Origin of the sequence: Pseudomonas marvdashtae, from assembly GCF_014268655.2 — a bacterium.
Taxonomy (GTDB): domain Bacteria; phylum Pseudomonadota; class Gammaproteobacteria; order Pseudomonadales; family Pseudomonadaceae; genus Aquipseudomonas; species Aquipseudomonas marvdashtae.
On the sequence record NZ_JABWQX020000001.1, the window covers coordinates 1 to 55,555 of the forward strand.

The window sequence follows — 55,555 nt, forward strand, 5'->3', positions numbered from 1 at the left end:
CGGGGCGGGCTGGGGTTTTAGGTAGTAGTCGAGGGCGCGGTTGGTGGCGTCTTCGAGGCGTTTTTCTTCGAGTTTTTCGACGCGGGATTTGTGTTCGTTTTGCGGGGGATTCGGTGAATGCTTGACCATGTCTGTGTACCAGAATTGGGGTCGACATCCTTTCGCTTGCATTCGAAGAGGTGGCAACTGTACGTAGGTGTGCAAGACCGGTCCGGTACCGCCGGCAGACCCGAAGGTCTCCCACGCACAATTGCCATAACGGACGCGAGCATAAAAAAATGCTCGGTCAATAGCCATAACCAATTGCGTACCAGTCCGGACTTGCACGTCCGTGTCACCTTTTTTTGCGGTGACGAACAGAGCTTAGCCGTGCTTCGAAGTGCTGCCTAGTTCATGAACAGCCCGGCGTCTTGAAGGAAATGTCCGAGGAACTTGAAGGTCAACGAATGCCACTTCTAAACGTGACTTGGCAGTCATCATGCGCAAAATAAGACCTATCTCCCGCTAACCTGATTCGATGATGGCGTTCCGCTGGGGAATCGCTAAACTGCGCCAGCCGTTCATTTTTCTCACGAGGCTGTGCCGATGAAATTTCGTTTCTTGTTGTGGATGCTGGGGTGGTTGATGGGCAAGGCCAGCCGCACCAACCCTGCTTTCCAGCAGCAATTGGGTGACAAGGAATTGGTGTTCCAGCTGCAAACCCTGGACGGCAAGGTCGCCCGCCACTTCACCGTGAAGAACCAGCGCATCACCAGCCAGTCGGGTGTTTACCCAACGCCGGCCTTCGCCATCGCATTCAAGGATGCAGGCTACGGTTTCGCCACGATGCAGGCGAAGAACAAGCAACTGGCATTCATGACGGGGATTCAGGACAAGTCGATCCAGATCAAAGGCAACCCGGCGCTGGTGATCTGGTTTCAGGGGCTGATGAAGTATTTGAAGCCGAGGAAGGCTAAGAAAGTCTAGTCGAGAACCCCGTGGCGAGGGAGCTTGCTCCCGCTGGGCTGCGAAGCGGCCCCAAATAGGCTAATGCGTTTCCCCTGACGGATCGCGTCGGCAGGTTTTGCGACTGCTGCGCAGCCGAGCGGGAGCAAGCTCCCTCGCCACAAAAGCTCAACTGCCTGCGTCAGCAATCAATGGCTGAACTGTGAAGCCAGTTCCCGCAGTAGCGTTTCAGCTTCAAGCACTTTGCTGACCACGTCATTGGCCTTTTCCCGAGTCAGCCCCACGCGTTCGAGCAGCGCGTCCGGGATGTCTTCGTCAGGGCCGGAGCCGATGCTGCGTGAGCGCAGCAGGCGCACGGCCAGGCAGACGAGGTTCGGGTAGGCGGCGTATTCGCCGTCGTAGTGCGGGTCGTGCTGGAAGCGCAGGGCGGTGGCCAGTTCGTCGGGCATGTCCCAGTAGCGCATCAGCCAGGCGCCGATCTGTTCGCGACTGATCCCCAGCAGATGCTGTTCCACGTAGCTGTGACACAGGTGCGGGTTGACCTCCAGGTGCCGGCAGATCAACGAGAAGTGCGGCGGGAACACGTGGGCCAGCAGCAGATAACCGAAGTTGTGCAGCAGGCCCGACAGGTAGGTCAGGCCGCCTTCGGGGCGCTGGGCGCGCGGCATGGCGCGGGTCAGGCCTTCAATGACGGCGGCGGTGTAGATCGACTGCTGCCAGTACGGCGTGGTGTGTTGCGGGTGATCCTTGGGCAGGCTCAGGGTCTTGCCCAGGGCCAGGCCCAGCGCCAGGTTGATCACCAGGTCGAAGCCCAGCACCCGGACAATGGCGTCTTCCACCGAGCGAATCTTGCCCGGGGAGGCGTAGTAAGGCGACGCGGCCCAGCTCACCACTTGCGCGGCCAGCGCAGGGTCGGTTTCCACCACGCCAGTGATGTCGTCGATGGTCGCGTCAGGGTCGACCCGCAGCTTGATGATCTTCTGCGCGGTTTCGGCCAGCGGCGGAATCTCAATGGTTTCTTCCAGCCGCTGCTGGATGCGCCGCGCGGTGAATGCCTGCACGGCCAGGGTGATTTCCTTGCGGTCGTCGTCCGGGCGGTCCAGGTTAGGAGTGATGTTGCTCACAGGCTCGCCGAATGTTGCGGCGCTGGCCTTGGTGAGCATGGTCTTGAAGGCTTCGCTGGTGACTTCCAGCAGCAACCCCGGCTCGCCCGAGTTGATCAGCAGCTTCGGTTCGCGCAGCAGGCCTTCTTCGTACAGGCAAGGGGAGCTGGTCAGCGCTGGCAGGCCGGGGAGCAGGCTCAGGCTGTGCTTGCCGAGCATCCGTTCCAGGCGTTCGGTTGGCACCGCCGTGAGTTTACGACCGGTAAGCTCGGCCAGCCGGTTGAGGTCCAGCAGCTGGTTTTGCGGAAACAGGACCATGAGCGCGCCCACGGCATCGTGCAACAGCACGGCCTGCACTTTGCGAGCGGGGTTGAGGCCCGGTCGCTCGATGACTTCGTCAAAGGCGATGCCCAATTTCTCGAGCAACTGCCGAATAACAGACGGAGCGTGCGGAGTTTCGGGGACGAGGGCAGCTTCAGTCATGGTCTGTATCCGTTTTCCTACAAGTTGGTCAGTATAACCAGCTTGTCCAGCGGGCGCGTCCAGAAAACTGAGCGCGTACTCACACTTGGCCGTATTGCTGCCCGTGACGCAGCCAGCGGTCCAGCAGCGGGCTGACGTGGTCGGGCCAGCGTTCGAGCAATGCCTGGGCGGCGTCGCGTACTGCCGGGAGCAGATCGGCGTCGCGCATCAGGTCGGCCACCTTGAATTGAAGCAGACCCGTCTGGCGCGTGCCGAGCATTTCGCCGGGACCGCGCAATTCAAGGTCTTTTTCCGCGATGACAAAACCGTCGTTGGTTTCGCGCATGATCCCCAGCCGCTGGCGACCGATCTGGGACAGCGGCGGGTGGTACAACAAGACGCAATGGCTGGCGGCGCTGCCCCGGCCAACCCGGCCACGCAGCTGATGCAGCTGCGCCAGGCCCAGGCGCTCGGGGTTCTCGATGATCATCAGGCTGGCATTGGGCACATCGACACCAACCTCGATCACTGTAGTGGCGACCAGCAATTGCAGGGCTCCGGCTTTGAATTCGGCCATGACCGCGGCTTTCTCGGCGGGCTTCATGCGGCCATGGATCAGCCCGACCTTCAACTCGCCGAGGGCGGCGGTCAGGTCTTCGTAAGTGGTTTCGGCCGCCTGGCAGGTCAGCTCTTCCGACTCTTCGATCAACGTGCACACCCAATAGGCTTGCCTGCCTTCGGCGCAGGCGCCGCGCACGCGCTCGATTACTTCGACCCGGCGGGTGTCGGTGACCAGCACGGTGTTGACTGGCGTGCGACCGGGGGGCAGTTCGTCGAGGATCGAGGTGTCGAGGTCGGCGTAGGCGCTCATCGCCAGGGTCCGCGGGATCGGTGTCGCAGTCATGATCAACTGATGGGGACACATGCGTCCGCCCACGCCTTTCTGCCGCAGGGCCAAGCGCTGCTGGACGCCGAAACGGTGCTGTTCGTCGATGATCACCAGGGCCAGGTTCTTGAATTGCACCTCGTCCTGGAACAAGGCGTGGGTACCGACCACCATCGGCGCGCCTGAGGCGATCTGCGCCAAGGCGGCGACGCGGTTCTTGCCCTTGAGCTTGCCGGCCAGCCAGGCGACTTCGATGCCCAAGGGTTCGAGCCAGCGCTGGAAGGTGATGAAATGCTGCTCGGCCAGGATCTCGGTGGGCGCCATCAACGCCACCTGATAACCGGCCTCCAAGGCCTGCAACGCGGCTAGGGCGGCGACCACGGTCTTGCCAGCGCCGACGTCGCCCTGGATCAACCGCAGCATCGGCTCGGGTTGGCTCAGGTCATAGGCGATTTCATTGCCGACCCGTTGCTGGGCGCCGGTGGGGGTGAAACCGAGATTGGCCAGGTATCGGGTCGGCAGCTTTTTTGCCTTGGGCATGGCCGGTGCGCGCAGCGAACGCAGGCTTTCGCGCAGGCGTTGTTGCGACAGTTGATGAGTCAGCAATTCTTCAAAAGCCAGGCGATGCTGGGCCCAGTGATGCCCGAGGGCGAGTTCTTCGACGTCGGCATCGGCGGGCGGGTGGTGCAAATAGCGAATCGCGTCGGCCAGCGGCGCCAAATGGTAATCGCGCGCCAGTTCCTTGGGCAGCCAGTCGGGCAGGCTGGTGGGGCCGAGCAGGGTCAGGGTCTGCTGGCAGAGCTGGCGCAGGCGTTGTTGGGTCAGGCCTTCGGTGAGCGGGTAGACCGGCGTCAGGGTTTCAGCCACAGGCGGCGGTTCGTCACCGGTGATGGCGCGGTATTCCGGGTGATAGATCTCCAGCCCGGAGGCACCGGGCCGCGCCTCACCGTAGCAGCGCACGCGGGTGCCGCGCTTGAGACCTTCCTTTTGCGCGTTGCTGAAATGATAGAAACGCAGGCTGAGCCCGCCGGTGCCGTCCTGCAGGCGCACCACCAGGCTGCGCCGGCGACCCATGACCACATCGGCGCCGCTGACGGTGCCTTCCACCACTGCATCCTGCCCCGGCCGCAAATGACCGATGGGCACCACGCGGGTGCGATCCTGATAACGCAGCGGCAGGTGAAACAGCACGTCCTGAAGGGTTTCCAGGCCGACCTTGGCCAGTTTCTCGGCCATGGCTTCACCGACACCCTTGAGTGTCGTCACCGGCACTTTCGACAGCTCAGTCATGGCAGCGGCTTACTTGGCGGCGGGGGGCTTGGCCACGGAGCACAGGCGGATCGAGTCGGCGAGGATCTCGATGGCCTTGGGTCGCGGGAAGCTGGCGCGCCAGGCGATGGCAACGGTGCGGAACGGCACGGGGGCGGTCAGCGGACGGACTTCGATCACGCCTGGGGCGTAGTGATGGCTGTCCACCGCCGACAGCGGCAGGATCGAAATGCCCAGTCCCGAGGCGACCATGTGGCGAATGGTTTCCAAGGAGCTGGATTCCACGGTGGTGTGCTTGGCGCCTTCGCTGCCCTTGGTCAGTGTAGGGCAGGCTTCGAGCACCTGGTCGCGGAAGCAGTGGCCTTCACCGAGCAACAGCAGGCTCTTGTCGTTGAGCAGGGCAGCGTCGATGGTTTTTTTCTGAGTCCACGGATGTTGCGCTGGCATCAAGACATAAAACGGCTCGTCGTAGAGCGGCAGGGTCAGGACATCGGCTTCGTTGAACGGCAGGGCGATGATGATCGCGTCCAGTTCGCCGTTGCGCAGCTTGTCGCGTAGCACGTGCGTGAAGTTTTCTTCGATGTACAACGGCATCTGCGGGGCGACCCGGTGCAGTTGCGGGATCAGGTGTGGGAACAGGTACGGGCCGACGGTGTAGATCGCGCCGACTTTCAGCGGTGCAGTCAGTTGGTTCTTGCCGGCCTGGGCCAGTTCGCGAATGCCTTGGGCCTGCTCCAGCACTTTCTGCGCTTGAGCGACGATGCCTTCGCCAACCGGCGTCAGGCGCACCGCGCTTTTGCTGCGCTCGAAAATCAGCACACCGAGTTCGTCTTCAAGCTTTTTCACACCCACCGAGAGCGTCGGCTGGCTGACGTGGCAACGCTCGGCCGCATGGCCGAAGTGCTGCTCCTGGGCGAGGGTCACGATGTAGCGTAATTCTGTGAGGGTCATGGCGAAACGTCCGTGAAGTTGCGAGCCAAGCATACCGGCTGCAATCGATAGACGCACGTTATCAGACTGCGGGCGCGGTGTGACACTGGCGAATGTGAGTTGGGTCGTTGCTGGATATGAAAAAGGCACCTTTCGGTGCCTTTGTTTTCATGTGGCGGGGCGTGTCTGGAAATCAGCGCCGGCGCTTGTCGATGGAATAGAGGAACGGTGCCGTCAGTTCCACCGTGCCGTTGGTCAGCAGATCGGCCGGTGGCTTGGGCAGCGGCTGGGCGCGACGGATCATTTCCAGGGTGGCCCGGTCCAGATCGGCGTTGCCTGACTTGCCCACCAGTTCGAAAGACACGACGTTGCCTTCGGCATCCACCACGAACCGCAGGCGGTTCATGCCTTCTTTACCGCGTGCCTGGGCGCTGGCCGGGTATTTCTTGTATTTGCCCAGATGCGCGAGCAGCGTGCCTTGCCAACTGGCCTTGGCCGCCATCTGTGCCGGGGACGGGCCAGGGGCAGGTTGCGCGGATTTTTCGGTCGGGGCCTGGGTTGGCTGAGTGTCGCTGGGTTTCTGCTCCGACGGCGGTTCCTTGGGCGGCTCCGGCTTTTTCTCCACTGGCTTGGGCTTGGGCGGTTGTGGCTTGGGCTTGGGCTTGACCGGCTTGGGCACGGCGATTTCCGCCTTCGGTGCTTCGGCCAGTTTAGGCAGCGGCAATTCTTCGACCGGCTCGGGAGGTTGCGGCGGTGTGACGACTTTCGGTGGCGCAGGCGGTGGTGGCGCGGGAACTGGCGCCAGTTCGACCATCATCGCCTGGGGAGGCAATTCGATGGGCGCACGTGTCGTCCAGTTCAGCGCCAGCGCGATGGCAAGCGCATGCACGCCCAGCACCACGGCCAGGCTACCGCTGTAACGCGTCAGCTTTTGGCGCGTCGTGATCATTTCTTCGGCGCCGTCTCGAGTCCGACCAGGCCGACTTTCAAGTAGCCGGCACCGCGCAGGGCGTCCATCACACTCATCAAGTCGCCGTAATCGACGCCTTTGTCGGCCTGGAAGAAGATCGTCGTGTCTTTTTTGCCCTGGGTCTTGGCATCCAGGGTCGCGCCGAGGCTTTCGACCTTGATTTCGTCTTCGCCCAGGAACAGGCGCTGGTCGGCCTTGACGCTCAAGAACACCGGTTTCTCAGGGCGTGGCGACGGCTTGGCCGTCGACGCGGGGAGATCAACCTTGATGTCCACGGTGGCGAGCGGGGCGGCCACCATGAAGATGATCAACAGCACCAGCATCACGTCGATGAACGGCGTGACGTTGATTTCGTGGTTCTCGGCCAGATCGTCGTCTGCGCCTTCTTTCAAATGCAGGCCCATGGCCGATTACCCCACTTTCACCATGTGCGGTTGCGCGCCGCGCTCGGGCGGCAGGTGATCCAGATCGCGGCTGACCAGCAGCAGGACTTCGGCCGAAGCATCGGACACCTGCGCCTTGTAGCCAGCGATGGAGCGGGCGAAAACGTTGTAGATGACCACGGCCGGGATTGCCGCGACCAAGCCCAGTGCCGTTGCCAGCAGGGCTTCGGCGATGCCGGGGGCTACGACGGCGAGGTTGGTGGTCTGGGTCTTGGCGATGCCGATGAAGCTGTTCATGATCCCCCAGACGGTGCCGAACAGGCCGACAAACGGTGCGGTGGAGCCGATGGTGGCAAGCACGCCGGTGCCGCTGCTCATGTTGCGGCCGCAGGCGGCGACCAGGCGCTCGAGGCGGAAGCTCACGCGTTCCTTGATGCCTTCTTTCTCGCGGCTGTTGGCCGATAGCTGCATTTCTTCGAGCGCGTCGTGCACCAACAGGTTGGCGAGGGTGCCTTCCTTCGCAGCGGTGGCGCTGGCTTCCTTGAGGGTGGTGGCTTTTTTCAGCGCAGCGATTTCACCCCGCAGGCGACGCTTGGCGCCCAGCAGCTCGAAGCCTTTGGCGATCCAGATGGTCCAGGTGATGATCGAGGCGATGGCGAGGCCGATCATTACGGCTTTGACGATGATGTCGGCATTCTGGTACATGCCCCAAGGCGACAGGTCGTGGGCCATGCCCAAGGTGTTATCGGCTTCGAGCACTTGAGGGGCGTCTGCGGCGCTGGCTTCCACGGCCTGGGTCGGGTCGGTGGCTGCTGGCGTCGCTACGGGAGCGGCAGCATCGGTCGGCGCCTGGGTAGCGGCTGGCCCCGTGGCGGGAGCGGTGGCCGGCGTTTGCGCGTCGGCAAAAGCGCCGGGCGCCAACAGCAGGCTAAGCAGCAAGGCCGCCGTGGCGCTCCAGGCGCGAGGGCGGTTGGTTGGCGAAGCGGAGAAGAGTGAGCGTGTCATGCTGGCCGGACCTGAGAAAAAAAGAAGGTTGATGCTCTTCCAGGCCTCGTGAGGCCGAGAACAAAAGTGGTACGCATTATTGCAAGTAATTCTTGTTAACAAAAGTAATACAGTAACTTTTTTTCTCACATGGCTAGCCGCTCGTCCCCCACGGAGGCTAGTCTGCGGCTTTACCAGAGGAGTTCTTGATGTCCGCGCCTTCTGTTTTGATCGCCGGCTGCGGTGATATCGGCGGCCGCCTGGCCAGCCAATTAGTGGCTGGGCATTGGCGGGTCCATGGCTTGCGGCGCACGGTTTCGAACCTGCCAGCCGGGGTCATTGGGGTGGCGGGGGATTTGTTCAGCGAGCAGTGCCCCGCCGATTGGCCCACGGATCCGTTGGATTATCTGGTGTACAGCGCCGCCGCCACCGACCATGACGAAGCGGGCTATCGCAAGGCTTATGTCGAAGGACTGCAGCATGTGTTGAGCTGGTTGAAACAGCATGGCGAGCAGCCCAAGCGCCTGCTTTTTGTGTCCAGCAGCAGCGTTTATGGACAGCAGCAGGGCGAATGGGTGGATGAAACCTCGCCTACCGTAGCCGGCGGCTATTCCGGTCGGCTGATGCTCGAAGCCGAACAAGTGGCCTTGGACAGTGGTATCCCGGCGAGTCGCGTGCGCTTGACCGGCATCTATGGTCCAGGCCGTGAGTGGTTGCTGAGCCAGGTGCGCCAGGGTTATCGCGTAGTGACCGAGCCGCCGCTGTATGCCAATCGCATCCACGCCGACGATGCCGCCGGCCTGCTGGCGTTTCTGCTGGAAGCCGATCGCCAGGGCCAGGCGCTGGACGACTGTTACATCGGCGTCGACGATGCGCCCGCGTCGTTGGCGGAGGTGGTGGGCTGGCTGCGGGAATACATGGGCATTACCGAGTGGGCTGAAGACGCCAGTGTGCGCCGTGCCGGCAGCAAGCGTTGCAGCAACGCCAGGGCCAAGGCCTTGGGCTGGACGCCGCGTTATCCGAGTTTTCGTGAGGGGTATGCGGCGATTCTCGAAGGGCGTTGCTGATTCGTTATCCCGGTGGCGAATAGATCATCCGCCGCAGGCAGGCGAGCCCTGCCGCGTCGGCCAACCATGCACTCTCAAAAAGGCGACGGCGGCAAGAATCGTCCCCATGCTGAAATCCGTTCGGCGGTCACGGCGCCCATCATAATTAAGGTGAGAAACCCCAGGCAGAGCACCACGAGGGGAAGTTTGGTAAAGGCGAATCGGATGCCGCCCAATGGGCCCGGGTATTGTTTCAAGTAGGCCTTGGCGACCCGACGGTAACCGTCGCCCGACAGATAACCCCATAGGAAAAACAGCGCGGTGACGATCATTGCGAAGGGACGAGGATCGGGGAACTGCAGGCAGGTGAAGCCAGCGCTGATGCCAAACAAGGCGCCAATGTCCTGGGAGGAGCGAAAGTAGCGCTCGGCGATCAACTCGTCATCGGTTTTGAATAGCATCGTTTCTCTTCCAAACGGGGTGGTAGGTTGCGCCGTTGGTTCGGCGAGCAGAGCGATTCAACGCCTTAGAGTAAAGCTTGGCAGCTAGGACAAACCAGACGTTCACGCAGTGCACTTTATCCCCTGACTGCCAAGCTTCCAGCAAGCCACGCCGCCTGGCGTCTTTGCCTACAACTTGGCCAGAATCCGCTGGCTTGTTTGCCCTGTCCTCGGGGCCTATTGTCTTCCTGCCGCGGTTTCATCAGTCGTTCATCGTTGTCAGAAACCGTCGATGACGGATGCCTGCTCGCTAGCCTCACCGAAACCCTGGAAAAATACTTAAAAAAAGCCGATGCGTCGCATCGGCTTTTTCATCCAAGGTGCCCGACACGCATTTACCCGAATTAAATGGAAATCAGCATGGATAAGGAAGAAATCAAGAGCCGCCTGGCTCGTCCAGCTACAAGGTTCTTTGCGGGTGGATTCAGGCCCACCTACAACGATGAGGAAAGCTGGCTTGGGAAGGTATTTCTTTTTCGGCCCGATGAGGGCATACCGCGAAATGAGGTCGGGGGCGAGATGCTGCCTTATGCGCAGTTCCATCTGCCCAATCTGCCGTTTTGCAGCCCTGCGCTGAAGAACACCCGCGTCCTGACAGTTTTCGTTTCCGAGCCTTTACCGGAAGCGTTCGAGCCCATGGGGCGCAATTGGTTGATCAGGGAATATGGTCCTGGGGATGTGCTGGTCCGCAAGGACCTGTGCGTTGCCGCGTCTCACCTCAAGCCCTTTCCCTTGAAGGCCGAATTTGTCGCAGAAGATTACCCACTGTGGGATGGAGGTGGCGTGCCGGCTGTCCTTGAGGATGAGGTGCTCAAGCTGGAGCGTGAGGGCAAGTTAGAGAGCTATTACGACTTGGTGACTCATGCCTACGAACACAAGATTGGTGGATATCCCTCGTTTTGCCAGTCGGGGGTTGAAGCTGATGAGGGTTACGAGTTCATGTTCCAGATATCGTCAGATGCAAAGATAAACCTCAATGTGGTGGACAGCGGAAGCCTTATGTTCTGGAAAAACCCGCTCACTGGTGATTGGGTAATGTATTACGATTTTTATTGAGGGTCTTGGCAGCCTAAGGTTGGCTGTCACACTCAGGGCGCCCGACTTCCTCGCAATGGCATGTGTATAAAGGGCAATTTCTAGAGCGCCACATACGGTGAAATCGATGTGATGCAGGGGATCTTAGGGGGCTGGCGAAAACCGATTGCTCACGACAGCTACGGTGCATCCACCGCACTATCATGAGCATGGGGGTCGGTCTGAAGGCTCAGATCTAACTTACTGCTTTTCAAGCACCCATTTGCGATCACCCGGCGTGAACGACGGCATCTCATCGGCCAGTGCCGCATTCACGGTCTGGAAGATTTCCAGTTTCTTGCCGTCACGGGCAAAGATCCAGGTGTTGCCCTGGCCGTTCTGTTGCAGCCAGATGTTGTCGTTGCCGCCGCTCATGGAGGCGCAATCGCCGGCCAGGCACAATGCGTAGCGATCAGCGCCGGGCAGGCCGCTGACCTGGCCGTCGGGTTGAAATTGCACCGTGGCGCCTTGGCCGGGACCTTCGCTGATGTTCCAAGTGCCACCCAGGTAGGCGGCATATAATGCGCGCTCGAAGCTGGCGCCGATCGGTGCGCCTTCCGGTACTTGGACTTGCGCTCGGTCGAACACCTGCTGCGGTTCGTTCTCGGTGGCGGCCTGGCTCAACTGGTTGCCGTCGCGCTTGAGTTCGCTGGCCGAGCTGCCGTAGAAGTCGACCTTCCAAGCGCCGTCCTGTTCGCCGAGCAACTTGCCTTCGACGTTTTCGAAGCCGTTGGTGTAGCGCGCCTGGCCGGCCCGAGTGTTGACGTCCCACTCCAGGTTCGGGCCGTAGCCCTGCAGCGCTTCGCGAAGCGGGCCGCCCTTGGCGGCAGCGTCGATGGCCGCCTGGTTGATCCAGGTGCCGCTGATGTCACGGTCGGCAGGGTCGCTGGCGCAGCCGCCGAGAAGTAGGGCGAGCAGCGAGAGAGCAAGCGCTTTGCGCATGATGGATTCCTTTCAGAACGAAAACGGCGCAGCGGGGGACGCTGCGCCGACCTGTATTACTCGATGACCAGGATGGCATCCATCTCGACCTGCGAGCCCTTTGGCAGGGCGGCCACGCCGATGGCGGCGCGGGCAGGGTAAGGCTGGTCGAAATATTTGCCCATGATCTCGTTGACCTTGGCGAAGTGGCTCAGGTCGGTGAGAAAGATGTTGAGCTTGACGATGTCCTTGAACGAACCCCCCGCAGCCTCGGCCACGGCCTTCAGGTTCTCGAATACCTGCACGGTCTGGGCTTCGAAGCCCTCGACCAGCTCCATGGTTTTCGGGTCCAGTGGGATCTGGCCCGACATATAGACCGTGTTGCCGGCCTTGATCGCCTGGGAATAAGTGCCGATGGCGGCCGGGGCCTTGTCGCTGGAAATAACGGTCTTGGTCATGGATGACTCCTTGTAATGGGGGCGGCTGTTGAGGCGCTATGCGCGCATCCGGGTGATGCGGATGACGCCGGTCAAGGCGCGCAGTTTCTTGATCACGCGGGCCAGGTGCACGCGGTCGTGCACGCTGACCACCAGTTGGACGACGCTGATGCGGCCATCGCGTTCGTCCATGCTGATCTTCTCGATGTTGCCGTCGGCGGCGTTGACGCTACTGGCCAGCAAGGCGATCAGGCCGCGCTGATGCTCCAGCTCGACCCGCAGCTCGACGTTGAATTCGCCGGTGACATCCTTGGCCCAGGAGAGCTGGATGCATTTTTCCGGGTTGTGGCGGATTTCGCTGATGTTGCGGCAGTTGTCCAGGTGCACCACCATCCCTTTGCCGGCGGACAGATGACCGACAATCGGGTCGCCTGGAATCGGCGTGCAGCACTTGGCATAGCTGAGCACCAGGCCTTCGGTCCCGCGAATCGCCAGGGGACCTTCAGGGCTTGGCAGCTGTTCGCCTTCGCCCAGCAGGCGACGGGCGACGACGTAGGCCATGCGATTGCCCAGGCCAATGTCTTCGAGCAGGTCTTCGATCAGTTCGAGGCGGTATTCGTTGAGCATGATCTGCACGCGCTCGGCCGGGATCTTGTCCAGCGAGCTGTCGAACCCGTTCAGCACTTTGTTCAGCAGGCGTTCGCCGAGGCTGATGGATTCGGAGCGACGTTGCAGTTTCAGCGCATGACGGATGTGGGTGCGGGCCTTGCCTGTGACCACGAAGTTGAGCCACGCCGGGTTTGGCCGTGCGCCGGGAGCGCTGACGATCTCGACGGTGGAGCCGCTTTGCAGCGGTTCGGACAACGGCGCCAGGCGGCGGTTGATGCGACAGGCGATGCAACTGTTGCCGACGTCGGTGTGCACGGCGTAGGCAAAATCCACTGCGGTGGAGCCTTTGGGCAGCTCCATGATCCGGCCCTTGGGCGTAAAGACGTAGACCTCGTCCGGGAACAGGTCGATCTTCACGCTCTCGATGAATTCCAGGGAGTTGCCGGCCCGCTGCTGCATTTCCAGCACGCCCTTGACCCATTGCCGGGCGCGGGCATGAGTGCTCTTGGGCTGTTCGTCGCCGCTGGATTTGTACAGCCAATGGGCGGCGATGCCGTTGTTGGCCATTTCTTCCATTTCACGGGTGCGGATCTGGATTTCGATCGGTACGCCGTGCATGCCGAACAGCGTGGTGTGCAGCGACTGATAGCCGTTGGCCTTGGGAATCGCGATGTAGTCCTTGAAGCGCCCCGGCAGTGGTTTGTACAAATTATGTACAGCGCCCAACACGCGGTAGCAGGTGTCGACCTTGTCGACGATGATCCGGAACGCGTAGACGTCCATGATCTCGTTGAAGGCCCGACGCTTGCCGCGCATTTTCTTGTAGATGCCGTAGAGGTGTTTCTGTCGTCCGCTGACTTCGCCTTCGATGCCGTCGATCGCGAGGCAATGGCTCAGGGACTCTTCGATCTTGTTGACGATTTCCTTGCGATTGCCCCGGGCGCGCTTGACGGCCTGGTTGATCCGCGCCGAACGCATCGGATGCATGGCCTTGAAGCCGAGGTCTTCGAACTCGATGCGGATCGCGTGCATGCCCAGGCGATTGGCGATGGGTGCGTAGATCTCCAGGGTTTCCTTGGCGATGCGCCGGCGTTTTTCGCCGGACAGCACTTCCAGGGTGCGCATGTTGTGCAGGCGGTCGGCGAGCTTGACCAGGATCACGCGGATATCGCGCGCCATGGCCATGGCCATCTTCTGGAAGTTTTCAGCCTGGGCCTCGGCCTTGGTCTCGAAGTTCATCTGGGTCAGTTTGCTGACCCCATCGACCAGTTCGGCCACGGTTTCGCCAAATTGCGCTTGTAGCGCTTCCTTGGCAATGCCGGTGTCTTCGATCACGTCGTGCAGCATGGCGGCCATCAGGCTCTGATGGTCCATGTGCATGTCGGCAAGAATGTTCGCCACTGCAAGCGGGTGCGTGACGTACGCTTCGCCGCTGCGGCGGCGCTGGCCGTCGTGGGCTTGTTCGGCGTAGAAATAGGCTCGGCGGACCAGATTGACCTGGTCCGTGCCGAGGTAGGCCGATAAGCGATCGGCGAGGGCGTCTATGCTCGGCATGATGATGACTCCTGCCGTTTGCTGTGACCCCGCGCCGTGCTACGTCGACCAGGCATAGGCTTAGACCGCCTCGTTGGACTCGTCCTCGAACGCTGCGAACAGCGGTTCGTCTTCAACGATTTCAGCGTTGGCAATGAACTCGTAGCTCATCAGGCCTTCGGCGATTTCACGCAGCGCTACCACGGTAGGCTTGTCGTTTTCCCACTGGACCAATGGCTCTTTGCCGCCGGTGGCCAGTTGACGGGCACGCTTGGTAGAGAGCATGACCAGCTCAAAGCGGTTTTCCACGTGTTCTAGGCAGTCTTCAACGGTTACGCGGGCCATGGTATTCCTCGGAGCGAATGCAATATGCGCGCTGCCCGGTTGGGCGAGCGGACTCGACAGTTTAAAAAAACACCAGCGTTTAGGGAAGCGCTGATTTTTTGACCAACCCCTCGGCGCGCTGCGAGTACCAATGTAAAGCCCTCGCAGCGGTTTTGGGAAGAGCGGTTCAGCCCAGCAGTTCGGCCAATAATTTACCGAAACGTTGCTGCTGGCGTTTCTGCTGGAGCTGGCTGGCGCGGAAAATGGCCTTGAGGTCGTCCAGTGCGTGGGCGAAATCGTCGTTGATGATCAGGTAATCGTAATCGACGTAATGGCTCATTTCGCTGACCGCTTCGCGCATCCGGCCTTCGATGATCTCGTCGCTGTCCTGGCCACGGTTGGTCAAGCGCTGGCGCAGGGCCTGCTGGCTCGGCGGGAGGATGAAGATCGAACGGGCCTGGGGCATCAGCTTGCGCACCTGCTCGGCGCCTTGCCAGTCGATTTCGAGGATCAGGTCGTGACCTTCGTCGAGGGTCTGCTGCAGGTAGCTTTGCGACGTGCCGTAGAGATTGCCAAAGACTTCGGCGCGCTCGAGGAAGTCGCCGTGCTCGGCCATTCTCACGAACTCTTCCCGGTCGACGAAGTGATAGTTCACGCCGTTCACTTCGCCCGGGCGCATGGCGCGAGTGGTGTGGGAGACCGAGACGCGGATCTGCGGCTCGGCATCGATCAATGCCTTGACCAGGCTGGTCTTGCCAGCGCCCGAGGGCGCGGAAATGATGTAGAGGGTGCCGGTGCTGTGGGTCATGTCGGGTTAGCCTTACTCAATGTTCTGCACTTGTTCGCGCATCTGCTCGATCAACACCTTGAGGTTGACCGCAGCCTGGGTGCTGCGCGGGTCGAAGGCTTTGGAGCCCAGTGTGTTGGCTTCGCGGTTGAGTTCCTGCATCAGGAAGTCGAGGCGGCGGCCGGCCGCGCCGCCGGACTTGAGCACCCGGCGGACTTCGATGATGTGGGTGCTCAGGCGATCCAGTTCTTCTGCCACGTCGCTCTTTTGCGCGAGCATGACCATTTCCTGTTCCAGGCGCTGCGGGTCCAGTTCGGCCTTCATGTCGGTGAAGCGGTCGAGGACTTTCTGGCGCTGGGTGGCGAGCATCTGCGGGACCAGTTCGCGCAGGGTGACGACGTCTTCCTCGATGGAGGTCAGGCGTTCATTGATCAGCCGGGCCAGCTCCGAGCCTTCACGCTCGCGACCGGCCTTGAGTTCTTTCAAACCTTGATTGAACAGCGCCAGTGCTTCGGCATTCAGTGCTTGCGGGTCGCTCGCGTCGCCCACCAGCACGCCGGGCCAGGCCAGGACTTCCAGCGGATTCAGGGCGGCGGGATTGTTGATCAGGCTGGCGACGGTTTCTGCGGCGGCGACCAATTGCGCGGCGCGCTCACGGTCTACTTGCAGGGCTTTGCCCGTGGTTTCTTCGGTGAAACGCAGGGTGCACTCCAGCTTGCCCCGGGACAGGCCCTGGCGCAGCGCTTCGCGCACGGCGCCTTCCAGATCGCGGAAGGACTCGGGCAGGCGCAGGTGCGGCTCCAGGTAACGGCTGTTGACCGAGCGCAGCTCCCAGCTCAGCGTGCCTTGGGCGCCGGCCTTTTCGACACGGGCGAAGGCGGTCATGCTGTGCACCATGGGGGTTCCTCGCAATGCAGGCCGGCCACGACCGGTCGGTGGTCGTGAGGCCTGGGATCTGTGGGTAAATGCTGAAGGACAGCAAAGGCGCAGGATTGTAGCGCAGTGCGACGCAAGCGCCCAAACAGCTCCGGTAACAAAGCGCTGCAGCCCGTCGGCTGGGCTTTGAGCGTCCTCACTCGTCGCGTCAGCTTTTTAGAACTGCCCCTATGGCGATTCGCGGCTCTATAATGCTCGGCAGTTTTCCGTCCTCTGTACAGGTGTCCCCTATGAAACGTCCAAGTGGTCGCGCTGCCGATCAGCTTCGCTCGATCCGCATTACCCGCAACTACACCAAACACGCCGAGGGATCTGTACTGGTCGAATTCGGTGATACCAAAGTCATCTGTACCGTCAGCGTCGAAAACGGCGTGCCTCGCTTCCTTAAAGGCCAGGGCCAGGGCTGGCTGACCGCCGAATACGGCATGCTGCCGCGCGCCACTGGCGAACGGAACCAGCGCGAGGCCAGTCGTGGCAAGCAGGGTGGCCGGACCTTGGAAATCCAACGTTTGATCGGCCGCTCGCTGCGTGCCGCGCTGGACATGTCGAAGCTGGGCGACGTGACGCTCTACGTCGATTGCGACGTCATCCAGGCTGACGGTGGCACCCGCACCGCGTCCATTACCGGTGCCATGGTCGCGCTGGTGGATGCCTTGAAAGTGATCAAGAAGCGTGGCGGTCTCAAGGGCGGCGACCCGCTCAAGCAGATGATCGCCGCGGTTTCCGTTGGCATGTACCAAGGCGAGCCGGTGCTGGACCTGGACTACCTGGAAGACTCCGCCGCCGAGACTGACCTGAACGTGGTCATGACCAGCGCTGGCGGCTTCATCGAAGTCCAGGGCACCGCTGAAGGCGCACCGTTCCAGCCGCAAGATTTGAACGCTATGCTGGAGCTGGCGAAGAAAGGCATGAGCGAAATCTTCGAATTGCAAAAGGCCGCGTTGGCCGACTGATCGTTTTGCGCTTCAGACAAGGAGAGTGTCATGAGTGATGAGCAAGTCCTGCTGCCCCAGCCGAGCAAAGAGGCGCGTCAATGGGCAATGTTCTGTCACCTGTCCGCACTATTGGGGATTTTTATTCCGTTCGGTTCGCTGATCGGGCCGCTGGTCATCTGGCAGCTCAAGCGTGAATCCGACCCGTTCATCGATGCCCAGGGCAAGGAAGCGCTGAACTTCCAGATCACCGTGGCGATCGCCGCGGCGATCAGCCTGCTGCTGATGATCGTGGTTATCGGCTTCTTCCTGTTTGGGCTGGTGGCGATTGGTGCGTTGGTGCTGACCATCATTGGTGGCGTGAAGGCCAATGAAGGCCAGCCGTATCGGTATCCGTTTACCTGGCGGTTGGTTAAATAACGAACAGCGCTGCGCTACAAAAAATGCCCCGGTTTCGGGGCGTTTTCGTTTAGGCATAACGCAGTTGCATCACTGAGCCAGGCCAAAAGCGATAACGACTGAACTTTCTGGAGGATGGGTTTTAACATCTTGTTTTATGGCGTTTGGTGCCAAGTGGTGGCCTTGAATCCATGATGAATTTTCCATTGGATGGGAAAAGACTTCATCCCCATTTAAAAGGATTTAAATATGACGATTCTGAAAATTATTTCCATGGTTGCTTTTTCTGTTGTTGCCGCATCCGCTCATGCGCAACTGGCGCCTTTGGTGGAGTTGCCGTCCCAGGCTCCATCCCTCCAGTCGGTTATTCCGCAAAAGAACTTGTCCTATGTTCAGGCCATGCGACTGGCCAATGTGGCGGTTGCCGTTTGTGCCGCCAACAACCAGTCGGTCGCTGCCACGGTGACTGGCGCTGATAACGGATGTAGGCCTGGAGTCGCCAAGTGGCTTGGCAAGCGATGAGGTTTCGCAGGTGTCTCCAGCGCCTTGATTGCACTGTAGCGAAGGCCGCGTTGTGTAACGGGGCGTCACGTGATCCCTGCAACACTGGCCATTGCATACAAAAAAGCCGACATTGAATGTCGGCTTTTTTGCACTGGGTGCCTTAGATCGTCAGCGTCCAGTCGTAATCCACGATCAGCGGCGCATGCTGCGAGAACCGTGGCTGGCGCGGCAGGCGAGCGCTGCGTACGAAGCGGCGCAGGCCAGGCGTCAGCAACTGGTAGTCGAAACGCCAGCCGAGGTTGAGCATTTCGGCCTGTTCGTTGTCCGGCCACCAGCTGTACTGGTCGCCTTCGCGGCTGACTTCACGCAGGGCGTCGACATAACCCATGTTGCCAACGATCTCGTCCATCCAAGCGCGTTCCGGCGCCAGGAATCCTGGAGATTGTTGGCTGTCGCGCCAGTTCTTGATATCCAGCTTCTGTTGCGCCACGTACAGCGAGCCACAATAAATGTACTCGCGACGTTTGCGCCGCTGTTTATCAAGGTAACGGGCGAAGTCGTCCATCAACTTGAATTTCTGGTTCAAATCTTCATCGCCGTTCTGCCCCGAAGGGAGCAGTAAGGTCGCGATGCTGACCTTGTCGAAATCGGCTTGCAGGTAGCGCCCGTAGCGGTCCGCCGTCTCGAAACCGAGACCGTTGATGACAGCCTTCGGTTGCAGCCGCGAATACAAAGCCACGCCACCCTGGGCGGGGACTTCGGCATCGCAGGCATAAAGGAAGTAACCATCCAGTTGGAAGGCTGCATCGTCCAGTTCAAAGGCGGAGGCGCGGGTGTCCTGCAGGCAGATGACGTCGGCATTCTGTGCTTGCAGCCAACTGAGCAAACCACGCTCGACTGCAGCCTGAATACCATTGACGTTCACACTGATGATCCGCATAAATGGCCCCAAAAATCACGTGCGTGTATGATACACGCCGTATACCTATTTAGCTAAATCCGCGGTATTTGAGGCTTTTTTCATGCAGGCGTATCAGCGCGATTTCATTCGCTTTGCCATCGATCGCGGCGTTTTGCGCTTCGGTGAATTCACCCTCAAGTCCGGGCGCACCAGCCCGTACTTCTTCAACGCTGGCCTGTTCAACAGCGGAACCGCCCTGGCACAGTTGGGCCGGTTCTATGCAGCGGCGATTGTCGAGAGCGGCATCCCGTTCGACGTATTGTTCGGGCCGGCCTACAAAGGCATCCCGCTGGCCGCCACCACTGCTGTCGCCCTGGCCGAACATCACGACCGCGACCTGCCCTGGTGCTTCAATCGCAAGGAAGCCAAGGCCCACGGCGAAGGCGGTAGCCTGGTCGGCGCGCCGTTGACTGGCGAAGTCTTGATCATTGACGACGTGATAACCGCCGGTACCGCTATTCGTGAAGTGATGCAGATCATCGCTGCCCAGGAAGGCGCCAAGGCCGCCGGCGTGCTGATCGCCCTGAACCGCCAGGAGCGCGGCAACGGCGAGCTGTCGGCGATCCAGGAAGTAGAGCGCGACTTTGGCATTCCGGTGATCAGCATCGTGTCGCTGAACCAGGTGCTGGAATTTTTGGCCGACGATCCGCAACTCAAGCAGCATTTGCCGGCGGTTGAGGCTTATCGGGCGCAGTTCGGCGTTTGAAATGACCCCTGATTTTGATCTGGTGGCGAGGGAGCTTGCTCCCGCTGGGCCGCGCAGCGGCCCCAACATTTTGGCGATCGCTGCACAATCGAGCGGGAGCAAGCTCCCTCGCCACACAAGCATCATCTGAATAAGTGATGAAAAAGACCCCGCTCAACCAGGTTGAGCGGGGTCTTTTTTTACCGGTGTCGCTTATGGACGCTTGCGATTACTGATCAACGTACCCACACCCGTATCGGTGAAGATCTCCAGCAGGATCGCGTTCGGAACCCGGCCGTCGATGATCAGCGAGCTGCCAACGCCGCCCTGTACCGCTTCCAGCGCACAACGAATCTTCGGCAGCATGCCGCCGTAGATGGTGCCGTCGGCGATCAACTCGTCGACTTGCTGGGTCGACAGCCCGGTCAGGACCTTGCCGGTCTTGTCCATCAGGCCGGCAATGTTGGTCAGCAGCATCAACTTCTCGGCCTTCAGTGCTTCGGCGACTTTGCCGGCCACCAGGTCGGCGTTGATGTTGTACGACTCCCCGTTGGCGCCCACGCCGATCGGTGCAATGACCGGGATGAAATCGCCCTTGACCAGCAGGTTCAACAGGTCGGTGTTGATGCCGACCACTTCGCCTACCTGGCCAATGTCGATGATTTCCGGTTGGGTCATCTCTGGGGTCTGGCGGGTCACGGTGAGCTTCTTCGCCCGGATCAGTTCGGCGTCCTTGCCCGTCAGGCCAATGGCGCTGCCGCCGTGGCGGTTGATCAGGTTGACGATGTCCTTGTTCACCTGGCCGCCCAGGACCATCTCCACCACATCCATGGTCTGCGCGTCGGTAACGCGCATGCCATCGATGAAGTGACTCTCGATCGACAGGCGCTTGAGCAGGTCACCGATCTGCGGGCCACCGCCATGCACCACCACCGGGTTGATCCCCACGGCCTTCATCAGCACGATGTCGCGGGCGAAGCCGGTTTTCAGCTCCTCGCTTTCCATCGCGTTGCCGCCGTATTTGATCACCAGGGTCTTGCCGACGTAGCGTCGGATATAAGGCAACGCTTCGGACAGGACCTTGGCGGTGTTGGCGGCGGCTTCGCGTTCGAGGGTCATTCAGGGCTCCGGTGGTGAATCAAAACGGTAGTTGGAGATCAGGTGCAACACGTTTGAGTTGGGTGTGGAACACGTCCTTGATGCGCTGCAGTTCGGCCTCGTTGTCAGCCTCGAAACGCAGCACCAGCACCGGGGTGGTGTTGGAGGCGCGAACCAGGCCCCAGCCTTGTGGGTAGTCGACCCGCACACCGTCGATGGTGGTCAGTTCGGCGCCTTCGCCCCACTGGGCGTCGTGCAGTGCATCAATGATGCTGAATTTGCTCTCTTCGGTCACATGGATATTGATTTCCGGCGTGGAAATATCGTTCGGGAAGGTCGCGAACAGCTCTTCGGCGGTCGATTTCTCCTTGCTGAGGATCTCCAGCAGGCGTGCCGCGCTGTAGATACCGTCATCAAAACCGAACCAGCGCTCCTTGAAGAAGATGTGGCCGCTCATTTCGCCGGCCAGCAGGGCGCCGCTTTGTTTCATTTTTTTCTTGATCAACGAATGGCCGGTTTTCCACATCAGCGGACGACCTCCATATTCCTTGATCAGCGGGATCAGGCGACGGGTGCATTTCACGTCGAAGATGATTTGCGCATCAGGGTTGCGTGCTACGACGTCCTTGGCGAACAGCATCAGCAGGCGGTCCGGGAACACGACGCTGCCGGTGTTGGTCACCACGCCCACGCGGTCGCCGTCGCCGTCGAAGGCCAGGCCCAGGTCGGCATTGGTTTCCTTGACCTTGGCGATCAGGTCCTGCAGGTTTTCCAACTTGCCCGGATCCGGGTGGTGGTTGGGGAAGTTGCCGTCCACGTCGCAGAACAGTGGGATGACTTCACAGTTCAGCGCTTCGATCAGTTGTGGGGCGATCACGCCGGCCGCGCCGTTGCCGCAGTCGACCACCACTTTCAAGCGGCGGGCGAGCTTCACGTCCTTGACGATTTCGTCGTTGTAGCGCTCCAGGATATCGACCTTGGTCACGCTGCCCTGGCCGCTGCTCAGGTCGTTGGTCTTGAGGCGAGTGTGCAGGGCCTGGATCTGCTCGTTGGCGAGGGTGTCGCCGGCGATGACGATCTTGAAGCCGTTGTAGTTCGACGGGTTGTGGCTGCCAGTGAGCATCACGCCGGATTTGCCGGCCAGTACGTTGGCGGCGTAATACAGTGCCGGTGTCGGTACCAGGCCAACGTCGGTGACGTGGCAGCCGCTGTCGGCGATGCCTTTGATCAACTGCTCGACCAGCTCCGGGCCGGACAAGCGGCCGTCACGGCCAACGTTCACGTTGGGTTCGCCCTGGGCCAGGCTTTGGGAGCCGATGGCCCGGCCGATCCAGTAGGCGGTTTCAGCCGTCAGGGTTTCCGGCACCACGCCACGGATGTCGTAGGCGCGAAAGATGCTGTCAGGGAAGATTGGGGCGATTGCGGCTGGGGTGTTCATGGGCGGGGCGCTCTATCAGGAAAGTGACTGGACAGGCCGACGACGGGCGTCGGCAGGCTCAAGCTGAAGGGTATGACGGCGTTTTTGACAGAGAGTTCGCGGTGGGAAAGTGCCATGAGATAGCGTTACCCCAGCCTGAACGGTCTAAAACGTTGATTCCGGATGGGAAACGTCGTCGGGACCTGTTGCGCATTTTTCGTCCTGAAACAGAAGCTTAATAAAGCGGCCGCGCACGACGCCCGGCCTGGAACGGCGGATCAGTGGCTGCCGGAATGTCCGAAACCGCCGGCGCCGCGCTGGCTCTCGTCGAATTCCTGGACCAGCTCGAAGTGTGCCTGGACCACCGGCACCAATACCAATTGGGCAATACGCTCGCCCACCTGGATATTGAAAGCGGTCTGGCCGCGATTCCAGCACGACACCATCAATTCGCCTTGGTAATCGGAGTCGATCAGGCCGACCAGGTTGCCCAGCACGATGCCGTGCTTATGGCCCAGGCCCGAGCGCGGCAGGATCAGCGCGGCCAGGCCGGGATCGCCAATGTAGACCGACAGGCCGGTAGGAATCAGCAGGGTCTGGCCCGGTTCCAGGATCGTGTCCTGCTTGAGCATCGCCCGCAGGTCAAGGCCTGCGGAGCCCGGTGTGGCGTATTGCGGTAGCGGGAATTCGTTACCAATGCGTGGGTCGAGGATTTTGGCTTGTAGAGCGTGCATGAAGTTAAACCTGGTTCAGCCGGTCGGCGATAAAAGTGATCAGTTGGCGGGCAATCTTGCCCTTGCTGGTCTGGGCGAAAAGTGTGGCGTGCAACTGGCGGTCGATCACGCTGCAGGCGTTTTCTTCGCTGTTGAAGCCGATGCTCGGGTTGGCGACGTCATTGGCGACGATCAAGTCGAGGTTCTTGTCCTTGAGCTTGCGCGCGGCGTAGTCGAGCAAATGTTCGGTTTCGGCGGCAAAACCCACACTGAACGGACGATCGGGGCGAGTGGCGATGGTGGCCAGGATGTCAGGGTTGCGCACCATTTGCAGGAGCAGGCCATCGCCGCTGGTAGGATCTTTCTTCAATTTTTGCGGGGCGACGACTTCGGGGCGGTAGTCCGCGACGGCTGCCGAGGCGATGAACAGGTCGCACGGGATGGCCGCTTCGCAGGCCGCGAGCATGTCCCGGGCGCTGACCACGTCGATACGCGTGACCCGGTCCGGGGTTGGCAGATGCACCGGGCCGGTGATCAACGTCACTCGGGCGCCCGCCTCGACGGCTGCTTCGGCCAGGGCGAAGCCCATTTTCCCCGAGCTGTGGTTGGTGATGTAGCGCACCGGGTCGATGTTTTCCTGGGTCGGTCCGGCGGTTATCAGCACATGCTTGCCGGTCAGGGCCTCGCGCTTGAAGCTGTCGGCGGCGCATTGGGCCAGATCGGTAGCCTCCAGCATCCGGCCCATGCCGACATCGCCACACGCCTGGCTGCCCGAGGCTGGGCCAAAAACCTTGAGGTCACGACTTTCGAGCAATTGCAGGTTGGCCTGGGTGGCCGGGTCGCGCCACATGGCCTGGTTCATTGCTGGTGCCACGGCGACCACGGCGTCGGTGGCAAGTACGAGCGTAGTCAGCAGATCATTGGCGATACCTTGGGCCAAACGGGCGATCAGGTCGGCGGTGGCCGGGGCAATCAAGACCAGGTCGGCCCATTTGGCCAGTTCGATGTGGCCCATGGCAGCCTCGGCTGCGGGGTCGAGCAAATCCAGGTGGACCGGGTGTCCGGACAATGCCTGCATGGTCAGCGGCGTGATGAATTCACTGCCGCCGCGGGTCATGACGACCCGCACTTCCGCGCCCTGGTCGATAAGCCTGCGAACCAGCTCGGCGCTCTTGTAGGCGGCGATGCCGCCGCCGACGCCCAGAACGATGCGTTTCCGATACAGCCGCTGCATAGGCCTGCCTTTCGATTTCAGTGGTCAGTGCAAGGCGAACCCCTTGGCAACAGCCTGCCAGGGTGCAAATCGCCTGCAAAAAAGATGGGCTAAGATATCACAGCGCCCGCTACGGAACAGCGGCGCCCACTATCAGGGAGATACCATGAGTATTCGGGATTGGCCCGCAGCCGAGCGGCCGCGGGAAAGGTTGTTGGCGCTGGGGGCGGGGAGTCTTTCAGACGCCGAGTTGCTGGCGATTTTCTTGCGAACCGGAGTGTCCGGCAAAAGCGCGGTGGATCTGGCGCGACAACTATTGATTCAATTCGGCAGCCTGCGCGCGCTGCTTGAAGCGGATCAGATCACTTTCAGCAAGCACATGGGACTCGGTCCGGCGAAGTTTGCCCAGTTGCAAGCGGCTCAGGAAATGAGTCGTCGGCATCTGGCCGAACGGGCGCGGGAAAAGACCACGCTGGAAAGCCCATATGCGGTTCGTGAATACCTGAAGTCGATGCTGCGCCACGAGCCTCACGAGGTGTTTGGTTGCCTGTTTCTCAATTCCAAGCATCAGGTGCTGGCTTTCGAGGCGCTGTTTCGAGGCTCTATCGACAGCGCAAGCGTTCACCCCCGGCAAGTGGTCAAGCGCGCCCTGGCCAATAACGCCGCCGCTGTGATCCTGTGCCATAACCACCCCTCCGGCAACACCGAGCCCAGCCAGGCCGACCGGATGCTCACCGAGCGGCTCCAGGAAGCACTGGAGCTGATCGATGTGCGGGTGCTCGACCATTTTATCGTTGGCGATGGGGAGCCGCTGTCCATGGCGGAGTATGGGTGGATGTGAAGCAGCTTACGGCTTGAGGCTGACCTTCGAATAATCCTGGCGACCAAACGGGCTCACCGAGTAACCCTGGACATCCTTGCGGGTCAGGGCAAACGCCGTGGGGTGCGCCAAGGGCAGCCACAGGGCCTGTTGCTGGATCTGCGCCTGGGCCTGCTCATAGAGCTTGGAGCGCACGCCTTGTTCGCTGGTGGTCTTGCCGGCGCCGATCAGCTTGTCCAGGTCTGGATTGCAGTAACGGGCGAAGTTGGTGCCGGATTTCACCGCCGCGCAGGAAAACTGCGGGGTGAGGAAGTTGTCCGGGTCGCCGTTGTCGCCTGCCCAGCCCATGAACAGCAGGTCGTGTTCGCCGGCCTTGGCGCGGCGGATCAGTTCGCCCCATTCGATCACGCGGATTTCCGCCTGGATGCCGATTTGCGCCAGGTCCGATTGCAGCAACTGCGCGCCAAGGCTCGGATTGGGGTTGAGCAGGCTGCCGGAGGGGCGGGTCCAGATGGTGGTCTTGAAGCCTTCCTTCAGTCCGGCCTTGGCCAGCAGCTCACGAGCCTTGGCCGGGTCATGGGCATAGCCAGGCAGGTTTTTGGCGTAGCTCCAGGTATTGGGCGGGTAAGGGCCGTTGGCAGCTTCGGCGGTGCCCTCGAAAACGGTCTTCAGGTAGCTGGGCTTGTCAAAGGCCAGGTTGATGGCTTGTCGGACTTCGGGCTTGTCCAATGGTGGATTCTGGCTGTTGATCGCCAGGAACGCGGTCATGAAGGCCTCGGTCTGTTCCACTTTCAGCGTAGGCTCTTGCTTGGCGGCCTGTACGTCCAGCGGCTTGGGCGACAAGGCGATCTGGCACTCGTTACGCCGCAATTTCTGCAAGCGAACGTTGGCGTCCGGCGTGATGGCGAAGATCAGCGGATCCACTTGGGGTTTGCCGCCAAAGTAGTCGCCGTTTGCCTTGTAGCGAATCGAGGCGTCCTTCTGGAACCGGTTGAATATGAACGGGCCAGTGCCGATGGGCTGGTTGTTGAGTTGTTCCGGCTTGCCGGCTTTCATCAACTGGTCGGCATATTCGGCTGAATAGATCGACGCGAAACCCATGCTCAATGTCGCCAGGAAAGTTGAATCCGCATGGTCGAGGGTGAAGCGCACCGTCAATGGATCCAGCGCATCGATCTTCGTGATCAGCGCCGGCAGTTGCATGGATTGGGCGTGAGGGAAGCCGCTTTGCGCAACCTTGTGCCAAGGGTTGGCCGGATCCAGCATGCGGTCGAAGCTGAACTTGACGTCTTCGGCGGTCAGGTCGCGGCGCGGCGTGAAGTAGTCGGTGTGGTGGAACTTGACCCGTGGGCGCAGCTTGAAGACATACGCCAGGCCATCGGACGAGACTTCCCAGCTTTCGGCCAGGCTCGGGACCACTTTGCCGCTGGCCGTGTCGAAGTCCACCAGGCGGTTCATCAGCACGTCGGCTGAGGCGTTGGTGGTGGTCAGCGAGTTGTATTGGACGACATCGAATCCTTCCGGGCTGGCCTCGGTACACACACTCAGTGCGGCGGCCTGGGCCAGCGTGCTGATCAGCAGAGGGGCGAGCATCAGTGATAGGGCAGCGAGGCGCATGATTGATTTCCTGTGCAGGTCGGAGGCCCATCTGCGAGTGCAGTCTGGAAAAGGTCTACCCTAGTGGGCTCGCTCGCAAATGACTATCCCCCTTTTGCATTTTCCGGCACTCTTTGCTGCGGTTTGCCGGTGCGCGAACGGCCTGGACTTACCGTCGGCCGAAAAAAATCTGCATGCCGCGACGAGCGGTCAGGACGCCGCCGGCCCTTGCGCCAGCCGCTTGGGGCTGCCGGGCGAGGTTTTCCCAGCAAGACAAATCACACCGGCTGTTGTTGTGCCTGGGTCTTTCTGGTATAAAGCAGCGCTCTTTTCTAGGGGCCCGGTTCCTTCACTGTAGGTGTAGCCGGTAAGACCCTTAAAGAAACGCGGCGCCTGGCGCCAAATGACTGAGAGATTAAGCGGCCAACCCATGCCGGGTTGGGCATGTGGTTTTAGAGGGCTGAGGCATGTCGAGAGTCTGTCAAGTTACCGGTAAGGGTCCGGTGACTGGGAATAACATTTCCCACGCAAACAACAAAACCCGTCGTCGTTTCCTGCCGAACCTGCAGCATCACCGCTTCTGGGTTGAAGAAGAGAAACGTTTTGTGCGTCTGCGCGTATCTGCCAAGGGCATGCGTATCATCGACAAGCGTGGCATCAGTGTCGTGCTGGCCGAACTTCGTCGCGATGGCAAGGTTTAAGGGAGCTAATCATGCGTGAATTGATTCGTTTGATCTCGAGCGCCGGTACTGGTCACTTCTACACTACCGACAAAAACAAGCGTACTACCCCGGACAAAATCGAGATCAAGAAATTTGATCCGGTTGTTCGCAAGCACGTGATCTACAAGGAAGGCAAAATCAAGTAATTGATTTTCCCTCTTACAAAAAAGGCCCGTATCGCGAGATACGGGCCTTTTTTGTGCTGTAGATTTCAGTTTGGCCTACTTTCAGCCGAAGTTGAACGCGTCGATGTTCCCGGAGGCATCGGCGCTAATTTTAACTCGGCGGGGGTTAAATTCTAAAGAGTGTGGCTCACCGGGACCAACCACTTCAGCGCGGCCGGTCAGTTCGCTGATATAAGCTTCACAGGAGGCGCGTAGCGGGTGCCAGCCCGAAGCGTCGGAACCTTTGATCGCCTCAGCCCGCCATGTTCTACCGGCGTCGCAGGCGACGGGATGGATGATAGAAGTCGGCGAGAGCCGTAGTCGCTGTTCGAAGCCGGAGGAATGAGGGGCTGAGCTCGCCATGAATGGATGGTCGACCGCCATGCACGGAGCCGCATGTACGGTGGTGCGAGGACGGCGGGGGCAACCCCGCCTCCTACTCGATCGTGGTGCATCAGGTTGCGTGGTCAGTAGCGGTAGAGATTAATCGCAGTAGATGCTCATAATCATTCTGTCGGGCTCGGCGTGTAGGTAGAGGCGATAGGTTCCGTACCACCCAGCCCACCCAGCCCACCCAGCGCGTCGAAGCGTTCGATAAGTCCGCAGCTATTTACTTGGATGGCGATATGGCCGGCTCCGCTAATCATTAGCTCTGTTCTGGAATCGTCGGGGGCACTAACATTCTCAAACCCGGTCAGTTCACGGATATAATTTTTTACAGAGCGTACATATTTGGTGCCGATTAAGTGTTTAATCGTTTGAATAGCCTCTTCATTGGTCATGTTCATTAATCCTTTGATTGATAAATAAGAAAGTCCGAGTGGACGGTCCAATTTTCTGTCTGAACATGACGCGTTGTGCGGTATATATTTATAGCTTTTCCTCAAACACCACATAAATCTTGCGGCACGGCTCCAGCACTTCCCAGGTGCCCTTGAACCCGGCTGGGATCACGAAGCGGTCGCCGGCCCGCAGGGTCTTGGCGTTGCCATCGTTGTCCCGCAGCACGGAAACGCCCTGGACGATTTCGCAGTACTCGTGTTCGGTGTAGTTGACCGTCCACTGGCCGACCGCGCCTTCCCAGACCCCGGCGTTCATCTGTCCGCATGGGCTGTTGTAATGATTGAAGACGGTTTGTTCGGGATCACCCTTGAGCACCTTGGCCGGGTCCGGGCGATAACGTTCGGCGGCGGTGCTGGCCTGGCTGAAATCGACGATGTCCTGAATGCTCATGCGGTTACCCTCGGTGCTTGCGGCGCGGATGGCTGGAAGAACAAAGTCTATGTTTATTAAAACGAACATCGCAAGGCCGTTTGCGGGTGTTGTGTCAAATATATTGAAACATTAGCGGCGGCTGGTTTAGGGTGGTGGGTGCCCTGTGCCGAAAATAGCGCCGAGCAGAATTCTTGAGCGCTGCGCATGACGCGGCGTTCGTATCCAACAAGAGGAGGACACTCGCATGACCACCCTGACTCGTGCCGACTGGGAACAGCGCGCCCGCGACCTGAAGATCGAAGGCCGCGCCTTCATCAACGGTGAATACACCGATGCGGTGTCCGGCGAAACCTTTGATTGCCTCAGTCCGGTCGATGGCCGCCTGCTGGGCAAAATCGCCAGCTGCGACGTGGCCGACGCCCAGCGTGCTGTCGAAAATGCCCGCGCCACGTTCGATTCCGGCGTCTGGTCGCGCCTGGCGCCGAGCAAGCGCAAAGCCACCATGATTCGTTTCGCAGGCCTGCTCAAACAGAACGCCGAAGAGCTGGCCCTGCTGGAAACCCTGGACATGGGCAAGCCGATCAGCGACTCGCTGAACATCGATGTGCCCGGTGCTGCCCAAGCCTTGAGCTGGAGCGGTGAGGCGATCGACAAACTCTACGATGAAGTGGCAGCGACTCCCCACGACCAGTTGGGTCTGGTGACTCGTGAACCGGTCGGTGTGGTCGGCGCCATCGTTCCATGGAACTTCCCGCTGATGATGGCCTGCTGGAAGCTCGGCCCGGCATTGTCCACCGGTAACTCCGTGGTACTGAAACCATCGGAAAAATCCCCGCTGACTGCGATCCGCATTGCGGCCCTCGCTATCGAGGCCGGTATCCCGAAAGGTGTGCTGAACGTCCTGCCGGGCTACGGTCACACCGTCGGCAAGGCCCTGGCGTTGCACATGGACGTCGATACGCTGGTGTTCACCGGCTCCACCCGAATCGCCAAGCAATTGATGATTTACTCTGGTGAATCCAACATGAAGCGCGTTTGGCTGGAAGCCGGCGGCAAGAGCCCGAACATCGTGTTCGCCGATGCCCCCGACTTGCAGGCCGCCGCCGAATCCGCCGCCAGCGCCATTGCCTTCAACCAGGGCGAGGTCTGCACTGCCGGCTCACGTCTGTTGGTGGAGCGATCCATCAAGGACACGTTCCTGCCGTTGGTGATCGAAGCCCTCAAGGGTTGGAAGCCTGGAAATCCCCTGGATCCGGCGACCAACGTCGGCGCCCTGGTCGATACCCAGCAAATGAATACCGTGCTGTCCTACATCGAGGCCGGTCACAGCGACGGCGCCAAGCTGGTGGCCGGCGGCAAGCGGATTCTCGAAGAATCCGGCGGCACCTACGTCGAGCCGACGATTTTTGACGGCGTGAGCAACGCGATGAAAATCGCCCAGGAAGAAGTTTTCGGCCCGGTGTTGTCGGTCATTGCCTTCGATAGCGCCGAAGAGGCCATCCAGATCGCCAACGACACGCCATACGGCCTGGCTGCGGCAGTATGGACCAAGGACATTTCCAAGGCTCACCTGACCGCCAAGGCACTGCGCGCCGGCAGCGTGTGGGTCAACCAGTACGACGGCGGCGACATGACGGCGCCGTTCGGTGGCTTCAAGCAGTCGGGCAACGGTCGCGACAAATCGCTGCATGCGTTCGACAAGTACACTGAACTGAAGGCGACCTGGATCAAGCTGTAACTGTAAAAACCTTGTGGGAGCGGGCTTGCTCGCGAAGGCGGAGCCTCACTCAACCTGGCTGTTGAATGGGAAGCCGTCTTCGTGAACAGGCCCGCTCTCACATTCGTTTTGTGCAGGGTTGGAAGTCAATTGTCCACAGGAGCGTGGAAATGCGTTGGGCGACCTATTTCGCCGTATTGGCGTCGGTCCTGAGTGTCGGCCTGGCCCTGGGCGTGAGCATGCCGCTGGTGTCGCTGCGCCTGGAGGGCTGGGGTTACGGCTCGTTCGCCATTGGCGTCATGGCCGCCATGCCGGCGATTGGCGTGCTGGTAGGGGCGAAGGTTTCGAGCCGGTTGGCGGCGCGTTTCGGCACGGCCGCATTGATGCGCCTCTGCCTGTGGGGTGGGGCGTTGTCCATCGGTCTGCTCGCGCTCTTGCCGAGCTATCCGGTCTGGTTGCTGCTGCGGCTACTGATTGGCGTGGTCCTGACTCTGGTGTTCATCCTGGGTGAAAGCTGGATCAATCAGTTGGTCATCGAGCAATGGCGCGGGCGATTGGTGGCGCTGTATGGCAGCAGTTATGCCCTGAGCCAACTGTCCGGCCCCTTGTTGCTCGGCGCACTGGGGACTGACCGTGACTACGGTTTTTGGGTGGGCGTCGGCCTGCTCCTGGTTTCGCCGTTGCTGTTGCTCGGCCGCACGGGTGCGCCCACCAGCGAGTCCAGCGGTGTCACGTTCAAGGATCTCTGGGGCTTTTGCCGAGGGTTGCCGGCGATTGGCTGGGCCGTGTCATTGTTCGCGGCGTTCGAGGCGATGATCTTGACGTTGTTGCCGGTCTATTGCCTGCGCCAAGGCTTTAGCGCCGATATTGCGCTGGCCATGGTCAGTACGGTGGTGGTGGGTGATGCTTTGTTGCAGCTGCCCATTGGTGCGCTTGCTGATCGCCTGTCGCGTCGGTCGTTGTTCACCGGTTGTGCGGTCGCGCTGATGTTATCGAGCCTGGCGGTTCCGTCGCTGATCGACACGGTGTTCATCTGGCCGTTGTGGGTGCTGTTTGGTGCCAGCGCGGGAGGATTGTTCACCTTGTCGCTGATCCTGATCGGCGAGCGTTACCGCGACGATGCGCTGGTCCGGGCCAACGCCCATATTGCCCAGCTGTGGGGGATCGGATGCCTGGTCGGTCCACTGGTGGCGGGGGCGGGTAGCCAGTGGGTCAGCGGGCATGCGCTGCCCTTGTTCATGGCGGCGGGCGCGTTCGGGTTGGTCATGCTGTTGTTGCGCCAAGGTGCGTTCGGCGCGACACAAGCGGCCCGCTCATAAATTCGCTTGCCATGAAAACGATCGGCGTCTAAAGCATCTGCTCCAACCCGATCGTCGTGGCGAACCACGCGTTGAACCGCCGCCACCAACTGCCTGGCTCGCGATCCAGGTCGTGCAGCTTGCCGTTGTCTTCGGTGGTCCAAACCAGCTCACCCGCATCATCGAGCCGGGCCTGATAACTCAGGGTCGGCGCCATGCCCTGCAAGGCCAGTTCGCGCACTTGGCCGGCAAGCTCAGGGCTGTCCACCAGCACGCCGACTTCGGTATTCCATAGCACTGAACGAGGGTCGAAGTTGAACGAGCCGATGAACGATTTCTGCCGGTCAAAGATGATCGCCTTGCTGTGCAGGCTGGAGTCCGACTCGCCGTAGGACTTGCTGTAGAACAGGTGCGGGCTGCTGCCGCTGTCGCCCGGCTGCCGTCGCAGTTCGAACAGGCGCACGCCGTGTTGCAACAGGGCTTTTCGATACGGTGCATAGCCGCCATGCACGGCGGGCACATCAGTGGCTTCCAGGGAGTTGGTCAGCAGGCTCACCGACACGCCGGCATCGGCGCGGCTGGTCAGGTACACCAAGCCTGGCTGGCCGGGGACGAAGTAGGCCGAGATCATGATCAGTTCTTTGCTGACGCCGGTCAGCTCCGGCGCCAGTTGGGTGGTCAGCAAGAGCTGCGGGTCTGGCTCATCCTTGGCCAGCACTTTGCTGGGCGCGTCCCACAGTGCCTGGTTCCAGGCCCAGGTCAATTGCTTGCGCCACGTGTCCAGGCGGGGCTGGGTCTTGTAGGCGGTCAACTGCTGATAAAGCGCGTGATTCTCCTTGTGCGTTTGCTCCAACGATTGTTGCAGGCGCAAGCGGCTGTTGGCCAAGTCCTTGGCAGTAGGCTGATGGGACAAGAATTGTTCGATGGGCTTGCTCAGTGCGCTATTCCAGTATTGGTCGAAGCTATGCCCCAGTTGCTCGGCCACCGGCCCGACGCCGAGCAAGTCGATGTCGGTGAAGTTCAGGTTTGGTTCGGCGTCGAAATACTCATCCCCCAAATTGCGGCCGCCGACGATGGCCATGCTGTTGTCCGCCAGCCACAGCTTGTTGTGCATGCGGCGGTGTTGCAGTGACAGGTTGAACAGACGTCCAAGGCTGCGGGTGACGCCAGTGGCGCGCCCCAGGTGCAGCGGATTGAACAGGCGGATCTGTATCTGGGGGTGAGCGGCGAGGGTTGCGATAGTCTGGTCCTGGCCATCGCTGGTGGTGTCATCCAGCAGAATCCGGATCCGCACGCCCCGGTCCGCGGCCTTGAGCAGCTCATCGATCAACATCCGCGTGCTGATGCCGTCGTGAACGATGTAGTACTGCAAGTCGAGGCTGCTTTGCGCATGGCGGATCAGCTCGGCCCGGGCGATGAAGGCATCGGTGCTGTCGGAAAGCAGGCGGAAGCCCGAGCGACCCTCATGTGGCGCAGCCTGGGCCTGAACCGAACGGCCAAAGGCAGAACCCATCGCCGGCAACGCCTGGCTGGGCTCGCGCGCTCCATCAAGGCTCGCGCAGCCATTGAGCAACATGGCGAGCAACAGCGTGAGGGGCAGGACAAAATTCTGTCTCAAATGGAGTCACCCGGCATCGTGGAGAGCGAAGTATGGCACGGCTTCTGATTTCTCACGTCCATCCCAACCCTAAGACGCAGCTCGGGAAGTCCCAGTGCCCTCATAGGCTGAGAAGGCTACGAGCCTGGTTGAAAAGTACCTTCCTGAATGGAGCTTTTTCCTACAGAAAAATCCTGTGCGACAGGTAACTATGCGCCGGCGTTTGCAGCGGCGAAGTCCGAAGTTGCTGCACCGAGGTCTTCCAGCCATTTCACAGGTACGTGAGTATGAAAACTATTATTTTCGCCAGCACGCTGGCCGCCACGTTGATCCCGTTCGCCGCCCAAGCGGCCAATGTCGACTTGAACGTGACTGGCCGGGTTATCCCGACCTCTTGCATCCCGGCATTTGCCGGCGGCAGCGAGGTCAACCTGGGACGGATCTTCTCCTCGACCCTGGACCCTAACCAGCAAAACGATCTGCCACCTCGGGACATCATGCTGCAAATTTCCTGTGACGCACCGGCAGCGTTGGAAATTGCCGTCACCGATAACCGCGGCCCTAGCAAGGTGCCGGGGTTGGTTTTCAATAGTCGTCGCGATAACGATCTTTACTTTGGCCTGGGCAGCACCCAAGGCGAGGGTATCGGTGGTTTCGGTCTGTTGTCCGGTCAGCCGATGGCTGATGGAAACCCGCAGAGCTTGCTGATGCGAACGGCCGCCAACCCGGCCTGGCAGGTGTCCAGCAACGGCTTGGTCGCCAATACGCCGACTTATTCGTGGGGGCCCAATGCCCTGGCTGGCCCAGCCGCTGCCCGTCTGCATGCCTTCCCGATGCAGGTCGTCGCGGCCATTCGCCCGACCTCCGATCTGCCGCCGACCAACGACGAGTTCGATCTCGACGGCTCGGTGACGTTCGATGTGTTCTACCTCTGAGTCCTGACATATGACGGAGCGTGACAGGCGCCTGAAAACCGCCTGTTCGCCTGAAAGGGCCACGCTCCTGCGAGACGGCGGGGTCTAGGCGAAGCCGTTTGTACTGCTGGCCTGACCGATGCCCTCTGGAGATTCCCATGCTTTTTCCAACACCTTCACCGATGCTCGGCGCGGTCGCGGTGCTGTGCCTGGCATTTACCGTCCAAAGCGCCCAGGGAGCCGGAATGGTCCCGGAAACGCCAGTCGTGATCGTCGACGAAGGCAAGGGCGAGGCGACATTGACTGTCAGGAACACCGATGCTCAGCCGGCATTGCTGCATAGCTCGGTCATTCATCTTCCAGAGGATGAAGAGCACTTGCTGGTAGTGAGTCCGCCAGTGGCCCGGGTCGAACCGGGCCAGAGCCAGCAAGTGCGTTTTATCCTGCACAGTGCCGTTCCCCTGAAGACGGAGCGGCTCAAGCGCGTGGTGTTCGAGGGTATCCAGTCGCGTCCGGCGGCCAGTGGTGCGCAGATCACCATGGGCGTGCGGCAGAACATCCCGGTAATTCTTCGCCCGGCCGGGCTCGCGGTAGATCGAGCACCCTGGCGGCGGCTGGTCTGGAGCGCCAAGGGTGGCATGGTCCGCGTGAACAATCCCAGCCCGTATGTGGTCCGGCTGGCTCGCTCGGTGAGCCTGGTTCCCGGTGGTGCGATGCTGGACCTGGGACGCACTTATATTCTGCCCGGAGAGACACTGACCCTGAGCACGACTTCAGGCCTGGGTACTCACGTCCGGCTGGTTCCGGCAACCACCTACGGATTTGCAACTGACAGTTACGACGCACATTTGAGTTTGCAATAGTGCATCTTGAGGCCTGTTTGCGCCTGGCCGTCGGCATGGCCCTGCTTGGGGCGATACAAGCCGAAAGCATGGCCCAGGCCTATGCCGGGTTCGATCGTTCGGTACTGAAGGCTCGGGGAGTCGATCCACAGATTGCCGAGTATTTTCGCCATGCACCGCGATTTCCGGCTGGACGCAATCGGATTTCCTTGAGCGTCAACGGGGCCTCGGCGGTGCAAGCATCGGCCATTTTTGATGAGTCAGGACAGCCGTGCCTGGATGCGAGCCTGCTTGAGCGGGCGGGGATAGCCGCACCATCAGGCTTGTATCCTGAGTCTGTAGAAACACAGTGCTTGCCGATCGCCGAAGGGCTGGCCGGCGCTCAGGTATGGCTTGAACCGGGGCAGAACCTGGTCCGCCTGCTGGTACCCACCGATTGGTTGCTTGCGCCGGCGACCCAGCCGAAAGCCTGGACTTCGGGCGGGATGGCCGGGGTCCTCAATTACGATGCGCTGATGGTGGCGGGTACCGCCGACGGGCAATCCAGCCAGTACCGCAGCTTAGGCACCGAGTTGGGATTCAACGCCGGTGATTGGGTGGTGCGCAGTCGCCAGAACTACACCTCGTTTGATGGGGTGGCGCGCTTCGAAACGCTGTACACCCAGGCGTCAAAGACGTGGGAGCGCTACGGAGCGCAGGTTCAATTGGGCCAATTGAATATGCGTTCAGCGTTGTTTGCGGGAGAACCGTTTCTAGGCGTGCAGATCTTGCCTGAAACGGCGCTGTCGCAGGTCGCAAACGGCCTGGGCAGCGGGGCGTTGGTGCAGGGGTTGGCCTACTCGACAGCACGAATTGAAGTCCGGCAGAGCGGCGTGGTGATCTATAACACGCTGGTCCCCGCCGGGCCTTTCACTCTGAACGATTTGCCGCTGCTCAGCGAGCGTCTGGATCTGGAGGTCAGCGTTCTGGAAGAAAATGGCGAGCGCCGCGATTTCCGAGTGCCCGCAGCCAATCTGCGTCCCGTGAGCCTGGGAGCCATGCCCAGTTATGCGCTGGCGGCCGGTAAGGTACGGCGACTCAACCAGGATGGGCGCGATACGCCGTCATTTCTTGCCCTGAGCCGGGACTGGCGGTTGGGGCCGATAACGCAGCTGAGCGCGGGGCTGATGGGCGCTGACGAATATCGCTCCGTGGGTTGGGGAATTGACCAGGCACTGACGCGGAACATGACCGCGCGGTTCCAGCAGCTGGGTTCGAGAACGGCCCGGGGTACCCAGGGACACGACTTGCAGGCGGCGGTCAGTACGGTTTTGGGGGAGGGGCTGTCCGTCGGGTTGACCACGGGGCGACGCAGTAAAGGTTTCCAGCATCTGGCAGAGACGGGGCTGACCTCCAGGGCCGATGATCGGCTCGCCTGGGCAGAGCGTCATTGGGCAATTTCCTTGAGACACGCGGATCCGCGATGGGGAGCGCTCAGCGGATCGCTGACGCGCTATTCCGGGGTCGCGGGGCGGGATGCTGCACGGATCAGCACAGCCTGGTCGCAAACATTCGACAGGACGACTTTATCATTGAGCGCACAACATGATCGGGTCGGACAAACACGCAACACCGGTGTGTCCGCCAACCTCAGCTTGCCCTTGGGGCGCAACCGAAGGATCAGCACTTTTGCCCGCCAGGATGATGTCCGAGGGCTGCGTACCGGAGCCCGTTACGCAGAGCAGGTCAGCGATGGCCTGGGCTACAGCATCGGCGTCGACCGCTCGGCCACTGGTCGAGACGATCTCAACGCCAGGCTCAGCGGCTTGCCCCGTTACACCAGCATTGATCTCGGCTTCTCTCGCGGCGACGCTGGGGGCCGCCATTATGATATGGCCCTGCGTGGTGGATTGGCCTTGCACGAGGACGGCGTGACGCCTTCGCCTTATCCGTTGCGAGACACCTTTGGCCTGATCAAGGTCGGCGATGACGCGGGGGTCAAGATCGGCACGCCCCACGGTCCCGTCTGGACCGACGCCGCGGGTCGCGCGGTGGCGTCCAGTTTGCCCGCCTACCGGGTCAGTCGGGTTGAAATCGACACGACGAGCCTGCCGCGCAACCTTGATGTCCCCAACGGTTTTCAGGAAGTACAGGTCGCACGCGGAGCGGTGCCACGGCTCGACTTCCAGGCTGGCTCGGTACGTCGCCTGATGCTGAATATTCGCACCGAGGACGGGGCGCCGGTGACCAAGGGCTTTGGCGTGTATGACCAGCACAGTCAGTACCTGACCACGGTAGTCGATACGGGCCTGGTGTATCTTGACGACGCGCCTGCCGTGGTTCAGCTGCGGGTGATGCTGCCCGATGACCGTGCTTGCAGCCTGGAGCTGGACACTGGACGCTTGCCAGTGTCTTCAGGACCCTATGACAGCGCCGACGTGGTCTGTCAGACGGGGTGACGCGCCAAATCATCCAAGACGCCGGGCTGAACGACATTCATGAAAGTGCAGGGGTGTCGTCCAGCAACCTGATAGCCGCGGCCCCTACCTTGCGCACGGCTTCTTCAATTTGCGGGGTCGGCCTGGCGGCGTAGTTCATGCGCAGGCAATTGCGGTATTTGCCTGACGCCGAAAAGATGCTGCCGACAGCGATCTGCACACCCTGGTCATGGAGCAGGCGATTGAGCTTCAGCGTATCGAAACCCTCGGGTAATTCGACCCAGAGCATGAAGCTGCCCCGGGGTCTGCTCGCGCGGGTGCCTTGGGGAAAATAGCGGCTGACCCAATCCATCATGACGTCGCGATTGCGCTGGTATTGGGTGCGCATGCGGCGCAGATGGGGTTCGAAATGCCCACCCTTGAGAAACTCCGCGATTGCAATCTGCGGTTGCGGGGCGGTGGAGCCGGTGCTGATGTATTTCATGTGCAGCACCCGCTCCAAGTATCGACCCGGTGCAACCCAGCCAATTCGAAGGCCCGGTGCAAGGGTCTTGGAAAAAGAACTGCAGAGCAGGACGCGGCCGTCATCGTCGAAGGATTTGATCGTGCGCGGACGGGGGTACGTGTAGGCCAATTCGCCATACACATCGTCTTCGATAATCGCCACATCGAAGCGTTGCGCCAGGGTCAGCAGGGCGCGCTTGTTGGCCTCGGGCATGATGTAGCCCAGCGGGTTATTGCAGCTGGGCGTCAACTGTATGGCCTTGATCGGCCATTGCTCCAGTGCCAGCTCCAATGCTTCCAGGCTGATACCGGTGAGCGGGTCGGTGGGAATTTCCAGGGCTTTCATGCCCAGGCCCTTCAATGTTTGCATGGCGCCGTGAAAGCTTGGCGAATCCACTGCGACGATATCGCCCTGTTCGCAAGTGGCGCGTACGCTCACTGACAATGCTTCGTGACAGCCGGTGGTGACGATCAGGTCGTTGGCGCCCAGCTGGCAGCCGGAGTCCAGGGACAGCCGGGCGATCTGTTCACGTAACTCGAGATTGCCATAGATATTGTCGTAATACAGGCCGGGCATGTCTTGCCGTCGACTGATCTGCGCCAGGCTGCGTAGCAACGGTTTAAGCGTCGGTGAATGGATGTCGGGCATGCCGCGCCCGAGTTGCACCACGTCCTTGCGCGGTACGGCGCGTATCAGTTCCAGGACCTGGTCCCATTGGGAGATGTCCACCGGACGCTGGGCCGGACGACCTATCGCCGGCAGGTCCGGCAATTCGCGGCTGACCGGGACGAAATAGCCAGATTTGGGTTTCGGCGTCGCTAGCCCGCTGTCCTCCAGCACGCGATAGGCCTGCTGGACGGTGCTCAGGCTGACTCCATGTTCCGTGCTCAAGGCGCGCACCGACGGCAGCCGGTCGCCTGGGCGGTAGAAGCCCTGTTCGATGCGAGTACCGAGCAGTTCGGCGAGGTTCACGTAGAGGGTCATGGTGCAATCCCGATGAAATAGAAGACGGAACCGATACAGATGGGGCACAAAATTACAATTCAGTCGTAAAAATGTCGGTTCTGTATGCTTATAAAAGACATTCTTTGAATCTGTATTGCTTTTGTCTGTCCGCGCATCATGAAAGCTCTGGCTACCCAAGTAAACAGGAGCGATCAAAAATGAACGGCTTGAGCGATGTGCGGCTGACGTTACACAGTCAGGAACTGGTGGCAGGGCAGGAAAAGGGGCTGCGTGAGGCAATGTTGCGCAATGCTCCGTCCGGCCTGAGTCGCTGGGGCCTGTTCTGGCATCGCCTGCATACACGCAAAGCCTTGTTGGAGCTCACACCCGAACAGTTGCAAGACATCGGGCTGACCCGGGAGCAGGCCCGGGCAGAAGGCCTCAAGCCGTTCTGGCGGCTTTGAAGCTAGATGAAAAATGAGTACGAAACCCTGTGGCGAGGAGCTTTGCTCCCTCGCCACGGTTTTTGGTTAAACCAGTTCTTTCAGCCGATGCCACAACATCCCCAGTGCCAACAAAGGGGAGCGCAGGTACTTGCCGCCAGGAAAGGTCATGTGCGGCACTTGGGCAAACAAGTCGAATCCCCCGCCTTGCTGCCCGCTGATGGCCTCGGCCAATAACTTGCCGGCAAGGTGTGTGGCGTTTACGCCGTGGCCGGAGTAGGCCTGGGCGTAATACACATTCGGTTGATCCTTCAACCGGCCAATCTGCGGCAAACGGTTGGCGCCGATGCCGATCATCCCGCCCCATTGGTAGTCGATCTTCACGTCCGCCAGTTGCGGGAATACCTTGAGCATCTTCGGACGCATATAAGCGCCAATGTCCTGCGGGTCGCGACCGGAATAGTGACAGGCGCCGCCGAACAACAAGCGGCGGTCTGCCGAAAGCCGGTAGTAATCCAGGGCTACCCGCTGGTCGCAGACCGCCATGTTTTGCGGCAATAGCGCCTGTGCCTGGGCTTCGCTCAAGGGTTCGGTGGCAATGATGTAGCTGCCGGCGGGCAACACTTTGCCACTCAGTTGCGGGTTCAAGCCGTTGAGGTAGGCGTTGCAGCCCAGCACCAGCGTCTTGGCGCGGACCGAGCCTTGCTCGGTGTGCACGTTGACCTGCGGACCATAGTCGATGCGTACGACGGCCGATCGTTCGAACAGCCGGGCGCCCAATTGCTGCGCCGCGGCCGCTTCGCCCAACGCCAGATTAAGCGGATGCAGGTGACCCGAGCCCATGTCGATCAGGCCGCCAACGTAGCGATCCGAGCCCACCACGCTGTGCATTTCATCGGCTCGCAGCAGTCGGGTTTCGTAGCGATAACCCAGGCTGCGCAGTTCCTCGGCCTCTTCGGCGAAGCCTTGCAAGTCGTCGGGTTTGTTGGCGAGGTCGCAGTAACCCCAGGTGAGGTCGCAGGCAATCTGAAAGCGCTCGACTCGTTGGCGGACGATTTCCACCGCTTCAAGCCCCATCAGTTTCATTTGGCGGACGCCGTCGGCGCCAACGACCGGGGCGAACTGATCGAGGCCATGGCCCACACCGCGAATCAGCTGGCCGCCGTTGCGCCCGCTGGCGCCCCAGCCGATCTTGTGTGCTTCCAGCAGGACAACGCTCATGCCGCGTTCGGCCAATTCGATCGCGGTGTTCAACCCGGAAAACCCGCCGCCCACCACGCAGACATCCGCCACCAACTCGCCTTGCAGCACCGGATGGTCCGGTTGCGGCAGGCTGCTGGCGGCGTAGTAAGAGGCGGCGTGCGCGTGGTTCGGGGCAGGTTGCTGAACACGGGCGTTCATGTGCGTAATCCTGATTGTTGTGTTTGAGAAATTTTACGGAGCATAAGCCGTGGATTCGATCGTGGGCAACACCGGTCGCCTGGCGCTGTCTGGCCTGTGGCTTTTAAGGCAGAATCCAGGGCTGTCCCGACTCGGTAACGCCTCGATGAGCTGCAACAGTCAAAAAATCCGCACGCTACGTCAGCAGATTCCTACGTTCGAGTGCGTGCCGGGCTGCCATGACTGTTGCGGACCGGTGACCACCTCGCCTGAGGAAATGGCTCGCCTGCCGCGCAAGACCCGCGCCGAACAGGACGCCGCCATGGAAGCGCTCGACTGTGTGCACCTGGGGCCGAACGGTTGCACGGTGTACGACGAGCGACCCTTGATCTGCCGGCTGTTCGGCACTACGGCGACCTTGCCGTGCCCCAATGGGCGCAGGCCGGTGGAATTGATTCATCCGCGGATCGAGAAGCAGATCCACGAATACATGGCGAGCACCCGGCAGGTGTTGGTCTAGACGCGCTCAGTCCGGAATCGGCAGGTTCAGGCTCTCCTTCACTTCCTCCATCACGATGTAGCTCTTGGACTCTCGAACGTGGGGCAACTTGAGCAGGATGTCGCCCAGCAGCTTGCGGTACGAGGCCATTTCGGAAATCCGCGCTTTAACCAGATAATCAAAATCCCCCGACACCAAGTGACATTCCAGCACGTGAGGCAGCTTCAGCACTGCGCGTCGGAACTCTTCGAAAGTATCGCCAGACTTGTAGTCCAGGCTGATCTCGACGAACACCAGCAAGCTACCCTTCAAGTGCTGCGGGTTGAGCCGGGCGTTGTAGCCCATGATGATCCCTTCGCGCTCAAGGCGTCGCACCCGCTCGGTACAGGGCGTGGTGGAGAGGCCGACCTTCTCGCCCAACTCGGTGAAGGAGATTCGCCCGTCCGCCTGGAGGATGCGCAGGATATTGCGGTCGATCTTGTCCAGCTCGCGTTTGGTCTGGGTATTGGTACGCACAGGTGATGCGCCTCCGTGAAAAGGGTTTTTGCCGAGAATTCTCGCCAAATATAGGCATTTATATAGTGAAAAGCACTGCCTGATCTTTTTTACACTGCGCTCATTACGGCTTTGTATAACGAACGTCAGCGGTTATCCGCGATGAGGGCTTCAACATGCGCGTTCTGGTCTTGGGTAGCGGCGTCATCGGTACCGTCAGTGCTTACTATCTGGCCCGTGCCGGGTTTGAAGTAGTGGTGGTCGACCGTCAGCCGGCGCCTGCCATGGAAACCAGTTTCGCCAACGCCGGCCAGGTATCGCCGGGTTACGCCTCGCCGTGGGCCGCGCCGGGCGTGCCGCTCAAGGCGATCAAATGGCTGTTGCAGCGGCACGCGCCGCTGGCGATCAAGGCCACCGCCGACATCGACCAATACCTGTGGATGGCGCAGATGCTGCGCAACTGCACCGCCAATCGTTATGCGATCAACAAGGAGCGCATGGTCCGCCTGTCCGAGTACAGCCGCGACTGCCTCGACGAACTGCGTGCCGAAACCGGCATCGCCTACGAAGGCCGTAGCCTCGGGACTACGCAGTTGTTCCGCACCCAGGCCCAGCTCGATGGCGCGGCAAAAGATATTTCCGTGCTGAAAGAGTCCGGCGTGCCGTTCGAAGTGCTCGATCGTGAAGGTATCGCCCGGGTCGAACCGGCCCTCGCCAACGTCACCGACATTCTGGCCGGTGCTTTGCGCCTCCCTAACGATCAGACCGGCGATTGCCAGATGTTTACCACGCGCCTGGCGGAAATGGCTGTGAAGCTCGGCGTGCAGTTCCGCTTCGACCAGAACATCGAGCGCCTGGATTTTGCCGGTGATCGCATCAACGGCGTCTGGATCGACGGCAAGCTGGAAACCGCCGACCGTTACGTCCTCGCCCTGGGCAGCTACTCGCCGCAATTGCTCAAGCCGCTGGGTATTCGTGCGCCGGTATACCCGCTCAAGGGGTATTCGCTGACCGTGCCGATCACCGACCCGGCGATGGCACCGACCTCGACCATTCTCGACGAAACCTACAAGGTCGCTATCACCCGTTTCGACAACCGCATTCGGGTGGGCGGCATGGCGGAAATTGCTGGTTTTGACCTCTCGCTCAATCCGCGCCGGCGTGAAACCCTGGAGATGATCGTCAACGACCTTTATCCTCTGGGCGGCGATCTGGCCCAGGCCAGCTTCTGGACCGGCCTGCGTCCGACCACCCCGGACGGCACGCCGATCGTCGGCGCCACACCGTTCAAGAACCTGTTCCTCAATACCGGCCACGGCACCCTCGGATGGACCATGGCGTGCGGTTCCGGTCGCTTGCTGGCGGATCTGATGGCGAAGAAAAAGCCGCAGATCAGCGCCGAAGGCCTCGATATTTCCCGTTATGGCAGCAAACCTCAGGAGTCCGCGAAACATGGCAATCCAGCGCCAGCTCACCAATGACCGCATGAGTCAGGTCGTCCTGCACAACGGCACCGTTTACCTGGCCGGACAGGTCGGCGACGACATGAGCGCCGGTATCGAGCAGCAAACCCGCGAGACGCTGGCCAATATCGAGCGTCTGCTTGACCTGGCTGGGACTGACAAGAGCCAACTGTTGTCGGTGACCATTTACCTGAAGGACATCGACGCCCACTTTGCAGGGATGAACGCGGTGTGGGACCAATGGTTACCCAAAGGCGTCGCCCCGGCCCGGGCCACGGTGGAGGCCAAGCTGTGTGAGCCAGAGATCCTGGTGGAGCTGTCCGTCGTGGCTGCGCTGCCTTAATACCGGCCAAACGATCCCTCTCCCGGCGCTGTGGGTGGTCCACCCTGCCAGCCCGCGCCGGTTTTTTAATTCATGACCGCCTAGAAGCCTGCCGCCATGCGTCCTGCCCGCGCCCTGATTGATCTACAAGCCTTGCGTCACAACTACCAACTGGCCCGCGAAGTTACCGGGGCCAAGGCCCTTGCGGTGATCAAGGCGGACGCCTATGGGCATGGCGCGGTGCGCTGCGCCGAGGCCTTGCAGGAAACGGCCGACGGGTTCGCCGTGGCCTGCATCGAAGAAGCCCTGGAGCTGCGGGCCGGTGGGATTGCCGGGCCGATCCTGCTGTTGGAGGGATTCTTCGAGGCCGATGAACTGCCATTGATCGTTGAGCACGATTTCTGGTGCGTGGTGCATTCGTTGTGGCAGCTCGAAGCGATTGAACGCGCAACATCGGGCGCGCCGATCACGGTCTGGCTCAAGCTCGATTCGGGAATGCATAGGGTTGGATTGCACCCGACCGACTATCAGGCGGCGTATCGTCGCCTGTTGGCGAGCGGCAAGGTGGCGAAGATCGTACTGATGAGCCACTTCGCCCGCGCTGACGAGCTGCATGACCCCAGCAGCCTGCAACAACTGGCAGTGTTCGAGCAGACCCGCCAGGGCTTGGCGGCCGAGGTCAGCCTGCGCAATTCGCCGGCGGTTCTGGGTTGGCCGCAAATACCAAGCGATTGGGTAAGGCCAGGCATCATGCTGTACGGTGCGACGCCGTTCGAGGAGGCCAATGCCGTGGCTTCGCGCCTGCAACCGGTCATGACACTGGAATCGAGGATCATCAGCGTGCGCGAGCTTCCCGCCGGCGAGCCGGTGGGCTACGGTGCTCGCTTTGTGACGGCGCAACCGACCCGGGTCGGCGTGGTTGCCATGGGCTATGCCGACGGCTACCCGCGCCAGGCGCCGAACGGTACGCCGGTCCTGGTGGATGGCCAGCGCAGCCAACTGGTCGGACGAGTGTCGATGGACATGCTGTGCGTGGACCTGACCCATATTCCCCAGGCCGGGCTTGGCTCGACCGTGGAGCTGTGGGGCAAAAACATCCTCGCCAGCGATGTCGCGAAGGCCGCCGACACCATTCCCTATCAGATTTTCTGCAACCTGCGACGGGTGCCACGGCTCTATTCCGGGACCTGAGGCAAAACGCAGCCTACCGAAAGTCGCTTCGCCGCACAGGATTCGGGCCAAGGTGTTGTAAATACTGAACGCTGTCGCCATGATAACGCTCACTTTCCACACAACCTGATTCCCTGGAGGCTCCAGCATTGGACGTCGGTGAACGACTGCAATCCATTCGTAAACTCAAAGGCCTTTCCCAGCGTGAACTCGCCAAGCGCGCGGGCGTCACCAACAGCACCATTTCGATGATCGAGAAAAACAGCGTGAGCCCCTCGATCAGCTCGCTGCGCAAGGTCCTTGGCGGGATTCCCATGTCCATGGTCGAGTTTTTCTCCGAAGAGATCCTCCAGGAGAAACCGACCCAGATCGTCTATAAAGCCAACGAACTGATCGACATCTCCGACGGCGCCGTGACCATGAAATTGGTGGGCAGGGCACATCCAAGCCGGGCGATTGCCTTTTTGAACGAAATCTATCCGCCAGGCGCCGACACCGGTGACGAGATGCTCACCCATGAAGGCGAGGAAACCGGGATTCTGGTGGAAGGTCGGCTGGAGCTGGTGGTTGGTGCCGAAACTTTCGTGCTCGAGGCAGGCGACAGCTACTATTTTGAAAGCACCAAGCCTCACCGTTTTCGCAATCCGTTCGATGCGCCGGCGCGACTGATCAGCGCAGCCACACCGGCCAATTTCTAATCGAAGAGGCGCCAAGCCCGGATGGCAAAGGCGCCCGCACGTTGGGCTGTCGTGACGAACAAGACCCTTGCGACTTTGGGGTTGTTTCAGAGTGACAGGCTTACCGCTATACTTGCGCCCGCCTGCAAACCGTGGCCGCAGGCGTGACTAGCCACCATTGAGGGTGTACGCGTGAACCTAATTATGAAAATGCTGGCTGCACCAGCAACCGTATTGGCCCTATGGGCTGCGAGCGCTCAAGCGGCGCCCAACGACGAAATCGCCAAGCGCCTCGAACCCGTTGGCCAGGTTTGCGTTCAGGGCAAGGAATGCAAGGGTATGGAGGTCGTGGCTTCGGCGGGTGGGGCTGGCGGTGCCAAGGCGCCGAAGGACGTCATCGCCAAACACTGCAATGCTTGCCACGGTACCGGCCTGCTGGGCGCGCCGAAAGTCGGTGACAAGGCGGCCTGGAAAGAGCGTGCCGACCATCAAGGCGGCCTCGACGGCATTTTGGCCAAGGCCATCACCGGCGTGAACGCCATGCCGCCTAAAGGCACCTGCGCCGATTGCACCGATGAAGAACTCAAGGGTGCTATCAAAGAGATGTCCGGTCTGTAACCCTCCGGGATCTTTCACGAAAAAGCCGCTTACGAGCGGCTTTTTTGCGCCTGGGTCTTTTTTCCAGGCTGTTCATCGCAACCAAGACCCGGCAAGCTCGGTCCAACCCACATTCATGGAATGTCCCGGAGGGTCGGATGGTTCAGTTGTGTTCAATCGAACAGGCGGTGGATGATGTGCTCGAGCGCCTTCCCGCGCATATCCACCTCGGCATGCCCCTCGGGCTGGGCAAGCCCAATCTGTTCGCCAACGCGCTGTACCGGCGCATCGCGCAACTGCCCGAGCGGCAGCTGACCATCTATACGGCGCTGAGCCTGGGCCGGCCGAACCTGGGCGACGGGTTGCAGAAGCGCTTCCTCGAGCCCTTTGTCGAACGGGTCTTCGGCGACTATCCCGAGCTCGATTACCTTGCCGACCTGCAGCGCGACAGCCTGCCGGCGAACGTCCGCGTCCAGCAGTTCTTCATGCAACCGGGCAGTCTGTTGCACAGTGCATCCGCCCAGCAGGACTACGTCAGCAGCAACTACAGCCACGCGGCCCGGGACATCAACGCGGCTGGCCTGAACCTGATCGCGCAGCTGGTGGCCAGCGACCCGGAGCATCCGGATCGCCTGAGCCTGAGCTGCAACCCGGACATTACCCTGGACCTCTTGCCAATGATCGCCAAGCGGCGCGAGGCGGGGGAAACCATTCTCATGGTGGGTCAGGTCCACAGCGATTTGCCCTACATGCCGGGCGACGCGGAAATCGGCATCGACGGCTTCGACCTGCTGATCGATGAAAAGGACAGCCACACGCTGTTCTCCACGCCGAACATGCCGGTGGGGTTCCAGGATCATTTGATCGGCCTGCACGCCAGCACTCTGGTGCGCGACGGCGGTACGCTGCAGATCGGCATCGGCTCGATGGGCGATGCGCTGACGGCGGCATTGCTGGCGCGTCAGGCTGATAACGCCGGATACCAGGCCCTGCTGGCGGACGTGAACCTGAGCCAGTGGGCGCAGTTGATCGAGCGCGAGGGTGGGGTCGAGCCGTTTGCCAAGGGGTTGTACGGTTGCAGCGAAATGTTCGTCAACGGCCTGCTGGTGTTGGCGGAGGCCGGGATCATCCGGCGCAAGGTCTATCCCGACGAACCGACCCAGGAACAGGCCAACGCAGGGACTCTCGACGAGGCGGCGCAACCTGACGGCATTTGCATTCATGGCGGGTTTTTCCTCGGCCCGAGCAGCTTCTATGAGCGCTTGCGCGAACTGCCGCAGAGCCGGCGCTTCGAATTCAACATGACCCGCATCAGCTACATCAACGAGCTGTACGGCCAAGAGCAACTCAAGCGCTTGCAGCGACTCGATGCGCGTTTCATCAACACCGTCTTCACCATGACGCTCATGGGCGCCGCAGTGGCTGACCAGTTGGAGGACGGGCGGGTGCTCAGTGGTGTGGGCGGCCAGTACAACTTCGTTGCCCAGGGGCATGCGCTGGAAGGGGCCCGCTCGATCCTGCTCTTGCGCAGCTGGCGCGAATCCGGGGGCGTGGTCAGTTCGAACATCGTCTGGGAGTACGGCCACTGCACAATCCCCCGGCACCTGCGAGACATCGTGGTGACCGAGTACGGCATCGCCGACCTGCGCGGCAAGACCGACGCCGCCGTGATCGAAGCGTTGCTGAACATCAGCGATTCCCGCTTCCAGCCTGGGCTGATCGAGCAGGCACAAAGCGCCGGCAAACTGCCGAAGGACTTTCGTCTCGATCCGCGTTTCGCCGACAACACGTCGGAGCGTTTGCAGGCGATCCAGGCGCGGCATCCGAATCTGTTTCCGGAGTACCCGTTGGGCTGCGATTTCGATGGGCTGGAGCGCGATTTGCTGCGGGCGCTGAACTGGCTTAAAAGCAAGTTCAAGCTCACCGAAATCCTGGAACTGGGCAAAGCCGCGCTCGATGCGCCGGAGCCATGGGAGTATGCCGGGCATCTGGAGCGGATGCAGTTGACGAACCCTGAGGGCCTGAAGGAGGAGCTGTCCCAGCGCTTGTTGCTTGCGGGGCTCAAGGCGACCGTTCAGTCACCAGGGATTATTCGATAAAGGTCACGACCCCACCCGCCAGCGATTTCACCCGCGCCAGGGACTCGACGCGATAGCCTTGGGCATCGAGTTCCGCGCGGCCTCCCTGAAACGATTTCTCGATCACGATGCCCAGTCCGGCGACGGTCGCGCCGGCCTGTTTGATGATGGAAATCAACGCCTGGGAGGCTTTGCCGTTGGCCAGGAAGTCATCGATGATCAGCACGCGGTCGCTGCTGGTCAGGTGCCGCGGGCTGATGGCTACCGTGCTTTCGGTTCTCTTGGTGAATGAGTACACGGTGGCCGAGAGCAGGTTCTCCGTCAGGGTCAGGGAGTGCTGCTTGCGAGCAAAGATTACCGGTACGCCGAGGTTCAGGCCGGTCATGATCGCCGGGGCAATGCCCGAGGCTTCGATGGTGACGATCTTGGTGATGCCCGAATCCTTGAACAGCGCGGCAAATTCGTCGCCGATCAGCTTCATCAATTGCGGGTCGATCTGGTGGTTCAGGAAAGCGTCGACTTTCAGGACCTGATCGGAAAGCACGATGCCTTGTTCACGAATTTTCTGCTGCAGGGCTTCCATGAAGCCTCCTCTGATGACGCGTCAGCGCCTGAAGTCAGTGAAAAATAATCGATTCTAGCGCTTCAACATCGCGCGTATATCCGCCAGGGCACTGTTGCCGCGAACGACTTTGACTTCCGTCGGCGTGTCGTCGTTGCCTTCCCAGGCGAGGTCGTCCGGCGGCAGCTCATCGAGAAAGCGGCTCGGCGCGCAGTCGATCACTTCGCCGTACTGCTTGCGCTTGGCGGCAAAGGTGAAGGCCAGCGTCTGGCGTGCCCGGGTAATCCCGACATAGGCCAGGCGCCGTTCTTCTTCGATGGTGTCGGCCTCGATGCTGGAACGGTGCGGCAGGATTTCCTCTTCCATGCCCATGATGAACACGTAAGGGAATTCCAGGCCCTTGGACGCGTGAAGGGTCATCATCTGCACGCCTTCAGCGCCTTCTTCCTCTTCCTGCTGGCGCTCGAGCATGTCCCGCAGCACCAATTTGCCGATGGCGTCTTCGACGGTCATGTCGCCGTCTTCGTCTTTTTCCAAAGTGTTCTTCAACGCCTCGATCAAAAACCAGACGTTGCTCATGCGGTAGTCGGCGGCCTTGTCGCTGGAGCTGTTGGTGCGCAGCCAGTTCTCGTAGTCAATGTCCATGACCATGCTGCGCAGCGCTGAAATCGGATCTTCCCCGGCGCACTGTTCGCGGACCTTGTCCATGAAGCGCTTGAAGCGCGCCAGGCGGTCGGTGAAGCGGCTGTCCAGATGTTCGCCCAAGCCGATTTCGTCGGTGGCGGCGTACATCGAGATCTTGCGCTCGGTGGCGTAGTTGCCGAGCTTTTCCAGGGTGGTCGAACCGATTTCCCGGCGCGGTACGTTGATGACCCGCAGGAAGGCGTTGTCGTCGTCCGGGTTTACGATCAGGCGGAAGTAGGCCATCAGGTCCTTCACTTCCTGGCGTCCGAAGAAGCTGTTGCCCCCCGACAGGCGATAGGGAATCTGGTGATGCTGCAATTTCAGCTCGATCAGCTTGGCCTGGTAGTTGCCGCGGTACAGGATCGCAAAGTCGCTGTATGGCCGGTCGGTACGCAGGTGCAGGCTGAGGATTTCCATGGCCACGCGCTCGGCTTCGGCGTCTTCGTTGCGGCAACGGATCACGCGGATCTCGTCGCCGTGGCCCATTTCGCTCCACAGCTGCTTTTCGAATTCGTGGGGGTTGTTGGAGATCAGCACGTTGGCGCAGCGCAGGATGCGGCTGGTGGAGCGGTAGTTCTGCTCCAGCATTACCACTTTGAGCGACGGATAGTCGTCCTTGAGCAGCATCAGGTTTTCCGGACGTGCGCCGCGCCAGGCATAGATCGACTGGTCATCGTCGCCTACCACGGTGAACTGGTTGCGCTTACCGATCAGCAGCTTCACCAGCAAATACTGGCTGGCGTTGGTGTCCTGGTATTCGTCCACCAGCAGGTAGCGGACTTTGTTCTGCCATTTCTCGAGGATGTCGGCGTGATCCTGGAACAGCTTGACCGGCAACAGGATGAGATCGTCGAAGTCCACCGCGTTGAACGCCTTGAGGGTGCGCTGGTAGTGGGCGTAGACGATGGCGGCGGTCTGTTCCTTGGGGTTGCGGGCGTTCTCCAGGGCTTCGGGCGGCAGGATCAAGTCATTTTTCCAGGACCCGATCATGTTCTTGATCTCGTCGACGCCGTCGTCGCCCGAGTATTCCTTCTGCATGATGTCCGTCATCAAGGCCTTGACGTCAGTCTCGTCGAAAATCGAGAAGCCCGGTTTGTAGCCCAGTCGCGCGTGTTCCTTGCGGATGATGTTCAGGCCCAGGTTGTGGAAGGTGCAGACCGTCAGGCCGCGGCCTTCGCCGGCGCGCAACAGGCCACCGACCCGCTCCTTCATTTCCCGGGCGGCCTTGTTGGTGAACGTCATGGCGACGATGTACTGGGCGCGGATGCCACAATTCTGGATCAGGTGCGCGATCTTGCGAGTGATCACGCTGGTCTTGCCGGAGCCTGCACCGGCGAGCACCAAAAGAGGGCCGCCGACATAGTTCACGGCTTCTTGCTGCCGGGGATTGAGTCGGGACATGACAGGGTTCAGGGAGTCGTTTGCGAAATGGGCCGGCATTTTAACAGGCTCGCAGAATTGTGCTGCTCTGTCCGACTTGTGACGCTGAACGTCATCTCTATTTGCCGCTTTTGTTACTTTCGCTCAGGATGCGGACGGGATTTAGGTCTAACGTTCGTTTTACAGTTGTGAAAAACGTTAAAAGCTTGTGTTTGAGAACCATTGGCATTGGTGATTGCCCATTGGCGAGTCATAATGCCCCGCGCCTACCACCTTGCAGAGTCTAGGGAGTCAGCTTGTCTACGCCTGTCGAACCCTTGCGTTTGCTGTTGTTGGCCGAAACGCCTGAGTGGTCAGCGGTATTGCGCAAGTGCCTGGCGCCCATGGGGCCCTCGGTCGTGTTGATCAGCGCCCCGAGCTGGGAGTCGGTCAGCAGCCTGTTTGAAGACAACCGCAACGCGGTGCTGCTGACTGTGGCGAGCTTGCAGCCCGCGCCCGGTCGCTGCCGTCTGCCAACGGTCCTCTTGCTTGAGCACGAGCCTTCGACCTCTCCGGACGGTGTCAGCGATTGGCTGGTGCGTGATGTGCTGGATGAGGCGACGTTGCGTCGTTGCCTGCGACACGTGCGAGAGCGTGGCGTGCTGGAAAATACCCTACAACGGCTTGCCGCGCAGGATCCGCTGACGGGCATCGCCAACCGCCAGGGCTTCCAGACCTTGCTGGCGGCACGCCTGGCTGAAAACGAAGGCCGTGGCCTGGCGCTGGGGCATCTGGACCTCGACAATTTCCGTCACGCCAACGACGCACTCGGCCACCAGGCCGGCGACCGTCTGATCCTGCAAGTGGTCTCGCGTCTCAAGGGGTCGCTTGAGGCCGGGGATCAACTGGCGCGGCTGGGCAGCGACGAGTTCGCCTTGCTGATCGACACCCGTCGCGCGCCTCAGCGAGCGGAGTGGATGGCCGAGCGCATCACCGAAGCCATGGCGGAACCCTATTGGGTGGACGGCGAAAGCCTGTTGATCGGTTGCAGCCTGGGTATCGCCCACGCCCGCGCACAGGCCGGTGCGGACCCATTGATGTGGCATGCCCATATCGCCATGCAACAGGCCAAGAGCACGCAAGGCTGCACCTTTCATATCTTCAACGAGCGCATCAACCGCAATGCCCGCAGCCTCGCCGATCTGGAAAGCGAGTTGCGCCGGGCGCTGCGCCGCGACGAGCTGGAGTTGCATTACCAACCCCGGTTGAATCTTGCGGACGGGACGATCGTAGGTCTTGAGGCCCTGGTGCGCTGGCGTCATGGTGAGCGCGGATTATTACCGCCGAGCGAGTTCGTGCCGCTGGCCGAGCAGAGCGGCTTGATCGTGCCGTTGGGCTACTGGGTGATCTCCCGGGCGTTGCGGGACATGCAGGCGCTGCGCGAGCGAGGATTGGCGCCGTTGCACATGGCGATAAACCTGTCGTTCCGACAGTTCCAGGACAGCCAGCTGTTGCCGACCCTCAGCCGATTGATCGCCGAGCGGGGCGTCGAGGCCCAGTGGCTGGAGTTCGAACTCACCGAAACCGCGGTCATGCGCCGCAGCGACCTGGTCAAGCAGACCATGGACGCCCTGGGTCGCTTGGGGGTGCGTTTTTCCTTGGACGACTTCGGTACCGGGTTCTCCTCGTTCGTGCACCTCAATAGCCTGCCCATTGCCTTGCTCAAGATCGACAAGAGCTTCGTCGGCGGCATGGAACAGCGCGAAGAGAATCGCAAACTGGTGCACGCGATGATCAACCTGGCCCATAACCTCAACCTGGAGGTGGTGGCCGAAGGCGTCGAAACCCCGGAGCAACTGGACTTGCTCCGGGGTTTCGGTTGCGATCAGGTGCAGGGTTTCTTGATCAGCAAACCGTTGCCGTTACCCGAATTGGTCGAGTACCTGACGTTCGAAGGTGGCCAGGCAGTCCAGGAAGCCGGAAGCTGAAGCAATCTTCGTTGGATTTCACTTGGCCTGGATGGCCTCGAAATCCTGCTGCCCAGGCTCACTGCGCATCATCCGCTTCATCTTCCACTCGAACGCCAACGTCAGGCTCACCGCCGCGCAGGCCAGCCCCAGGGCCAGGCCCCACCAAACGCCGGTCGGTCCCCAATGCAGATGAAAGGCCATCCACCAGGCGGCCGGTGCGCCGATCAGCCAATAGCAACCCAAACCCACCAGGAACGTGGTCTTGGCATCCTTCAAACCACGGATACAGCCCATGGCAATGGTTTGCGCGCCGTCGAACAGCTCGAACCACGCCGCCACGGCCAGCAGGCTGACCGCCAGGTCGATGACCGCTCGGAAGGCCGGGTCGTTGTGGTCCAGGAACAGGCCAATCAGCTGGTTCGGCAACAGCCAGAACACCATGGCAAAGGCCAGCATGACGGCCGCGCCAAAGCCGATCCCGACTCGCCCGGCCAGGCGCGCCATTGGCAACTGTCCGGCGCCGTAGTGCTGGCCGATGCGCATGGTGATGGCGTAGGACATACCCGCCGGGACCATGAACGCCACCGAGACGATCTGCAGAGCGATCTGGTGCGCCGCCAATTGCGTGCTGCCCATTGTGCCCATGCACAGCGCGGCGAACGCGAACAAACCGACTTCGACCGCGTAGGTGCCGCCAATCGGCAGGCCCAGGCGCCACAGCTCCTTGAGGTACTGGCGATTGGGCCGCGACAGGCCTTTGAGCAATGGATAGGCACGGTAGGCCGAGTGGCGATGGATGTGCCAGGCGAGCGCCAGGGCCATGCAGTTGGCGACGATGGCCGTTACCAGGCCGATTCCCATCAAGCCGAGCCTTGGCAGGCCGAACATGCCGGTAATCAGCGCGTAGTTGAGCAGGAAGTTGGCCACCGTGCCGCCGAGGCTGATCACCATGACCGGTGTGGCCCGGCCGATGGCACTGGTGAAGCCGCGCAACGCCATGAAGCTCAAGTAGCCGGGCAGGGCGAACGGCAGCGCCAGCAGGAACTGGCCGGCGGACAGCACGTTGGTTTCGGTCTGGCCGAACATCAGCAGCACCGGCTTGAGGTTCCACAGCAGCAAACCCGCCACCAGCGCCATCAACCAGGCCAGCCATAATCCGGCCTGGGTCAGCCGGGTGGCCCCTTCAATATCGCCGGCGCCTTGGCGAATCGCGACCAATGTACCCACCGCCGCGATCACGCCGATGCAGAAAATCGATACGAACGAATAAGTGGCCGCCCCGAGGCCGCCGCCGGCCAGGGCTTCGGGACTCAGGCGCGCCATCATCAGGGTGTCGGTCAGCACCATCAGCATGTGCGCCAACTGCGAGGCAATCAACGGCCCCGCCAGCCGCAGGATGGCCCAGAGTTCGGTACGCGCCGGATGCTGCATGATCATCACGCTCCATGTTCAAACAAGGCAGTAAAACGTCGATTCTCGGCGCTCGCGGAGGTTTGCACAAAAGGATAAATACGATTGCTGGCATGATTAAAACTCATGCTGGAGCACATTCTGCTAGGGTGCCGGTATCACCCTCATGGAGCTTCGCCATGTCTCGTCGTCTTCCTCCTCTTTATGCGCTGCGTGCATTCGAAGCGGCGGCGCGGTACAGCTCGTTCACCCGGGCTGCTGAAGAGTTGTCGATCACGCAAAGCGCGGTCAGCCGGCACATCCGCACGCTGGAGGATCACTTCGCCTGTCGGCTGTTCCAGCGCAGCGGCCGCAACGTGCAGTTGACCGAGTCGGCGCGTTTGCTGTTGCCGGGCGTGCGAGAAGGGTTCATGGCGCTGGAGCGCGCCTGTCATACCTTGCACGGGGAAGACGACATCCTGCGCATGAAAGCACCCTCGACCCTGACCATGCGTTGGCTGTTGGCGCGGCTGAGCCGTTTTCGGCACTTGCAGCCCGGCAACGAGGTGCAATTGACCAGCGCCTGGATGGACATCGACTCGGTGGACTTCAATACCGAGCCTTTCGATTGCGCGGTACTGCTGGGCAATGGGCATTTTCCGGCGGATTGGGAAGCCAGCCTGTTATTCCCCGAGGAGCTGATTCCGGTCGGCGCGCCGAACCTGTTGAACGACCAACCTTGGGATCTGGCGCGGTTGGCCAGTGCCGAACTGCTGCATCCCACACCGGATCGCCGTGACTGGCGCAACTGGCTGCAGCGCATGGGGTTGGCCGACAAGGTTTCGCTCAAGGGCGGGCAAGTGTTCGACACGCTGGAACTGGGCATGATCGCTGCGGCGCGCGGCTACGGCGTGTCCATGGGGGATTTGCTGATGGTCGCCGAGGACGTCGCCCAGGGGCGCTTGAGCCTGCCGTGGCCAACTGCGGTCGCCAGCGGTGAGCACTATTACCTCGTCTGGCCGAAGACTCGTCCCGGTGGTGAACGTTTGCGCCGGCTCAGCGATTTTTTGCAAAGCGAGGTCACGGCCATGCAGCTTCCCGACGTGAAGCGTCTTGGCTGAACCGTTGCAGTGCCAGTGCTAGCCACTTGATATTAATCCTCCCGAATCGCTCAAGTATTTGGTTTCGCCGCCGAAGGTGTGGAGGTAGTACTTTCGTATTAGAAAGGGACTGCCTACACCCATCACCCAAAAAATAGCCGAGCGCGTGACGTGATCAGGACGATCCCAGTCTCTCGGCCAGGAGCCGTCATGTCTCAACCTCGCGCCCGGATCGCCTCTCAGCTTGGCCTTGCCCTCGCTGTGATACTGGCGATAGTGATCACCGGCAGTACCGTCTTCGCCTTGCGCTCGCTGGACACCGCCAACCTTGCCACCCGTGAAGAGCACCTGGCCAGCGAAGCTCGCCTGATGGCCGATCAGCTCAATACGTTCCATGGCACTTTGCGCGAGAGCACTCAGCGGCTGGCCGGTCTGTTCGAAAAGCGCTTCAGCGCGGGCCTGAGCGTGCATCCTGACCAACCGGTGGCTGTGGCGGGCGTACAAACCCCTGGCTTGAGCCTCGGCAGCGAAGTGCTGAACAACAATTTCAAGGAAGTCGATGACTTCAAGACGATGACCGCCGGGGTGGCCACG

General features: G+C 60.9%; 53 protein-coding genes and 1 pseudogene (1 of these 54 cut by a window edge). 26 read left to right on the forward strand and 28 right to left on the reverse strand.

Translation table 11 applies throughout. The features are described 5' to 3' along the window. The first annotated feature begins 585 nt into the window (after positions 1-585). Positions 586-966, forward strand: coding sequence for a helicase (locus HU742_RS00005; protein ID WP_186643380.1), 381 nt, complete (start codon positions 586-588; stop codon positions 964-966). Positions 967-1,133: 167 nt separating this feature from the next. On the opposite strand, the gene HU742_RS00010 is transcribed toward HU742_RS00005, so the two are convergent. From HU742_RS00010 to exbB, 6 genes are all read right to left on the reverse strand, one after another. After that, complete coding sequence (locus tag HU742_RS00010; protein WP_186633649.1) at positions 1,134-2,531, reverse strand: aminoacyl-tRNA deacylase and HDOD domain-containing protein; 1,398 nt, start codon at positions 2,529-2,531, stop codon at positions 1,134-1,136. Between the two features lie 79 nt (positions 2,532-2,610). Next, positions 2,611-4,686 carry an ATP-dependent DNA helicase RecG gene (recG, locus tag HU742_RS00015; protein ID WP_186643381.1) on the reverse strand — a complete coding sequence of 692 codons (2,076 nt, stop codon included), beginning with the start codon at positions 4,684-4,686 and terminating at the stop codon, positions 2,611-2,613. A gap of 9 nt (positions 4,687-4,695) precedes the next feature. Continuing rightward, on the reverse strand, positions 4,696-5,616 hold the full coding sequence (locus HU742_RS00020; protein ID WP_186615182.1) for a hydrogen peroxide-inducible genes activator: 921 nt from the start codon (positions 5,614-5,616) through the stop codon (positions 4,696-4,698). 172 nt (positions 5,617-5,788) lie between these two features. After that, positions 5,789-6,544 carry an energy transducer TonB family protein gene (locus HU742_RS00025; RefSeq protein WP_186633655.1) on the reverse strand — a complete coding sequence of 252 codons (756 nt, stop codon included), beginning with the start codon at positions 6,542-6,544 and terminating at the stop codon, positions 5,789-5,791. Continuing rightward, the gene (exbD, locus tag HU742_RS00030) at positions 6,541-6,969 is read right to left on the reverse strand and encodes a TonB system transport protein ExbD (protein ID WP_186615187.1); all 429 of its coding nucleotides are present in this window, start codon (positions 6,967-6,969) and stop codon (positions 6,541-6,543) included. The genes HU742_RS00025 and exbD overlap by 4 nt, the downstream gene beginning before the upstream one ends. 6 nt (positions 6,970-6,975) lie before the next feature. Next, positions 6,976-7,953: a tonB-system energizer ExbB gene (gene exbB, locus HU742_RS00035; RefSeq protein ID WP_186633658.1), complete on the reverse strand. Its 978-nt coding sequence runs from the start codon at positions 7,951-7,953 to the stop codon at positions 6,976-6,978. A gap of 188 nt (positions 7,954-8,141) precedes the next feature. On the opposite strand from exbB, the gene HU742_RS00040 reads away from it, so the two are divergent. Next, complete coding sequence (locus HU742_RS00040) at positions 8,142-8,999, forward strand: NAD-dependent epimerase/dehydratase family protein (protein WP_186643382.1); 858 nt, start codon at positions 8,142-8,144, stop codon at positions 8,997-8,999. 74 nt (positions 9,000-9,073) lie between these two features. Here the strand turns inward: HU742_RS00040 and HU742_RS00045 are convergent, their stop codons facing one another. Further along, a complete protein-coding gene (locus tag HU742_RS00045) occupies positions 9,074-9,439 on the reverse strand; it encodes a hypothetical protein (protein WP_072390746.1) in 366 nt (121 codons plus the stop codon). A 399-nt stretch (positions 9,440-9,838) separates the two neighbouring features. On the opposite strand from HU742_RS00045, the gene HU742_RS00050 reads away from it, so the two are divergent. Next, positions 9,839-10,534, forward strand: a complete 696-nt coding sequence (locus tag HU742_RS00050) for a DUF1963 domain-containing protein (protein WP_186643383.1) — start codon at positions 9,839-9,841, stop codon at positions 10,532-10,534. A 219-nt stretch (positions 10,535-10,753) separates the two neighbouring features. Here HU742_RS00050 and HU742_RS00055 read toward each other — a convergent pair whose 3' ends face one another. The 6 genes from HU742_RS00055 to HU742_RS00080 all read right to left on the reverse strand — a co-directional run bounded on the left by HU742_RS00055 (position 10,754) and on the right by HU742_RS00080 (position 16,060). Beyond that, positions 10,754-11,494, reverse strand: a complete 741-nt coding sequence (locus HU742_RS00055) for a hypothetical protein (RefSeq protein WP_186633667.1) — start codon at positions 11,492-11,494, stop codon at positions 10,754-10,756. A gap of 56 nt (positions 11,495-11,550) precedes the next feature. Continuing rightward, positions 11,551-11,931 carry a RidA family protein gene (locus HU742_RS00060; protein ID WP_085685905.1) on the reverse strand — a complete coding sequence of 127 codons (381 nt, stop codon included), beginning with the start codon at positions 11,929-11,931 and terminating at the stop codon, positions 11,551-11,553. A 36-nt stretch (positions 11,932-11,967) separates the two neighbouring features. After that, complete coding sequence (gene spoT, locus HU742_RS00065; protein WP_186615195.1) at positions 11,968-14,073, reverse strand: bifunctional GTP diphosphokinase/guanosine-3',5'-bis pyrophosphate 3'-pyrophosphohydrolase; 2,106 nt, start codon at positions 14,071-14,073, stop codon at positions 11,968-11,970. Between the two features lie 60 nt (positions 14,074-14,133). After that, positions 14,134-14,397 carry a DNA-directed RNA polymerase subunit omega gene (gene rpoZ, locus HU742_RS00070; protein WP_003177259.1) on the reverse strand — a complete coding sequence of 88 codons (264 nt, stop codon included), beginning with the start codon at positions 14,395-14,397 and terminating at the stop codon, positions 14,134-14,136. Between the two features lie 166 nt (positions 14,398-14,563). Continuing rightward, positions 14,564-15,184, reverse strand: a complete 621-nt coding sequence (gmk, locus tag HU742_RS00075) for a guanylate kinase (protein WP_047735756.1) — start codon at positions 15,182-15,184, stop codon at positions 14,564-14,566. Between the two features lie 12 nt (positions 15,185-15,196). Next, complete coding sequence (locus HU742_RS00080) at positions 15,197-16,060, reverse strand: YicC/YloC family endoribonuclease (protein ID WP_186633670.1); 864 nt, start codon at positions 16,058-16,060, stop codon at positions 15,197-15,199. A gap of 269 nt (positions 16,061-16,329) precedes the next feature. Between HU742_RS00080 and rph the strand changes: the two genes are divergently transcribed. From rph to HU742_RS00095, 3 genes are all read left to right on the forward strand, one after another. Then, the gene (gene rph, locus HU742_RS00085; RefSeq protein ID WP_186643384.1) at positions 16,330-17,052 is read left to right on the forward strand and encodes a ribonuclease PH; all 723 of its coding nucleotides are present in this window, start codon (positions 16,330-16,332) and stop codon (positions 17,050-17,052) included. Between the two features lie 30 nt (positions 17,053-17,082). After that, on the forward strand, positions 17,083-17,451 hold the full coding sequence (locus HU742_RS00090; protein WP_186615200.1) for a DUF4870 domain-containing protein: 369 nt from the start codon (positions 17,083-17,085) through the stop codon (positions 17,449-17,451). Positions 17,452-17,679: 228 nt separating this feature from the next. Next, a complete protein-coding gene (locus HU742_RS00095; protein ID WP_186643385.1) occupies positions 17,680-17,952 on the forward strand; it encodes a hypothetical protein in 273 nt (90 codons plus the stop codon). 142 nt (positions 17,953-18,094) lie between these two features. Here HU742_RS00095 and crc read toward each other — a convergent pair whose 3' ends face one another. Next, positions 18,095-18,874 carry a catabolite repression control protein Crc gene (gene crc, locus HU742_RS00100; protein ID WP_003177265.1) on the reverse strand — a complete coding sequence of 260 codons (780 nt, stop codon included), beginning with the start codon at positions 18,872-18,874 and terminating at the stop codon, positions 18,095-18,097. Between the two features lie 82 nt (positions 18,875-18,956). Between crc and pyrE the strand changes: the two genes are divergently transcribed. Continuing rightward, entirely contained in the window at positions 18,957-19,601 is a 645-nt protein-coding gene (pyrE, locus tag HU742_RS00105) for an orotate phosphoribosyltransferase (RefSeq protein ID WP_186643386.1), read from the forward strand. Between the two features lie 192 nt (positions 19,602-19,793). Here the strand turns inward: pyrE and argB are convergent, their stop codons facing one another. The 4 genes and pseudogenes from argB to coaBC all read right to left on the reverse strand — a co-directional run bounded on the left by argB (position 19,794) and on the right by coaBC (position 24,042). Beyond that, positions 19,794-20,699, reverse strand: coding sequence for an acetylglutamate kinase (gene argB, locus HU742_RS00110; RefSeq protein WP_123426174.1), 906 nt, complete (start codon positions 20,697-20,699; stop codon positions 19,794-19,796). Positions 20,700-20,718: 19 nt separating this feature from the next. Next, positions 20,719-22,122: pseudogene (locus tag HU742_RS00115) on the reverse strand (phosphomannomutase/phosphoglucomutase); the annotation flags it as partial. Between the two features lie 251 nt (positions 22,123-22,373). Next, positions 22,374-22,829, reverse strand: a complete 456-nt coding sequence (dut, locus tag HU742_RS00120) for a dUTP diphosphatase (protein ID WP_186633679.1) — start codon at positions 22,827-22,829, stop codon at positions 22,374-22,376. 4 nt (positions 22,830-22,833) lie between these two features. Then, positions 22,834-24,042 (reverse strand): bifunctional phosphopantothenoylcysteine decarboxylase/phosphopantothenate--cysteine ligase CoaBC, encoded by a 1,209-nt coding sequence (gene coaBC, locus HU742_RS00125; RefSeq protein WP_186633682.1) that lies wholly within the window; start codon positions 24,040-24,042, stop codon positions 22,834-22,836. A gap of 145 nt (positions 24,043-24,187) precedes the next feature. On the opposite strand from coaBC, the gene radC reads away from it, so the two are divergent. Next, positions 24,188-24,862, forward strand: a complete 675-nt coding sequence (gene radC / locus HU742_RS00130) for a RadC family protein (protein WP_186633685.1) — start codon at positions 24,188-24,190, stop codon at positions 24,860-24,862. Between the two features lie 6 nt (positions 24,863-24,868). On the opposite strand, the gene HU742_RS00135 is transcribed toward radC, so the two are convergent. Further along, positions 24,869-26,458: an ABC transporter substrate-binding protein gene (locus tag HU742_RS00135; RefSeq protein ID WP_186643387.1), complete on the reverse strand. Its 1,590-nt coding sequence runs from the start codon at positions 26,456-26,458 to the stop codon at positions 24,869-24,871. 446 nt (positions 26,459-26,904) lie between these two features. On the opposite strand from HU742_RS00135, the gene rpmB reads away from it, so the two are divergent. Then, entirely contained in the window at positions 26,905-27,138 is a 234-nt protein-coding gene (gene rpmB, locus HU742_RS00140) for a 50S ribosomal protein L28 (protein WP_003177273.1), read from the forward strand. Positions 27,139-27,149: 11 nt separating this feature from the next. Next, complete coding sequence (gene rpmG / locus HU742_RS00145; protein ID WP_007894709.1) at positions 27,150-27,305, forward strand: 50S ribosomal protein L33; 156 nt, start codon at positions 27,150-27,152, stop codon at positions 27,303-27,305. 524 nt (positions 27,306-27,829) lie between these two features. Here the strand turns inward: rpmG and HU742_RS00150 are convergent. Both HU742_RS00150 and HU742_RS00155 read right to left on the reverse strand, forming a co-directional pair. Further along, positions 27,830-28,105 carry a hypothetical protein gene (locus HU742_RS00150; protein WP_186643388.1) on the reverse strand — a complete coding sequence of 92 codons (276 nt, stop codon included), beginning with the start codon at positions 28,103-28,105 and terminating at the stop codon, positions 27,830-27,832. Between the two features lie 88 nt (positions 28,106-28,193). Next, positions 28,194-28,556 carry a cupin domain-containing protein gene (locus tag HU742_RS00155; protein WP_186643389.1) on the reverse strand — a complete coding sequence of 121 codons (363 nt, stop codon included), beginning with the start codon at positions 28,554-28,556 and terminating at the stop codon, positions 28,194-28,196. A gap of 226 nt (positions 28,557-28,782) precedes the next feature. Here HU742_RS00155 and HU742_RS00160 point away from each other — a divergent pair, with 226 nt between their 5' ends. Further along, the gene (locus tag HU742_RS00160; RefSeq protein ID WP_186643390.1) at positions 28,783-30,276 is read left to right on the forward strand and encodes an aldehyde dehydrogenase; all 1,494 of its coding nucleotides are present in this window, start codon (positions 28,783-28,785) and stop codon (positions 30,274-30,276) included. Between the two features lie 149 nt (positions 30,277-30,425). Next, complete coding sequence (locus tag HU742_RS00165) at positions 30,426-31,574, forward strand: MFS transporter (RefSeq protein WP_186643391.1); 1,149 nt, start codon at positions 30,426-30,428, stop codon at positions 31,572-31,574. Positions 31,575-31,602: 28 nt separating this feature from the next. On the opposite strand, the gene HU742_RS00170 is transcribed toward HU742_RS00165, so the two are convergent. Beyond that, complete coding sequence (locus tag HU742_RS00170; protein WP_186643535.1) at positions 31,603-33,129, reverse strand: phospholipase D family protein; 1,527 nt, start codon at positions 33,127-33,129, stop codon at positions 31,603-31,605. A 308-nt stretch (positions 33,130-33,437) separates the two neighbouring features. Between HU742_RS00170 and HU742_RS00175 the strand changes: the two genes are divergently transcribed. The 3 genes from HU742_RS00175 to HU742_RS00185 all read left to right on the forward strand — a co-directional run bounded on the left by HU742_RS00175 (position 33,438) and on the right by HU742_RS00185 (position 37,344). Continuing rightward, complete coding sequence (locus HU742_RS00175) at positions 33,438-34,085, forward strand: DUF1120 domain-containing protein (protein ID WP_186633702.1); 648 nt, start codon at positions 33,438-33,440, stop codon at positions 34,083-34,085. A 137-nt stretch (positions 34,086-34,222) separates the two neighbouring features. Then, positions 34,223-34,927 carry a fimbria/pilus chaperone family protein gene (locus HU742_RS00180; protein ID WP_217828364.1) on the forward strand — a complete coding sequence of 235 codons (705 nt, stop codon included), beginning with the start codon at positions 34,223-34,225 and terminating at the stop codon, positions 34,925-34,927. A gap of 17 nt (positions 34,928-34,944) precedes the next feature. Beyond that, entirely contained in the window at positions 34,945-37,344 is a 2,400-nt protein-coding gene (locus HU742_RS00185; RefSeq protein ID WP_225923541.1) for a fimbria/pilus outer membrane usher protein, read from the forward strand. A gap of 37 nt (positions 37,345-37,381) precedes the next feature. Here HU742_RS00185 and HU742_RS00190 read toward each other — a convergent pair whose 3' ends face one another. Further along, a complete protein-coding gene (locus tag HU742_RS00190; RefSeq protein WP_186643392.1) occupies positions 37,382-38,812 on the reverse strand; it encodes an aminotransferase-like domain-containing protein in 1,431 nt (476 codons plus the stop codon). Positions 38,813-38,991: 179 nt separating this feature from the next. On the opposite strand from HU742_RS00190, the gene HU742_RS00195 reads away from it, so the two are divergent. After that, positions 38,992-39,237, forward strand: coding sequence for a DUF1127 domain-containing protein (locus HU742_RS00195; protein ID WP_186612674.1), 246 nt, complete (start codon positions 38,992-38,994; stop codon positions 39,235-39,237). Between the two features lie 66 nt (positions 39,238-39,303). Here the strand turns inward: HU742_RS00195 and HU742_RS00200 are convergent, their stop codons facing one another. Continuing rightward, the gene (locus tag HU742_RS00200) at positions 39,304-40,617 is read right to left on the reverse strand and encodes an NAD(P)/FAD-dependent oxidoreductase (RefSeq protein WP_186643393.1); all 1,314 of its coding nucleotides are present in this window, start codon (positions 40,615-40,617) and stop codon (positions 39,304-39,306) included. Between the two features lie 145 nt (positions 40,618-40,762). Between HU742_RS00200 and HU742_RS00205 the strand changes: the two genes are divergently transcribed. Further along, positions 40,763-41,116: a YkgJ family cysteine cluster protein gene (locus tag HU742_RS00205; RefSeq protein ID WP_186612826.1), complete on the forward strand. Its 354-nt coding sequence runs from the start codon at positions 40,763-40,765 to the stop codon at positions 41,114-41,116. A 6-nt stretch (positions 41,117-41,122) separates the two neighbouring features. On the opposite strand, the gene HU742_RS00210 is transcribed toward HU742_RS00205, so the two are convergent. Continuing rightward, positions 41,123-41,611 (reverse strand): Lrp/AsnC ligand binding domain-containing protein, encoded by a 489-nt coding sequence (locus tag HU742_RS00210; RefSeq protein WP_003206849.1) that lies wholly within the window; start codon positions 41,609-41,611, stop codon positions 41,123-41,125. Between the two features lie 155 nt (positions 41,612-41,766). On the opposite strand from HU742_RS00210, the gene dadA reads away from it, so the two are divergent. The 6 genes from dadA to HU742_RS00240 all read left to right on the forward strand — a co-directional run bounded on the left by dadA (position 41,767) and on the right by HU742_RS00240 (position 47,918). Further along, positions 41,767-43,071 (forward strand): D-amino acid dehydrogenase, encoded by a 1,305-nt coding sequence (gene dadA / locus HU742_RS00215; protein WP_186633708.1) that lies wholly within the window; start codon positions 41,767-41,769, stop codon positions 43,069-43,071. After that, the gene (locus HU742_RS00220) at positions 43,043-43,396 is read left to right on the forward strand and encodes a RidA family protein (protein WP_186643394.1); all 354 of its coding nucleotides are present in this window, start codon (positions 43,043-43,045) and stop codon (positions 43,394-43,396) included. Before dadA ends, HU742_RS00220 begins: the two co-directional genes overlap by 29 nt. Positions 43,397-43,492: 96 nt before the next feature. Then, the gene (gene alr, locus HU742_RS00225; protein WP_186643395.1) at positions 43,493-44,566 is read left to right on the forward strand and encodes an alanine racemase; all 1,074 of its coding nucleotides are present in this window, start codon (positions 43,493-43,495) and stop codon (positions 44,564-44,566) included. 128 nt (positions 44,567-44,694) lie between these two features. After that, a complete protein-coding gene (locus tag HU742_RS00230) occupies positions 44,695-45,243 on the forward strand; it encodes a cupin domain-containing protein (protein WP_047226150.1) in 549 nt (182 codons plus the stop codon). A gap of 183 nt (positions 45,244-45,426) precedes the next feature. After that, entirely contained in the window at positions 45,427-45,840 is a 414-nt protein-coding gene (locus HU742_RS00235) for a c-type cytochrome (RefSeq protein WP_186634442.1), read from the forward strand. Between the two features lie 137 nt (positions 45,841-45,977). Further along, positions 45,978-47,918: an acetyl-CoA hydrolase/transferase C-terminal domain-containing protein gene (locus HU742_RS00240; protein ID WP_186633713.1), complete on the forward strand. Its 1,941-nt coding sequence runs from the start codon at positions 45,978-45,980 to the stop codon at positions 47,916-47,918. Here HU742_RS00240 and HU742_RS00245 read toward each other — a convergent pair. Further along, positions 47,908-48,480: a xanthine phosphoribosyltransferase gene (locus HU742_RS00245; protein WP_186612685.1), complete on the reverse strand. Its 573-nt coding sequence runs from the start codon at positions 48,478-48,480 to the stop codon at positions 47,908-47,910. The genes HU742_RS00240 and HU742_RS00245 overlap by 11 nt on opposite strands. Before the next feature lie 54 nt (positions 48,481-48,534). Further along, positions 48,535-50,544, reverse strand: coding sequence for a DNA helicase Rep (gene rep / locus HU742_RS00250; RefSeq protein WP_186633716.1), 2,010 nt, complete (start codon positions 50,542-50,544; stop codon positions 48,535-48,537). A gap of 275 nt (positions 50,545-50,819) precedes the next feature. On the opposite strand from rep, the gene HU742_RS00255 reads away from it, so the two are divergent. After that, positions 50,820-52,490: a putative bifunctional diguanylate cyclase/phosphodiesterase gene (locus tag HU742_RS00255; RefSeq protein ID WP_186643396.1), complete on the forward strand. Its 1,671-nt coding sequence runs from the start codon at positions 50,820-50,822 to the stop codon at positions 52,488-52,490. 18 nt (positions 52,491-52,508) lie between these two features. On the opposite strand, the gene HU742_RS00260 is transcribed toward HU742_RS00255, so the two are convergent. Continuing rightward, positions 52,509-53,903: a NorM family multidrug efflux MATE transporter gene (locus HU742_RS00260; RefSeq protein WP_186634445.1), complete on the reverse strand. Its 1,395-nt coding sequence runs from the start codon at positions 53,901-53,903 to the stop codon at positions 52,509-52,511. Positions 53,904-54,061: 158 nt separating this feature from the next. On the opposite strand from HU742_RS00260, the gene HU742_RS00265 reads away from it, so the two are divergent. Together HU742_RS00265 and HU742_RS00270 are read left to right on the forward strand one after the other, a co-directional pair. Beyond that, entirely contained in the window at positions 54,062-54,982 is a 921-nt protein-coding gene (locus HU742_RS00265) for a LysR substrate-binding domain-containing protein (RefSeq protein WP_186643397.1), read from the forward strand. 189 nt (positions 54,983-55,171) lie between these two features. Next, on the forward strand, positions 55,172-55,555 hold the 5' end (the start) of the coding sequence (locus HU742_RS00270) for a methyl-accepting chemotaxis protein (protein WP_186633725.1). The gene runs 1,593 nt beyond the window's last position; the window shows 384 of its 1,977 coding nt (coding positions 1-384); its start codon is at positions 55,172-55,174; its stop codon lies off the right edge, out of view.

What these genes read in the sequence shown, in the direction of transcription:
- HU742_RS00265 (WP_186643397.1), top strand. Translation starts at nt 54,062, where the DNA reads ATGTCTCGTCGTCTTCCTCCTCTTTATGCGCTGCGTGCATTCGAAGCG.
- rph (WP_186643384.1), top strand. Translation starts at nt 16,330, where the DNA reads ATGAAACGTCCAAGTGGTCGCGCTGCCGATCAGCTTCGCTCGATCCGC.
- HU742_RS00095 (WP_186643385.1), top strand. Translation starts at nt 17,680, where the DNA reads ATGACGATTCTGAAAATTATTTCCATGGTTGCTTTTTCTGTTGTTGCC.
- recG (WP_186643381.1), bottom strand. Translation starts at nt 4,686, where the DNA reads ATGACTGAGCTGTCGAAAGTGCCGGTGACGACACTCAAGGGTGTCGGT.
- HU742_RS00045 (WP_072390746.1), bottom strand. Translation starts at nt 9,439, where the DNA reads ATGCTATTCAAAACCGATGACGAGTTGATCGCCGAGCGCTACTTTCGC.
- exbD (WP_186615187.1), bottom strand. Translation starts at nt 6,969, where the DNA reads ATGGGCCTGCATTTGAAAGAAGGCGCAGACGACGATCTGGCCGAGAAC.
- HU742_RS00020 (WP_186615182.1), bottom strand. Translation starts at nt 5,616, where the DNA reads ATGACCCTCACAGAATTACGCTACATCGTGACCCTCGCCCAGGAGCAG.
- rep (WP_186633716.1), bottom strand. Translation starts at nt 50,544, where the DNA reads ATGTCCCGACTCAATCCCCGGCAGCAAGAAGCCGTGAACTATGTCGGC.
- HU742_RS00195 (WP_186612674.1), top strand. Translation starts at nt 38,992, where the DNA reads ATGAACGGCTTGAGCGATGTGCGGCTGACGTTACACAGTCAGGAACTG.
- HU742_RS00040 (WP_186643382.1), top strand. Translation starts at nt 8,142, where the DNA reads ATGTCCGCGCCTTCTGTTTTGATCGCCGGCTGCGGTGATATCGGCGGC.
- gmk (WP_047735756.1), bottom strand. Translation starts at nt 15,184, where the DNA reads ATGACCCACAGCACCGGCACCCTCTACATCATTTCCGCGCCCTCGGGC.
- HU742_RS00235 (WP_186634442.1), top strand. Translation starts at nt 45,427, where the DNA reads ATGAAAATGCTGGCTGCACCAGCAACCGTATTGGCCCTATGGGCTGCG.
- HU742_RS00060 (WP_085685905.1), bottom strand. Translation starts at nt 11,931, where the DNA reads ATGACCAAGACCGTTATTTCCAGCGACAAGGCCCCGGCCGCCATCGGC.
- rpoZ (WP_003177259.1), bottom strand. Translation starts at nt 14,397, where the DNA reads ATGGCCCGCGTAACCGTTGAAGACTGCCTAGAACACGTGGAAAACCGC.
- HU742_RS00200 (WP_186643393.1), bottom strand. Translation starts at nt 40,617, where the DNA reads ATGAACGCCCGTGTTCAGCAACCTGCCCCGAACCACGCGCACGCCGCC.
- HU742_RS00050 (WP_186643383.1), top strand. Translation starts at nt 9,839, where the DNA reads ATGGATAAGGAAGAAATCAAGAGCCGCCTGGCTCGTCCAGCTACAAGG.
- HU742_RS00005 (WP_186643380.1), top strand. Translation starts at nt 586, where the DNA reads ATGAAATTTCGTTTCTTGTTGTGGATGCTGGGGTGGTTGATGGGCAAG.
- HU742_RS00175 (WP_186633702.1), top strand. Translation starts at nt 33,438, where the DNA reads ATGAAAACTATTATTTTCGCCAGCACGCTGGCCGCCACGTTGATCCCG.
- HU742_RS00150 (WP_186643388.1), bottom strand. Translation starts at nt 28,105, where the DNA reads ATGACCAATGAAGAGGCTATTCAAACGATTAAACACTTAATCGGCACC.
- alr (WP_186643395.1), top strand. Translation starts at nt 43,493, where the DNA reads ATGCGTCCTGCCCGCGCCCTGATTGATCTACAAGCCTTGCGTCACAAC.
- HU742_RS00090 (WP_186615200.1), top strand. Translation starts at nt 17,083, where the DNA reads ATGAGTGATGAGCAAGTCCTGCTGCCCCAGCCGAGCAAAGAGGCGCGT.
- HU742_RS00010 (WP_186633649.1), bottom strand. Translation starts at nt 2,531, where the DNA reads ATGACTGAAGCTGCCCTCGTCCCCGAAACTCCGCACGCTCCGTCTGTT.
- HU742_RS00170 (WP_186643535.1), bottom strand. Translation starts at nt 33,129, where the DNA reads ATGTTGCTCAATGGCTGCGCGAGCCTTGATGGAGCGCGCGAGCCCAGC.
- argB (WP_123426174.1), bottom strand. Translation starts at nt 20,699, where the DNA reads ATGACCCTCGAACGCGAAGCCGCCGCCAACACCGCCAAGGTCCTGTCC.
- dut (WP_186633679.1), bottom strand. Translation starts at nt 22,829, where the DNA reads ATGCACGCTCTACAAGCCAAAATCCTCGACCCACGCATTGGTAACGAA.
- pyrE (WP_186643386.1), top strand. Translation starts at nt 18,957, where the DNA reads ATGCAGGCGTATCAGCGCGATTTCATTCGCTTTGCCATCGATCGCGGC.
- HU742_RS00240 (WP_186633713.1), top strand. Translation starts at nt 45,978, where the DNA reads ATGGTTCAGTTGTGTTCAATCGAACAGGCGGTGGATGATGTGCTCGAG.
- rpmG (WP_007894709.1), top strand. Translation starts at nt 27,150, where the DNA reads ATGCGTGAATTGATTCGTTTGATCTCGAGCGCCGGTACTGGTCACTTC.
- exbB (WP_186633658.1), bottom strand. Translation starts at nt 7,953, where the DNA reads ATGACACGCTCACTCTTCTCCGCTTCGCCAACCAACCGCCCTCGCGCC.
- HU742_RS00165 (WP_186643391.1), top strand. Translation starts at nt 30,426, where the DNA reads ATGCGTTGGGCGACCTATTTCGCCGTATTGGCGTCGGTCCTGAGTGTC.
- HU742_RS00025 (WP_186633655.1), bottom strand. Translation starts at nt 6,544, where the DNA reads ATGATCACGACGCGCCAAAAGCTGACGCGTTACAGCGGTAGCCTGGCC.
- coaBC (WP_186633682.1), bottom strand. Translation starts at nt 24,042, where the DNA reads ATGCAGCGGCTGTATCGGAAACGCATCGTTCTGGGCGTCGGCGGCGGC.
- HU742_RS00080 (WP_186633670.1), bottom strand. Translation starts at nt 16,060, where the DNA reads ATGGTGCACAGCATGACCGCCTTCGCCCGTGTCGAAAAGGCCGGCGCC.
- HU742_RS00220 (WP_186643394.1), top strand. Translation starts at nt 43,043, where the DNA reads ATGGCAATCCAGCGCCAGCTCACCAATGACCGCATGAGTCAGGTCGTC.
- HU742_RS00160 (WP_186643390.1), top strand. Translation starts at nt 28,783, where the DNA reads ATGACCACCCTGACTCGTGCCGACTGGGAACAGCGCGCCCGCGACCTG.
- HU742_RS00135 (WP_186643387.1), bottom strand. Translation starts at nt 26,458, where the DNA reads ATGCGCCTCGCTGCCCTATCACTGATGCTCGCCCCTCTGCTGATCAGC.
- rpmB (WP_003177273.1), top strand. Translation starts at nt 26,905, where the DNA reads ATGTCGAGAGTCTGTCAAGTTACCGGTAAGGGTCCGGTGACTGGGAAT.
- HU742_RS00190 (WP_186643392.1), bottom strand. Translation starts at nt 38,812, where the DNA reads ATGACCCTCTACGTGAACCTCGCCGAACTGCTCGGTACTCGCATCGAA.
- HU742_RS00205 (WP_186612826.1), top strand. Translation starts at nt 40,763, where the DNA reads ATGAGCTGCAACAGTCAAAAAATCCGCACGCTACGTCAGCAGATTCCT.
- dadA (WP_186633708.1), top strand. Translation starts at nt 41,767, where the DNA reads ATGCGCGTTCTGGTCTTGGGTAGCGGCGTCATCGGTACCGTCAGTGCT.
- HU742_RS00180 (WP_217828364.1), top strand. Translation starts at nt 34,223, where the DNA reads ATGCTTTTTCCAACACCTTCACCGATGCTCGGCGCGGTCGCGGTGCTG.
- spoT (WP_186615195.1), bottom strand. Translation starts at nt 14,073, where the DNA reads ATGCCGAGCATAGACGCCCTCGCCGATCGCTTATCGGCCTACCTCGGC.
- radC (WP_186633685.1), top strand. Translation starts at nt 24,188, where the DNA reads ATGAGTATTCGGGATTGGCCCGCAGCCGAGCGGCCGCGGGAAAGGTTG.
- crc (WP_003177265.1), bottom strand. Translation starts at nt 18,874, where the DNA reads ATGCGGATCATCAGTGTGAACGTCAATGGTATTCAGGCTGCAGTCGAG.
- HU742_RS00155 (WP_186643389.1), bottom strand. Translation starts at nt 28,556, where the DNA reads ATGAGCATTCAGGACATCGTCGATTTCAGCCAGGCCAGCACCGCCGCC.
- HU742_RS00055 (WP_186633667.1), bottom strand. Translation starts at nt 11,494, where the DNA reads ATGCGCAAAGCGCTTGCTCTCTCGCTGCTCGCCCTACTTCTCGGCGGC.
- HU742_RS00260 (WP_186634445.1), bottom strand. Translation starts at nt 53,903, where the DNA reads ATGCAGCATCCGGCGCGTACCGAACTCTGGGCCATCCTGCGGCTGGCG.
- HU742_RS00245 (WP_186612685.1), bottom strand. Translation starts at nt 48,480, where the DNA reads ATGGAAGCCCTGCAGCAGAAAATTCGTGAACAAGGCATCGTGCTTTCC.